General features: G+C 59.6%; 51 protein-coding genes and 1 pseudogene (1 of these 52 running past the window's edge). 30 read left to right on the plus strand and 22 right to left on the minus strand.

What is annotated here, in order from left to right:
* Positions 1 to 1,327, minus strand: a pseudogene (locus tag DV520_RS01610) (DEAD/DEAH box helicase family protein); the annotation flags it as partial.
* 157 nt (positions 1,328 to 1,484) lie between these two features.
* On the opposite strand from DV520_RS01610, the gene DV520_RS12215 reads away from it, so the two are divergent.
* Together DV520_RS12215 and DV520_RS01620 are read left to right on the plus strand one after the other, a co-directional pair.
* Complete coding sequence (locus DV520_RS12215) at positions 1,485 to 2,438, plus strand: hypothetical protein (protein WP_021919880.1); 954 nt, start codon at positions 1,485 to 1,487, stop codon at positions 2,436 to 2,438.
* 28 nt (positions 2,439 to 2,466) lie between these two features.
* A complete protein-coding gene (locus DV520_RS01620) occupies positions 2,467 to 3,693 on the plus strand; it encodes an MFS transporter (protein WP_165850012.1) in 1,227 nt (408 codons plus the stop codon).
* Between the two features lie 58 nt (positions 3,694 to 3,751).
* Here the strand turns inward: DV520_RS01620 and DV520_RS01625 are convergent, their stop codons facing one another.
* Positions 3,752 to 4,984, minus strand: coding sequence for an MFS transporter (locus DV520_RS01625; protein ID WP_117141583.1), 1,233 nt, complete (start codon positions 4,982 to 4,984; stop codon positions 3,752 to 3,754).
* A gap of 334 nt (positions 4,985 to 5,318) precedes the next feature.
* Here DV520_RS01625 and DV520_RS01630 point away from each other — a divergent pair, with 334 nt between their 5' ends.
* From DV520_RS01630 to truA, 3 genes are all read left to right on the plus strand, one after another.
* Entirely contained in the window at positions 5,319 to 5,942 is a 624-nt protein-coding gene (locus DV520_RS01630) for a recombinase family protein (RefSeq protein WP_117141584.1), read from the plus strand.
* Positions 5,943 to 6,187: 245 nt separating this feature from the next.
* A complete protein-coding gene (locus tag DV520_RS01635) occupies positions 6,188 to 9,460 on the plus strand; it encodes an S-layer homology domain-containing protein (protein ID WP_133308818.1) in 3,273 nt (1,090 codons plus the stop codon).
* A 222-nt stretch (positions 9,461 to 9,682) separates the two neighbouring features.
* On the plus strand, positions 9,683 to 10,420 hold the full coding sequence (truA, locus tag DV520_RS01640) for a tRNA pseudouridine(38-40) synthase TruA (protein ID WP_021919885.1): 738 nt from the start codon (positions 9,683 to 9,685) through the stop codon (positions 10,418 to 10,420).
* 48 nt (positions 10,421 to 10,468) lie between these two features.
* Here truA and DV520_RS01645 read toward each other — a convergent pair whose 3' ends face one another.
* Complete coding sequence (locus DV520_RS01645; protein WP_117141587.1) at positions 10,469 to 11,395, minus strand: DMT family transporter; 927 nt, start codon at positions 11,393 to 11,395, stop codon at positions 10,469 to 10,471.
* 198 nt (positions 11,396 to 11,593) lie between these two features.
* Here DV520_RS01645 and DV520_RS01650 point away from each other — a divergent pair, with 198 nt between their 5' ends.
* The 3 genes from DV520_RS01650 to DV520_RS01660 all read left to right on the plus strand — a co-directional run bounded on the left by DV520_RS01650 (position 11,594) and on the right by DV520_RS01660 (position 14,216).
* A complete protein-coding gene (locus tag DV520_RS01650) occupies positions 11,594 to 12,268 on the plus strand; it encodes a response regulator transcription factor (RefSeq protein WP_117141588.1) in 675 nt (224 codons plus the stop codon).
* Complete coding sequence (locus DV520_RS01655) at positions 12,265 to 13,500, plus strand: sensor histidine kinase (protein WP_021919888.1); 1,236 nt, start codon at positions 12,265 to 12,267, stop codon at positions 13,498 to 13,500. The genes DV520_RS01650 and DV520_RS01655 overlap by 4 nt, the downstream gene beginning before the upstream one ends.
* A gap of 116 nt (positions 13,501 to 13,616) precedes the next feature.
* Entirely contained in the window at positions 13,617 to 14,216 is a 600-nt protein-coding gene (locus DV520_RS01660; protein WP_021919889.1) for a GTP pyrophosphokinase, read from the plus strand.
* 4 nt (positions 14,217 to 14,220) lie between these two features.
* On the opposite strand, the gene DV520_RS01665 is transcribed toward DV520_RS01660, so the two are convergent.
* The 7 genes from DV520_RS01665 to murI form a co-directional block, all read right to left on the minus strand.
* Complete coding sequence (locus tag DV520_RS01665) at positions 14,221 to 15,456, minus strand: helix-turn-helix domain-containing protein (protein ID WP_021919890.1); 1,236 nt, start codon at positions 15,454 to 15,456, stop codon at positions 14,221 to 14,223.
* Positions 15,457 to 15,709: 253 nt separating this feature from the next.
* Positions 15,710 to 17,920: an FtsX-like permease family protein gene (locus tag DV520_RS01670; protein WP_117141589.1), complete on the minus strand. Its 2,211-nt coding sequence runs from the start codon at positions 17,918 to 17,920 to the stop codon at positions 15,710 to 15,712.
* Positions 17,910 to 18,677, minus strand: coding sequence for an ABC transporter ATP-binding protein (locus tag DV520_RS01675; RefSeq protein WP_021919892.1), 768 nt, complete (start codon positions 18,675 to 18,677; stop codon positions 17,910 to 17,912). Before DV520_RS01675 ends, DV520_RS01670 begins: the two co-directional genes overlap by 11 nt.
* Before the next feature lie 85 nt (positions 18,678 to 18,762).
* Positions 18,763 to 19,785 (minus strand): sensor histidine kinase, encoded by a 1,023-nt coding sequence (locus DV520_RS01680; RefSeq protein WP_117141590.1) that lies wholly within the window; start codon positions 19,783 to 19,785, stop codon positions 18,763 to 18,765.
* Positions 19,782 to 20,450, minus strand: a complete 669-nt coding sequence (locus tag DV520_RS01685) for a response regulator transcription factor (protein WP_117141591.1) — start codon at positions 20,448 to 20,450, stop codon at positions 19,782 to 19,784. Before DV520_RS01685 ends, DV520_RS01680 begins: the two co-directional genes overlap by 4 nt.
* A gap of 15 nt (positions 20,451 to 20,465) precedes the next feature.
* Positions 20,466 to 20,891 (minus strand): GNAT family N-acetyltransferase, encoded by a 426-nt coding sequence (locus DV520_RS01690; protein ID WP_117141592.1) that lies wholly within the window; start codon positions 20,889 to 20,891, stop codon positions 20,466 to 20,468.
* A 183-nt stretch (positions 20,892 to 21,074) separates the two neighbouring features.
* Positions 21,075 to 21,848, minus strand: a complete 774-nt coding sequence (gene murI, locus DV520_RS01695) for a glutamate racemase (RefSeq protein WP_117141593.1) — start codon at positions 21,846 to 21,848, stop codon at positions 21,075 to 21,077.
* A gap of 810 nt (positions 21,849 to 22,658) precedes the next feature.
* Between murI and DV520_RS01700 the strand changes: the two genes are divergently transcribed.
* The 20 genes from DV520_RS01700 (at position 22,659) to DV520_RS01795 (ending at position 44,236) form a co-directional block, all read left to right on the plus strand.
* Positions 22,659 to 24,065, plus strand: a complete 1,407-nt coding sequence (locus tag DV520_RS01700; RefSeq protein WP_021918978.1) for an S-layer homology domain-containing protein — start codon at positions 22,659 to 22,661, stop codon at positions 24,063 to 24,065.
* A 20-nt stretch (positions 24,066 to 24,085) separates the two neighbouring features.
* Entirely contained in the window at positions 24,086 to 24,886 is an 801-nt protein-coding gene (locus tag DV520_RS01705) for a GDSL-type esterase/lipase family protein (RefSeq protein ID WP_021918977.1), read from the plus strand.
* 30 nt (positions 24,887 to 24,916) lie between these two features.
* Entirely contained in the window at positions 24,917 to 25,447 is a 531-nt protein-coding gene (locus DV520_RS01710) for a DUF4358 domain-containing protein (protein WP_021918976.1), read from the plus strand.
* Between the two features lie 87 nt (positions 25,448 to 25,534).
* Positions 25,535 to 26,923: an MBOAT family O-acyltransferase gene (locus DV520_RS01715; RefSeq protein ID WP_117141594.1), complete on the plus strand. Its 1,389-nt coding sequence runs from the start codon at positions 25,535 to 25,537 to the stop codon at positions 26,921 to 26,923.
* A gap of 15 nt (positions 26,924 to 26,938) precedes the next feature.
* Positions 26,939 to 28,063: a DHHW family protein gene (locus tag DV520_RS01720; RefSeq protein WP_117141595.1), complete on the plus strand. Its 1,125-nt coding sequence runs from the start codon at positions 26,939 to 26,941 to the stop codon at positions 28,061 to 28,063.
* 241 nt (positions 28,064 to 28,304) lie between these two features.
* Positions 28,305 to 29,612, plus strand: coding sequence for a sensor histidine kinase (locus DV520_RS01725; RefSeq protein ID WP_021918973.1), 1,308 nt, complete (start codon positions 28,305 to 28,307; stop codon positions 29,610 to 29,612).
* The gene (locus tag DV520_RS01730; RefSeq protein WP_021918972.1) at positions 29,590 to 30,408 is read left to right on the plus strand and encodes a response regulator; all 819 of its coding nucleotides are present in this window, start codon (positions 29,590 to 29,592) and stop codon (positions 30,406 to 30,408) included. Before DV520_RS01725 ends, DV520_RS01730 begins: the two co-directional genes overlap by 23 nt.
* A gap of 70 nt (positions 30,409 to 30,478) precedes the next feature.
* On the plus strand, positions 30,479 to 31,756 hold the full coding sequence (locus DV520_RS01735) for a recombinase family protein (RefSeq protein WP_117141596.1): 1,278 nt from the start codon (positions 30,479 to 30,481) through the stop codon (positions 31,754 to 31,756).
* Positions 31,757 to 31,854: 98 nt separating this feature from the next.
* On the plus strand, positions 31,855 to 32,535 hold the full coding sequence (locus DV520_RS01740) for a response regulator transcription factor (RefSeq protein WP_021918970.1): 681 nt from the start codon (positions 31,855 to 31,857) through the stop codon (positions 32,533 to 32,535).
* A complete protein-coding gene (locus DV520_RS01745; RefSeq protein WP_117141597.1) occupies positions 32,532 to 34,190 on the plus strand; it encodes a sensor histidine kinase in 1,659 nt (552 codons plus the stop codon). The genes DV520_RS01740 and DV520_RS01745 overlap by 4 nt, the downstream gene beginning before the upstream one ends.
* Positions 34,191 to 34,235: 45 nt before the next feature.
* Positions 34,236 to 34,895 carry an HD domain-containing protein gene (locus DV520_RS01750; RefSeq protein ID WP_021918967.1) on the plus strand — a complete coding sequence of 220 codons (660 nt, stop codon included), beginning with the start codon at positions 34,236 to 34,238 and terminating at the stop codon, positions 34,893 to 34,895.
* Between the two features lie 246 nt (positions 34,896 to 35,141).
* On the plus strand, positions 35,142 to 36,023 hold the full coding sequence (locus tag DV520_RS01755; RefSeq protein ID WP_165850013.1) for a phosphate ABC transporter substrate-binding protein: 882 nt from the start codon (positions 35,142 to 35,144) through the stop codon (positions 36,021 to 36,023).
* Between the two features lie 206 nt (positions 36,024 to 36,229).
* Entirely contained in the window at positions 36,230 to 37,072 is an 843-nt protein-coding gene (gene pstC, locus DV520_RS01760; RefSeq protein ID WP_242984629.1) for a phosphate ABC transporter permease subunit PstC, read from the plus strand.
* Between the two features lies 1 nt (position 37,073).
* Complete coding sequence (gene pstA / locus DV520_RS01765) at positions 37,074 to 37,928, plus strand: phosphate ABC transporter permease PstA (RefSeq protein ID WP_021918965.1); 855 nt, start codon at positions 37,074 to 37,076, stop codon at positions 37,926 to 37,928.
* A 3-nt stretch (positions 37,929 to 37,931) separates the two neighbouring features.
* A complete protein-coding gene (pstB, locus tag DV520_RS01770; RefSeq protein WP_021918964.1) occupies positions 37,932 to 38,720 on the plus strand; it encodes a phosphate ABC transporter ATP-binding protein PstB in 789 nt (262 codons plus the stop codon).
* A complete protein-coding gene (gene phoU, locus DV520_RS01775) occupies positions 38,720 to 39,394 on the plus strand; it encodes a phosphate signaling complex protein PhoU (RefSeq protein ID WP_021918963.1) in 675 nt (224 codons plus the stop codon). The genes pstB and phoU overlap by 1 nt, the downstream gene beginning before the upstream one ends.
* Positions 39,395 to 39,529: 135 nt before the next feature.
* Positions 39,530 to 41,275 carry a Na/Pi cotransporter family protein gene (locus tag DV520_RS01780; RefSeq protein ID WP_021918962.1) on the plus strand — a complete coding sequence of 582 codons (1,746 nt, stop codon included), beginning with the start codon at positions 39,530 to 39,532 and terminating at the stop codon, positions 41,273 to 41,275.
* Positions 41,276 to 41,345: 70 nt separating this feature from the next.
* Entirely contained in the window at positions 41,346 to 42,470 is a 1,125-nt protein-coding gene (locus DV520_RS01785) for a hypothetical protein (protein ID WP_117141599.1), read from the plus strand.
* An 87-nt stretch (positions 42,471 to 42,557) separates the two neighbouring features.
* Positions 42,558 to 43,637 carry a tetratricopeptide repeat-containing glycosyltransferase gene (locus DV520_RS01790; RefSeq protein ID WP_117141600.1) on the plus strand — a complete coding sequence of 360 codons (1,080 nt, stop codon included), beginning with the start codon at positions 42,558 to 42,560 and terminating at the stop codon, positions 43,635 to 43,637.
* A 95-nt stretch (positions 43,638 to 43,732) separates the two neighbouring features.
* Positions 43,733 to 44,236 (plus strand): GNAT family N-acetyltransferase, encoded by a 504-nt coding sequence (locus tag DV520_RS01795; RefSeq protein WP_117141601.1) that lies wholly within the window; start codon positions 43,733 to 43,735, stop codon positions 44,234 to 44,236.
* Between the two features lie 107 nt (positions 44,237 to 44,343).
* Here the strand turns inward: DV520_RS01795 and asnS are convergent, their stop codons facing one another.
* The 11 genes from asnS to DV520_RS01845 all read right to left on the minus strand — a co-directional run bounded on the left by asnS (position 44,344) and on the right by DV520_RS01845 (position 54,714).
* Positions 44,344 to 45,738, minus strand: a complete 1,395-nt coding sequence (gene asnS / locus DV520_RS01800) for an asparagine--tRNA ligase (protein ID WP_117141602.1) — start codon at positions 45,736 to 45,738, stop codon at positions 44,344 to 44,346.
* Between the two features lie 82 nt (positions 45,739 to 45,820).
* Entirely contained in the window at positions 45,821 to 46,339 is a 519-nt protein-coding gene (locus DV520_RS01805; protein ID WP_165850014.1) for a pyridoxamine 5'-phosphate oxidase family protein, read from the minus strand.
* 13 nt (positions 46,340 to 46,352) lie between these two features.
* Positions 46,353 to 46,988, minus strand: a complete 636-nt coding sequence (udk, locus tag DV520_RS01810; protein WP_117141604.1) for a uridine kinase — start codon at positions 46,986 to 46,988, stop codon at positions 46,353 to 46,355.
* An 85-nt stretch (positions 46,989 to 47,073) separates the two neighbouring features.
* A complete protein-coding gene (locus tag DV520_RS01815) occupies positions 47,074 to 48,678 on the minus strand; it encodes a peptide chain release factor 3 (RefSeq protein ID WP_021919457.1) in 1,605 nt (534 codons plus the stop codon).
* Between the two features lie 333 nt (positions 48,679 to 49,011).
* Positions 49,012 to 50,325 carry a hemolysin family protein gene (locus DV520_RS01820; protein ID WP_021919456.1) on the minus strand — a complete coding sequence of 438 codons (1,314 nt, stop codon included), beginning with the start codon at positions 50,323 to 50,325 and terminating at the stop codon, positions 49,012 to 49,014.
* A gap of 146 nt (positions 50,326 to 50,471) precedes the next feature.
* Positions 50,472 to 51,236 carry a TIGR03915 family putative DNA repair protein gene (locus DV520_RS01825; protein WP_021919455.1) on the minus strand — a complete coding sequence of 255 codons (765 nt, stop codon included), beginning with the start codon at positions 51,234 to 51,236 and terminating at the stop codon, positions 50,472 to 50,474.
* Between the two features lie 12 nt (positions 51,237 to 51,248).
* Complete coding sequence (locus DV520_RS01830; RefSeq protein ID WP_117141606.1) at positions 51,249 to 52,499, minus strand: putative DNA modification/repair radical SAM protein; 1,251 nt, start codon at positions 52,497 to 52,499, stop codon at positions 51,249 to 51,251.
* 147 nt (positions 52,500 to 52,646) lie between these two features.
* Positions 52,647 to 53,750 (minus strand): NADH:flavin oxidoreductase, encoded by a 1,104-nt coding sequence (locus DV520_RS01835; protein ID WP_165850015.1) that lies wholly within the window; start codon positions 53,748 to 53,750, stop codon positions 52,647 to 52,649.
* Positions 53,751 to 53,868: 118 nt separating this feature from the next.
* Positions 53,869 to 54,282, minus strand: a complete 414-nt coding sequence (locus DV520_RS12100; RefSeq protein ID WP_133308820.1) for a hypothetical protein — start codon at positions 54,280 to 54,282, stop codon at positions 53,869 to 53,871.
* A 2-nt stretch (positions 54,283 to 54,284) separates the two neighbouring features.
* Positions 54,285 to 54,497, minus strand: coding sequence for a hypothetical protein (locus DV520_RS01840; protein WP_117141608.1), 213 nt, complete (start codon positions 54,495 to 54,497; stop codon positions 54,285 to 54,287).
* Complete coding sequence (locus DV520_RS01845) at positions 54,481 to 54,714, minus strand: helix-turn-helix transcriptional regulator (protein ID WP_021919451.1); 234 nt, start codon at positions 54,712 to 54,714, stop codon at positions 54,481 to 54,483. The genes DV520_RS01840 and DV520_RS01845 overlap by 17 nt, the downstream gene beginning before the upstream one ends.
* Positions 54,715 to 54,974: 260 nt before the next feature.
* On the opposite strand from DV520_RS01845, the gene rarD reads away from it, so the two are divergent.
* Complete coding sequence (rarD, locus tag DV520_RS01850) at positions 54,975 to 55,889, plus strand: EamA family transporter RarD (protein ID WP_021919450.1); 915 nt, start codon at positions 54,975 to 54,977, stop codon at positions 55,887 to 55,889.
* Here the strand turns inward: rarD and sfsA are convergent.
* Positions 55,878 to 56,564, minus strand: coding sequence for a DNA/RNA nuclease SfsA (gene sfsA, locus DV520_RS01855; RefSeq protein WP_242984627.1), 687 nt, complete (start codon positions 56,562 to 56,564; stop codon positions 55,878 to 55,880). The two genes, rarD and sfsA, sit on opposite strands and share 12 nt — an antisense overlap.
* A gap of 123 nt (positions 56,565 to 56,687) precedes the next feature.
* On the opposite strand from sfsA, the gene glpK reads away from it, so the two are divergent.
* On the plus strand, positions 56,688 to 57,671 hold the 5' portion of the coding sequence (gene glpK, locus DV520_RS01860) for a glycerol kinase GlpK (RefSeq protein WP_117141610.1). Its footprint extends 513 nt past the window's final position; 984 of the gene's 1,497 nt are visible here — the first part of the coding sequence; the start codon lies at positions 56,688 to 56,690; its stop codon lies beyond the right edge, outside the window.

The following is a 57,671-nucleotide window of genomic DNA, read 5'->3' on the forward strand; positions in this document are numbered from 1 at the left end:
CCGCCTGCCGCAGGTCTTCCGCGACGCTGAGCACGCCGATCTTGGAGAAGGTGATGAGAGCGTCCCCCGGCTGGACCTGGGTGTAGTCCACGGTGTGGTTCATGCAGACCAAGGGGGTCTTCCGGTGGTGGACCTCCACCTCATAACTGTCTCCACAGCTGGCGATGATGCGCAGGAGAAGGTCCTTGGCCTCCGGGGCGGCGCAGAGGTGGACCTCTGGCGCCAGGACCCCCAGAATGGCCCGGGTCCAGGCATAGCCCCGCTGCCGGTCGGCGATCATTTGACACTCGTCGATCACAGCCACCTCGTAGGGCTGTTTCAGGTCCAGCTTTTCTGCGGTGGCGGCCACGTGGGTGTCTCCCGCCCGGCGGTCCTCCTCCTCACCGGTGGTGAGGCTGCAGTCGATGCCGGCATCCAGCAAAACCTCCTGGGCTTCCAGGGCCAGCAGGCGCAGAGGGGCCAGATACACCCCGGTGCGGGCCTGCTTAAGGCGCTGAAACCCGGCGTAGGTTTTGCCGGTGTTGGTGCCGCCCAGGTGAAGAATGAAGTGGCGGTCCATGGCCCGGGCCTCAGGGTACTCGTCCTTGGGGTTCAGGGCCATGAGGACCTCTAAGCTGGTGCGGATGGCTTGGGGAACATAGCAGACGGAGTAGAGATAGCCCAAGGTTCGGGAGAGCAGCTGAGAGACGGGAAAGTCCTTCATCTGCAGCAGCGCCGGCAGATCGGCCTCCGGCTGGGCGGCGGTGAAGCTGACGATGACCTGTTCCGCGGCGGCCCGGAGAACCCCGGGATACTGGGCTTTGACCAACCCGGCCAGGGGAGCGTCTGGATGATCCCCCAGCCAGACACCCGCTTGGACGAAATGGGTGAGCACCCCGGGGAGCTGGGCCTCATCGCAGCGGGTTCCCAGGGAGAGAAATTGGTTGAGAAAGCCGGAAATCTGATTGGACCGCAGCCCCCGGCCCCGGGCGGCAGCGGGGAGGTGGGAGACAATGGCCTGGTGATAATATCCGGCCAGCACCCAAGGCCAGGTTTCCTCCCTGGGGGCGTCCTGCCAGGCCCGGCCCAAAAGGGCGGCTGCCGCTTGGGCCGCAGCCGCGGCGGCCTGCAGGTCGGCGCCCCGGGGCAGGGCCCCCCTGGATTTGGCCTGAAAGGCCGCGGTGGCCTCTGCGGCCCGGACATCGTCCCGGTGCCAATGGGGGACGGAGCGACCGTTGAAACGGCGGTATTGGGGACGGGGAAGAAGCTGTGCCATAAGTTCCTTGGTCCATCCCCGGCTTTTCAAAAGTCCTGGGGTCCAAAGCTTGCCTGATCTCCTGTTTGCCATCGCCGTCTCCCTCCTTGTTGGTTCTCTTATTGTAGCATGTTTTCCGCCTGGGGGCAATCGGGGCTCTGCCTTGACATTCTCCCCTGGACGGGCGTATCATAAAACCAGAAGCCTTGATTTTTTGAGATTTCATTGTTTTTATAAAAGAGGAGGTTCCATGGCAGAGCAGAAGCAGAAAAAGGCGGGGCTGACCATTTCCCTGGGGCGTCGGCCCAAAGTGTTGCTGCTGGGCAATGGGATGAACCGGGTCTATGGCGGCGCCTCCTGGGCGGGGCTGCTGGAAAAGATCAACCGGACGTCCTTTACCGCCGACCAGGTAAAGTCCATGCCCTTTCCCATGCAGGCGGTTTTGCTGAGCCGGGACCAGGTGGATGTTTCCCTCCAGGACCTGCAGCGGGAGCTGACCCAATGCGAGGTCCATCCCTGGCTGGGGGAGCAGCTGCGGCGTCTGCTGGCGATGCCCTTTGACTGCATCCTGACCCCTAACTTTACCTATGAGGTGGAGTGCGCGCTGGTCCCTGACTTTATGGATCATCCCCTGCGCTATCTCCGCCATACTGCGGCGGTTCCTCGGGCGGAGAAGGGGTTTATGCTCCACACCTATTATAATCTGCCCCGGCCCCAGGGGGATCTTCCCCTGTTTCATGTCCATGGGGAGGCCAGGGTGCCCAATACGGTGATTTTGGGCCATTACTACTATGGCAATCTCCTCTTCTGCTGTGATGAATACCTGACCCACCGGGCGCCGGAGCAGCGTTATCCCCTGTGGCCGGGGCATGGGTCTCTGCCGGCGCTGAGCTGGCTGGATTACTTTATTTTGGGAGATGTCTATTCCCTGGGATTTGGCTTTGATACCTCGGAGATGGACCTGTGGTGGCTGCTGTGCCGGAAGAAGCGGGAGCGGGCCCCCCACGGGGACCTGTGGTTTTTTGAGCCGGAGCGTCAGTCCGCTGAGACCAAACGCGCCCTGCTGGAGGCCTACCATGCCAAGTGCGTGTCCCTGGGATTCAGGGAGCCGGGGGCGGGGGACTATCGGGCCTTTTATGAAGCGGCAATCCAGGAGATTGGACGGAGGCTCACGGAGGAAGGAGGAGCCAGCCAGAGGGAGTAGGCGAACGGGACCGCCTGAGGAGGGGGAGATGGGAATGAGAAAAATCCACTATGGCTGGGTGATTTGTGTGACCTGCACCTTGCTCCTGTTTGTGACCATGGGGACAGTATCCAATGGATTCTCCATTTACCTGCCCTATATCATGGCGGAGCGGGGGCTGACCCATGCCCAGACCTCCTCCCTGGTGACCCTTCGCTGCCTGGTGGCCTTTGTGGCCATGCTCCTGATTGGAGGATACTATCGAAAGGTGTCCCTGCGGGTGGGGACCGGGCTTGCCGTGTGCTGTGCGGGGCTTGCCTTTTGGCTGTACAGCGCGGCGGAGACCTACCCGCTTTTTTGTGTGGGGGCGGCAGTGTCCGGGATCAGCTATGGTCTGGGCTCGATGATTCCTGTCTCCATCCTCATCAACCGTTGGTTTGACCAGCATCGGGCGCTGGCACTGAGCATCTGCGCTTCGGGCAGCGGGATTGCGACCATTGTTCTGCCGCCGGTCACCACCCATTTGGTGGAACGGTTTTCCATGTCTGCGGCCTTTCGCATGGGAGGGGCGGCCATTCTTGTTTGTGCAGGGGTGGTTCTGCTGGTCCTGCGGAATGACCCCAGGGAGAAGGGGTTGCGTCCCTGCGGGCAGACGGAGATACCACCAGAAGCGCCGGCAACGGCGGTGTCTCCCTCCCAGGGGGCGCTGGGGAGACGAACCTGGATCTTACTGGGCTGCGCCAGCTTATTTATGGGTGCGGTGGCCAATCCGGGCTTTTCCCATCTATCCGTGCTGTATACCACGGAGGGGTTTGCACCGGCCACGGTGGCGCTGATGATCAGCGGCACGGGGGTGATGATTACCGTGGGCAAGCTCCTCTATGGGGAGACCACAGACCGGATCGGCGGGCGGGGGTCCTGCCTGCTGTTTGGCGGGGTTCTGCTGGCTGGGCATCTGCTGTGCTGTTTGGCCTTTGTCCAGAGTACGGCACTCAGCGTGGTCAATGTCCTCTGCCTGGGACTGGGCTATCCCATCGCCACCATGGGTCCCTCTGTATGGTCCAATGATTTGGCCGCGCCGGAGCAATACCCCGTGGTGGTCCGGCGGCTCCAGGTGATCTATGCCGGCGGTGCCCTCCTCTTCGCCAGCCTCCCGGGTCTGTTGGCGGACCGGCTGGGCGGGTATATTCCGGCCTACCTGCTGTTTTCCGCCATCATTGCCCTCACTCTCCTCTGCATTGCTTTGGCCTATCGGTCGGGGGGAGGCGACCGGTGAGATAGAAAAAGAGAACGTCCTCCGTGCGGTTTTCCGCTCGGAGGACGTTTTTTTGATCTCAGGGGGCAGTTCCATCTTGGGGGGAGGTGCCGGCAGGCGGCTGTTTGGCTGGCCGGTCAAAGTCAGGCAGAAGGAAGGTGCCCACCAAAAAGGTGAGGGAATACAGCGCGGTGAACATCATGGCCACAGTCCAGCTGACGGTGTTGGCCAGGTGGACCACAATGGCATAGATAATCATCTGTAAAATGTACGCGCCGGTCCAGTAGAGGGTGAGGATCACGGCGACCTTTTGCGGGGTAGCGCCTGGCAGGCGGGCGGGCAGGGTGAACAGAGAGGGGGTGGAAATAAAGATCACAAAGCCCAGCAAAATGGCGCATACGGTGGCCAGAACGGCGGAATTGGTGAGAATCATGGCGAAAAAGAGAATGGACTGGGCAACCCCAGAGAAACGGAACAGCGTGATCTGCCGTTTGAGCTTTTTGGCCAGGACGATGCCCAGGATCGTGCCTGGAATCCCCGTCAAGGCGATCATCAGGGAGATAAACTGTGCGTCCACTGTGAAGTCGGGATGCAGGGGAAACAGATACAGCATGACGGTGTACATCACCAGACGGCCAGTCATGGTAAAGAGGAATTTATAGAGAAAGGGCTCTCGTAAGCCGTCCCGATAGCGGTAGACCGTGGAGGAGAGGGTCTCCTCTTTGGCCTTTTCCGCAATGGGATATCCCCGACCCACAAAGAGCCAGAGAACCAGAAAAACCACGCTGAAGATCCCGTAAAAGAGGATGACGCTGCGCCAGGACCCCAGCCACCCCCGGACGGCGGTGACGCTGAGCAGGGCGATGAGATTGCCGGTATTGGGGCCGGCGTTGTTCAGCCCGATGAAGATGGGCTGCTGTTTGGGCTCAAAGCAATAGACCACATAGGGGGTCATGCAGATCATCAGAATCGCGCCGCCGAATCCCAGCAGAAACCGCGTGAGAATGAAGGCGGGAAAAGAGGTGGAAAACGCCCCCACAACCACCGCGCAGATCAGCAGGCAGGACAGGGAGACCGTCCGCTTAGGGCCCAGCTTCAGAAGAATCCAGGCGGCGACAAAGTTTCCCAGAATTTTGGCCGCGGAGATGGCGTTGTTGACAGAGGAGGGAATGGTATACACGCCGAATTCCTGGGCCATGTCCGTTGTGACGATGGACCCAACCATCCAGGAGGCACTGAAGAAACAGTAGGCAAAAAACAAGAGCAATTCAATGGAGAGGGCCCGCTTGGGGCCAATGACCTTGGGTGGCAAGGGAGACGCCTCCTTTTTTGAGCCCCCAGTTTTGGGGGCATAATAAAGCTATTGTACCTTGAAAATGACCATTCGTCAAGGAAAACGGAGCCTCCTTTTGGGCAAAATGGAGAGAAAACCCCAAAAAGGGACGGCTTTGTCGGAAGGAAGAGAAAACGGTTGAAAAAGGAGCAGTCTGTCTTGCAGGGAATTTGGCGGTGGTGGAGCAGAGCCGCCTGAACCGGCAAGCACAAAAAATGGAAAAAAACCAGCAGTTCCCGGTGTTCGGGGACAGCTGGTTTTTGTTATTCTGGGAAGGGGAACGTGCGACGCCGGACAGAAAGGGAGGAGAGACGTGAGAGGAAAGCGATATGGGTACATCCGTGTTTCCAGTACAGACCAGAATGAGGACCGGCAGAAGCTGGCTATGGCGCAGGTGGCGGTACCGGAAAAGGATATTTATATGGACAAACAGTCTGGCAAGGACTTTGAGCGCCCGCAATACAAGCGGCTGGTGAAAAAACTGCGACCGGGCGATTTGCTCTACATTTTGAGCATCGACCGGCTGGGGCGCAACTATGAGGAAATCCAGACCCAGTGGCGGGTTTTAACCAAAGAGATCGGGGTGGACATCTGCGTGTTGGACATGCCCCTGCTGGATACCCGCAACGGCAAGGACCTCATGGGGACCTTCATCGCGGATCTCGTGCTCCAGATCCTGTCCTTTGTGGCACAGAATGAGCGGGAGAGTATCCGCAAACGCCAGGCCCAGGGGATTGCTGCGGCCAAGGCCCGGGGTGTCCATCTTGGCCGTCCCTCTTCCGCCCGGCCGGATAATTTTAGTAAGATTGTCCGGGCCTGGGAGGCCCAGAAAATTACCTTTGAAGAGGCTCTTCACCGCTCGGGCCTGGGGCAGTCCACCTTTTATCGCCGCCTTCGGGAATACCGGCTGGAGGTGGGAGAAGAAAGAAGGAAATAATGGAGAGAGAAAAAATCAGCTATCAAAAGGTACACCTTTTGATAGCTGATTTTCTTGCTCTCATTTTATCTTCAATAGATAAATAAAGCAAGGTTTTTTTCGGCGTTTATTGAAGAATTGACGAAAAACTGTGGCATTTGCAAAGAAAATAGAGGACTTTCAAAAGGTGTACCTTTTGAAAGTGGAAAGGAGCAAATGAAACAGACAGAGAGGAAACCCCATTCAGAAAGAAGGAGGAAGTAAGATTGAAGAGAAAACGATGGTTGGCAATGGCACTGGTGTTCTGCCTTTTGGGAACTACGGTTCCGCTGACGGCGCTGGCAGCAGGGGAAGACGGGGAGGTTCAGTATATCGTAAGTAACGATGGAACAACCTTGACCATCCAAGGCGATGGTGAGATTACCAGTCAGGCTTTGGATGCCAATGTGACAGCGGAACAGAAAAAGACACTCACTTCTGTGGAGATTGGCGCCGGCGTTACAGGGATTGCAGATGGTTACAGCTCGGTATTTCCCGCGGGTGTAACCAACGTTACCCTGAAGGGATCGGGGGCGTTCCGATTTGGCAAGTATTCTTTTAAGGGACAGAAAAATCTAACGGTGCAGTCAGAGCGTACATCCCTTGCCATTGGAAGCTATGCTTTTCACAATGCTGTACTAACCGAGTTTCCAATGGACCAACTGCATACCATTGGAAGCTATGGGTTTTCCAATGCGGTTTTGCCGTTGGAGGGGGAGACGCTGACGCTGCGGATAGAGGACCAGGTGGATGTGGAGGCACAGTACCCGGCCATTTCTGTGGGGAGCTGTGCGTTCAGCGGCGTAAAAAATAAAGAAGGAACCGCTTTTTCCAAGGCGAGCGTTACCATTGGGGGAACGGTTCAATTTGGCGATTATTCTTTCAATGCAAGCGATGTATTTGGAAGCAGTGCGGCCTTGGAGGAGCTCACCTTCCACCTGAAGGAGGGAGCCTATCTCATCTTTGGAGGAGGTGCCTTGGGAATCCCCGCTCTGCGCAGCGCTGTGTTTACCGGGACGGGACAGATTGATTTTCAGCATCCCAGCTATCGCTATGTGCAGGCAGCACCCTTTCGCAACGGGAAGCAAGTGGAAACCCTGGATTTCAGTGGATTTACCGGGGAGATCACATTTGCTAAAAATATGTTTCATGCCAGTGCAACTTCAAAACCAGGGCTAAAGCAGGTGATCTTGGGGGAAGGGTGCCAGGTAACGAAAATCCGGGAAAAGGCATTTGCCTACTGTACGCAGCTGGAGACCTTTGACTTTTCCAAGGTGACAGGAGAAATTGCAGGAGAGGCGTTTCGAGACACCGGGTTGAAAGGAGCATTGGACCTGAGCCGGGTGACCGCCATAGAGGTGGGTGCCTTCGAAAACGTCACAGGGGTGACGGATTGGAGTGCAATCTGTCAGGGGGCCGAGGCGGGTATCCTGAAAAAGCTGGAATACAGCAATGTATTTCTCAAGGACGACGCGGTATGGGACTTGGTGGAGCGAGCAATGGACGGTAAGTTCCGCCTCAACCAAGACGGCGGGTATCCGACGTTGCGGCCCACCGACAACGCATGGGAGGACAGTCACCTGGGTGAGAAGAACGGACTGGGCGCGGCCTCCACACAGCTGACCAAGGCGGCCAAATGGACCGACGAAGACAGGACGACAGCCCAAGTGGAGATTCAGGCGGCCTATGCGCCGGACCGGCAGAGAGATTTCGTGTTTGTCCTGGACACCAGCACCTCCATGGAGCAGGTCAACGGACAGGGCGCGGCCCTGAACAAGATGTATGAGATGCTCTCCAAAGTGGCGGATGTGACCGAAACGCTGCTGACCTCCCAGGAGGTGGACAGCCGGGTGGCGGTACTGTCTTTTGGCAGCGGGGTGAACGCAGCTTCCGCAGGCTTTTTTGAGGGGAGCAACGCGGCGCATGCCGGGGAAGTGATCCGAGGCCTAAGCTGTGAGGGGAGGACCAATTACACTGCAGGATTGGAAAAGGCGGTGGACTATCTCCGCATGGCCCAAAGCCTGGGGCGTTCGGTCTCGGTGGTCTTTCTTTCCGATGGGGAGGCCAATGAGGACACAGAGGGAATCCCCGTAGCGGCGCAGGCGATACAAGCCCTTGGGGTTTCGACCATTGGGGTGCTCTATAAAAGGGAACCGACAGAGCAGGAGAAGACCTATATGGACCAGGCCTGCACGGAATTTTATCTGGCTGAGGATACGGACGGGTTCAGTCGGGCGGTGAACCGTACCATCTATGATGCTTTCCGTACCTTTACGCTGACGGATGTGGTGGGAGAGGATTTTCAGACCATCCAGCAGGCGGCGATTCAAGTGACTGGCGGCACGGCGACGCTGGCAGAAGACGGACGCACCGTCACCTGGGACCTGTCGGGGACAGAGCCCTATGAGACCTATACGATGACCCTCCATCTGACCCTTGCCCCTGGACAGGATGGCACATATCCGGCGGGGACTTTTGCCACCAACCAGGGAGAGAGCGTCCTGAGGGAGCAGGGGACGGAGAAGGTACAAAATCAGGTGGCCTCGCCCCAGCTGCGCCGGGGAATCCAAGACGGTGGAGGCGGTGGAGGTGGCGGGGGAGAGACCCGGTATACCCTCCGCTATGATTCCCGGGGAGGAACTTCCTACCCGCCGGAACAGTACCCCGGCGGAACGAAGGTCCTGCTGGAAAAAGTACCGACACAGGAGGGGTATACCTTCACCGGCTGGTATGGGGAGGAAACATTGAGTAAGCGGCTTACAGAGGTGACAATGACTTCGGACCGGACGGTGTACGCCGGCTGGCAGGCCACATCGGTGCCGGATATGCTCAACGGAGCAGATCACTTTGCCTATGTGATCGGATACCCGGACGGTCAGGTGAAGCCGGGGGGCTCCATTACCCGGGCAGAGGTGGCCACCATTTTCTTCCGGCTGCTGAAGCAGGAAATTCGGGACGGAAACCTGACCCGGGTCAATGGGTTTACCGATGTACAGGACGGCAGCTGGTTTCAGCAGCCGGTGTCTACCATGTCGGCTCTGGGCATTCTCAAGGGGCGGACGGAGGAACGCTTCGCGCCCAATGCCCCCATTACCCGGGCGGAGTTTGCGGCCATCTGTGCCCGGTTTGACACTGGAGTGTCCGACGGATGCAGCGAGTTTACGGACCTTGCAGGGCACTGGGCCCGGGAGGAGATTGGAAAGGCGGCCAGTCTGGGATGGATTCAGGGGTATGAGGACGGAACATTTCGTCCGGACCAATCCATTACCCGGGCCGAGGCGATGACCATGATCAATCGGGTGCTGAACCGTCTTCCCGCCGCCAAGGAGGACTTGCTGCCCGGCATGCTTCAGTGGCCGGACAACCAGGACCCAGGGGCCTGGTACTATCTGGCGGTGCAGGAGGCCACCAATAGCCATACGTGGAAGGAGAAAGGGGAAATTTCTGAGCAGTGGACGGAACTGACTGAGGCGCCGGACTGGAGCCGTTACGAGACCTGACCTGTGCAGCCGCAGCGTAGGGCGCCGAGGGAAAGCAGGGAAACGGAGAGAATTTTTGCGCTTTTCGACAGGAACCCTGGGGAATCTGGGAAAAAGAAGGAGAATCCCCCTTTTCAGAAGAACTGGAATCCGCTAAAATAGAACGGGAAAAGCCAAAGAGAACCGGGAACCCTGGCGGCGTCCAGCATGGGCAGGGGGCCTGGGAGAAAAGGGGAGAGGACTGTGCCGAATTACCGCTTGACCCTCTGCTATGACGGGACCCGCTGGAAAGGGTGGCAGAAGCAGGGAAATACCGAACAGACCATTCAGGGAAAGCTGGAGGCTCTTCTGTCCCGCCTGCTGGATCAGCCGGTTGAGGTAGCCGGTTCCGGACGAACCGACGCGGGGACCCACGCAAAAATGCAGGTGGTCTCTTTCCGGGCCAAAACCCAAAAGACCACAGAAGAGATCTTGGCCGGCCTGCGCCGCTATCTGCCGGCGGACATTGGCGCTATCCGGCTGGAGCGGGCGGAGCCCCGGTTCCATGCCCGCCTGTCCTGCACTGGGAAAACCTATGTCTACCGGATATGGAACAGCGATCTGCCCAATGTCTTTGAGCGCAACTATTTGTATCACCTGCACGAACCTCTGGACCTGGCGGCTATGGTTCAGGCTGCGGAGGACCTCTGCGGCACCCACGACTACCGGGCCTTCTGCTCCCTGAAGAAATTCAAGAAGTCCACGGTGCGCCGGGTGGAGTCCATCACCATTCAAGCCTTGGGGCCGGAGCTTCGCTTTACCCTGAGTGGGGACGGCTTTCTTTACCACATGGTGCGAATCCTGGTGGGAACCCTGCTGGAGGTGGGCCGGGGACATCTGCGGCCCGAGGATATGGCGGACATTCTGGCCTCCCAGGACCGACGCCGGGCGGGGGAGACCGTACCGGCCTGCGGCCTGTGCCTGGAGGAGGTCCGCTATTAAGGACAGAAAAAAGCCCTTGCGCTGAAAGGCGCAAGGGCTTTTTTGAGTTCAGGAAAGGGGCTTGTCGTCCTTCATCATCGTCTCCGCCGCCACGCACAGCAGAATGATGACCGCGCCGAGAATCCCTGGGGTGGAGAGCTGCTCCCCCAGAAGAAGACGGGAGAACATGGCCGTCATCACAGGGCAGAAACACTGGAGCAGGGCCACGGTGCGGGAGGAGAGCACCCCCAGCGCCGCGTTTTGGAGCAGATAGCCGGCCACAGTGCAGAAGAGGGCCAGGTAGAGGATGCTCATCCAAACCGAGGGGGTGGCCGCGCCCAGGTGAATTCCCTGGTCAAAGGCCAGGGCGCACAGCAGGGCCATGAGGGCTGAGGCGGCGGTCTGGAGGGTGGTGAGGGTGACGGGGTCCACCCGGTCCAGGGCGTGCTCGCCAAAAATCAGGGCCCCGGCCAGCAGAAGGGCGGAGAGGAGGGAAAAGACTTCTCCCAGACCAAACCCGGACAGCCCGCCCAGGCCGCAGAGCAGGTAGAGCCCCACAAGGACCAGCAGCTGAACCGGAATGTGTTTTTTTCCAAACTTGCGGCGGTAGAAAGCCAGGGCCAAAAGTGGGGTCATCATCGTGGACAGGGAGCGCAGAAAGGCCACGGAGGTGGCGGCGGTGAGCTCCAGGGCGATGTTGTTGGCCACATAGGCGCCCCCCATGCAGAGGCTGGGAAGCAGCCAGTCCCGGGGGGAGCAGACCTTCAGTCCCCGCCAGATTCGCCGGCCGAACACCAGCAGCAGAAAGGCAAGGGCAATGCCGTAGCGGGCGGTCAGCAGGGAATAGACGGGGAGAACCTCATAGGCGGACTTGGAAATGGGGTCCCCCAGCCCATACAGTACACTTTGCAGAAAGATAAACAGGAAAGGGAGCCAGCGCAGGGAGGCACCCTTCCGCAGGGGGAGCCGGGTGACAGGGGTGGATTGGTCTGACATGGTGATTCGCCTCCATCCGGAAAAAGCTGGCGGCTGACAGCGGCCGTGCTTCCCGATTATACAATATGGGGCAGGGAAAGACAAGGCTTCCCATGGATACAGATTGTTCACAGGGTTTTTAAGTTCAGTTAAAGAAGCCCTGGTATTCTGAGGCTGCTCCGGGGGAAGGCCCGGGGAAAGGAAAAAGGAGGCGGTGGTATGCGGCTGCTGCTGGCGGAGGATGAGCGGTCCCTGGCCCGGGCCCTCACGGTGCTGCTGCGAAAAAACAACTATGAGGTGGACGCGGTTTACGACGGGGAGGAGGCGATGGCCTATCTGGGGTCCGGCAACTATGACGGGGCCATTCTGGACATCATGATGCCAAAGCGGGACGGGATCGATGTGCTGTGTCAGCTGCGCCGGCAGGGGAACCGGCTGCCGGTGCTCCTGCTCACCGCCAAGTCCGAAGTGGACGACAAAGTGCTGGGGCTGGACAGCGGCGCCAACGATTATTTGACCAAGCCCTTTGCCAGCCAGGAGCTGCTGGCACGCATCCGGGCCATGACCCGGGAACAGACGGTACAGGCCACCTCCCGGCTTCAGGTGGGAAACATCACCCTGGACCGGGCCACCTTTGAGCTCTCCTCTCCCACCGGCCGGCTTCGGCTGGCCAACAAGGAATTTCAGATGCTGGAGCTGCTGATGTGCAACCCCCGGAACCTCATCTCCACCGAGCGGTTTTTGGAGAAAATCTGGGGGTATGACAATGAGGCGGAGATCAACGTGGTCTGGGTCTACATCTCCTATCTGCGAAAAAAGCTCGCCGCGCTGCATGGGAACATTCAGATCAAGGCCCGGCGGAACGCGGGGTATTACCTGGAGGAGGCCATATGATCCGGAAACTCCGGACCAAGCTGGTGGCGGCGGCCATGCTCTCTCTGCTGGCGGTGCTGACGGTGATTTTAGGGGTGATTCTCCTGACCAACTATCGGGGAATTGTCTCTGACGCGGACCGCATCCTGGACCTGCTGGCGGACAACCAGGGCAAGTTTCCAGAGATCAAAGCGGACTTCGACTGGGAGGAACTGGGCCCCCGGCACCGGTCCGTAGAGCTGGGCTATGAGACCCGATATTTTTCCGTGCTCCTGGACCGGCAGGGAACAGTTTTGGCCACGGACACCGGAAAGATCGCCGCAGTGGATGAGGAGACTGCGGCCAGCTATGCCCAGGCCGTCTGGGCCCAGGACAGTCCACGGGGATTTTGGCAGGACTACCGGTATTTGGAGGCGCGGGAGGGGGAGAACACGCGGGTGATTTTCCTGGACTACGGCGCCCACCTGTTTACCTTTCACAGCACGTTGGTGACCAGCCTTTGGGTGGCGGCGTCGGGGCTGCTGGCGGTGCTTCTGCTGCTTCTGCTGCTGTCCCGGCGGATCATTAAGCCGGTGATCGAGGGACATGAAAAGCAAAAACGCTTCATCACGGACGCCGGCCATGAGATCAAAACCCCCATTGCCATCATCCAGGCGGACACGGAGGTCCTGGCCCTGGAGACGGGGGAGGAGAATGAGTGGATCGTGGACATTCAAACCCAAATTAAGCGTTTATCCACCCTTACCAATGATCTAATCTACCTGTCCCGCATGGAGGAGGAGCAGGGACGGCAGCAGTTTCTGCCGCTGCCCTTCTCCGAACTGGTGGCCGAGGCCGCCCAAGCGTTCCAGGCGGTGGCCAAGCGCCAGAACAAGACGCTGTCCGTGGATGTTCAGCCTATGCTCACCCTGGTGGGCGAGGAGAAAAGCCTGGTGCAGCTGGTGTCCATCCTTCTGGACAACGCGCTGAAATATTCGCCGGAGGGCGGGCAGATCGCCCTGCGTCTGTCCCGACAGGGCAAACACCTGCGCCTGTCGGTGGAGAACACGGCGGAAGTGCTGAGCAAGGAACTGCTGGAGAATATGTTTGACCGGTTTTACCGGGGGGATGCCTCTCGAAACTCCGGCCAGGGGGGATATGGCATAGGGCTGTCCATTGCAAAGGCGGTGGTCCAAGCCCACCGGGGGAAGCTCTCCGCCGCGGCCAAAGGGACGGACCGCCTGGTGATTACGGCGCTGTTTCCCAGCGCGTGAAGTCCATGACAAGTCCGGTGAGGGGCAAAAAGAGGCGCGGTTCCCGGACTTGGTGGGCCGGAACCGCGTCTTTTTGAGGGAGCACATCTCCCTGTGGGAAGAAGGAGGGATCGCAAATGACAGCGAACGAGTTTTACGGCCCGGAGCTGGCGCAGATGCGTCTGGCCGAGCGTCAGGTTCTGGAGGCGGTGGAGGAACTGCAGCGGGTATGGAAGGCCCAGGGGCGGCAGTCTCCCGTGCTTTATACCAGTTCCCGGATCAAATCCCCGGAGAGCATGTGCCGCAAGCTGGCCCAGCGGGGACAGCCACAGACCCGGCAGGCGGCGCTGACCCGGGTCCGGGACGCGGTGGGGGTCCGGGTGATCTGCGGGTTTCAGGACGATGTGTATCAGGTTGCCCGGTGGCTGGAGGACCAGGCGGCGTTTTCCGTGCTGGAGACCAAGGACTACATCTCCTACCCCAAGGAGAATGGCTATCGAAGCTACCACCTCATTTTGGGCCTCCGGGCGGGGCCGGGGCGGGGGATGACGGTGGAGGTGCAGCTGCGGACCATCGCCATTGATTTTTGGGCCAGTCTGGAGCACCAGCTCAAGTACAAACGGCAGGTCCCTCATGCCCGCCTGGTCCGGGAGGAGCTTCGGCGCTGTGCCGATGAGATCGCCTCTGTGGACCTGTCTATGGAGACCATTCGGGAGCTGCTGGCCGGTAGTTTCTGACCGGTTACGCCTCAGGGGCGGAGGTCCGGGGATGGGTTCGGCGCCAGAGAATGCCCGCCACCACGCAGAGCAGCCCCAGGAGCAGAAAGCCCAAGATGATCAGGAACATCACGTTGGCGCTCATGGCGGCGGCCCAGTTGTGAAAGTCAATGGGGAGGATCAGCTGATAGGGGGTACTGGTGAAATAGCCCATGTGCAGATAGATCTGATCCAGAACAAAGGGCGCCAGCCAGATCCACAGGCCGGTCCACGCCAGCCCCACCCCGGCCCGGAACCACCGGCCCAGGGGGAGGTAGCGCAGGGCGCCCAGCCAGCCCCAGGGAAGGGCCAGACACAGCAGGGCAATGGGCAGCATGGGCAGGGGAAAGTCCCCGGTGCGTCCCTCCCAGGCCAGGCCCGCCAGCAGGAGAATGGACTCAAAGGACAGATAGACCACCGCCTTGTGCCGGGACCAGTTCCAGGGCAGGGGGAGCTGCCGGAGCAGGAGGGGGAGCAGGGCAATGCCCAGTCCAAACACCGTCCAGAGCGCGGCGCTGAGGAACCACGTGCCCCCGGTGTACAGACAGGCCACCCCGAACAGGGCGAGAAGCAGCAGAAGCTCGATGCCCACGTAGAGGGAGACCTTCCGGTGGGCCAACTCCTCCGGCAGGGGCAGGGCGCGCAGGGCGAAGGGGAGGAAGACCAGGCCCATACCAAACAGCACGCTCACCCCGGCGATGAGGAACCAGTCCCCGCCGGTATAGAGACAGCAGACCAGCAGCAACAGCAGCAGGCAGCCGGTGAAGCCCCCCAGGCTGGCCAGTCCCCGCCGTCCCTCTGGAACGAAGGTGGGCAGCAAGGTAAGGGAGGCCACCATGAGTTCTGAGGCCAGGACGATCCAGAACCAGGTGAGGGCATGCTGGCTGAGCAGGTTGCCCAGCAGACAGCCCAGGGTGATCAGGCCATACAGGATATATTGTCCCAGCCGGTAGTTTCGGGTCAGCTGCAAATATTTTTTGGCCAGCTGTTCCGCCCGCCTGCCCTCGGTGTCTTCGCTGGAGGACAGCAGCTCTTTCTCACTGCATTGCAGGACCTGACAGATGCTCTGGAGCAGGGTGATGTCAGGGTAGGCCAGCCCCCGCTCCCATTTGCTGACCGCGGAGTCGGTGACAAAGAGACGCTGGGCGAATTCCTTCTGGGTCATGCCCAGCTCTTTGCGCCGCTGGCAGATGAAGGTGCCAAATGATTTCTTGTTTTCCATCCGTTCACACACTCCTTTGGTTGGATGTGCCTTGCAAGACGGAAGCATCATAGCAAACCATGGGGGAGAAAGTCAATGCAAAGCCCCCGTTTTTCCACTCGACCATCAGGAAAGTGCAGCAATGCCAAGGGTTTTCAGAGAGTTCTTCCCGCATGCACCCTGCTGAAAAAACGGCTATGAGCCCCCTGTTTTCAGGGGGCTCGTTTTCTTTGGGACGCGGGCGGGTCCCCGGTGGGCGAGGCAGAATAGGGAGTTACGGGGATACGGCCCGGCGGAACAGGGTCCAGGTGGAGAGCGCGTAAGCCAGCAGGAGAAGCAGAAGAATGCCAGCCAGGGCGGACACTTGAGACAGGAGCGCATCAAAGCCCAGGTAGGCGTTAATCTCTGTGGCAATCGACCAAAAGAAAAAGGCGGATATGGCCCCAGAGATCAGAACGGCCAGACCCACAGGCAACCCAAACCACAGAGCCAGCTGTTTGGAAATGAGATGGTGGATGGAGCGGTCCTCCACGCCCAGCTTGCGCAGCACACCGAACCGGTAGCGGTACTGGTTGGCGTCCCACAGCTGCTGGAGGGAGAGAATGGTAAAGCAGATGACCATGAGCACCACGGCTCCGTAGACCATCACGGCGTGGAATAAGAAAATCTGTGATTTGGTGTCACTGATCTGCTGGGTTCGGGTATCCAGGCTGTACTCGGGACCGTCCTGCAGGGACTGTTCCGGGTAATGGGTGGAGAAGGCGTCCTGCAGAGCAGCGGCGTCTGCATAGGGAATGGGGTGGGCCGTGGCAAGATACCGCTTGGTCATAACGGGAAGGAGCTGATGGCAGACCTGGTCGGGCAGGACATAGGTTACATGGGTGTAAAGATTATAGAAAGTTTCCCCCATGGACTCTGTGTGGAGAGCATCCTGGGCCAGGGAGAGGGTGCCGGCATCGGTGGACAGGGTGGGATGGTTGCGGAGAAAGGCCGCCTGGTCTTCCGGGGTGGAGATGGCGTCCCACTGGGTGCTGAACTCCCTCGCCCCCAAGGAGATGGGGGGATACCCCAGCATCTGCCGGATGGCGTTGTAATCGGACAGTGCCACAGCCACAACGGGGAAGTCATACTTGTTTCGGTTGTGGAACTGGGATGCCTCCGGCAGGTAAAGGGAAAAGACACGGTCTTGGGTGATCTGGATGCCCCGCGCCTCTAAAAACGTGGGGACAAAGTCATACGTGTCTTGAGGCAGGTCTTCCTGACGGAGGACATTGTTGTAATAACTGTTGATCTGCACGTCATAGATGGCCCGCTCCTCCAGATAGCCCTCTGCCCAGCCGCTCAGGGCGGGGGAGAGGGCAAACAGGACGGTGGACAGTACCAGGGTCAGGCTGATCAGAGTCATGGATTTGCTGGCAGAGCGAAGCTTGGAGAGAACCTGGCCGTAGAAAAAGAGGTTTTCCCCGGTGTACTTATGGGCGGGGGACCTGTCCTTCCAGGCGGACAGCAGGCGGCTGGACAGATACATCACCGTACAGAGGAAGAAAGACAGGTAGACAAGAAAAAAGAGCAGGTAGGAGCGCAGGCTCTCCTGAGAAATGGGCAGGGAGTAGGTCCGGTCCATCCACGGGGCCAGGGCGATGAAGAAAAGGCTGATGAGGGACTGGACCAGGAGAAAGGCCAACAGAGGGAGAAAGCGCCGCCGCTTAAAACACCATAGTCCGCTCCCTGCCAAACCCGCCAGGGGAAGTACGGCATTGGACACATAGAAGATACGGGCCAGTAGAGGCAGGCGGGAATCATAGTAAAGGGAGGCATACCAGAGATTCATCGCCGCGATTCCTGCCAGCGCGGCCAGGTAGAGAATGGTCACCACAGGCATCCAGCGGCTCTTTTTCAGACTGTCCTCATTTTTGCGCCGGGCCTGGAGCATGTCGATGACATGGAGCTTTTGAATGGACCGGACGTTAAACAGACCCACCACGAAAAAGCTCAGGGAGAAAAAAAGCAGAGTGAGGGCGGCGGTATCCGGGAAAAGGGCCCAGGAGAGCTGAAAAGACTGGCCATAGCTGGACAGGAGCATAGCGGTGATGAACTGGGAGAGGAGGCTGCCCAACGGGATTCCCAGCCCCAGGGAGAGCAGTCCCATGAGGAACGTCTCGCCAAAGAACAGCCAGGCGGTGGTTCGCTGTTCCATGCCCAGAATGGTTTGCATGGCGAATTCCTGCTGTTTTTGTCGGATCATATACCGGTTGACATACCGGATGAGAAAGAGCAGGAGCAGTGTGACCCCACAGATGGCCAGCTTCATCCACTCACTGAGAAAGGAGAGATCAAATTCCGCCCCCAGAGCAGGGTGGTAATAACGGCTGGAGATGGAGAGAAAGGCATAGAACAGCCCCACGCACAGGGTCAGGGTTACCAAATAGATCAGGTAATCCTGGACGGATCGCCGGGCGCTGCGGAGGATCAGTTTACCGTACATCCACTGTGCCCCCTCCCATCATGGTGAGCACATCCAGAATTTTTTCAAAGAACTGTTTTCGGCTGTCGTTCCCCCGGCGAAGCTCGGAGAAGACGGCGCCGTCCCGGAGAAATAGAATGCGCTCTGTGTAGCTGGCGGTGAAGGCATCGTGGGTGACCATGACAATGGTGGCGCCCATCTGCTGGTTCATGCTCTCCAGGGTGCCCAGCAGCATCTGGCTGGCGTGGCTGTCCAGAGCCCCGGTGGGCTCATCAGCCAAGATGAGCTTGGGGTGGTTTATCATGGCCCGGGCGCAGGCGCACCGCTGCTTCTGGCCGCCGGAGATCTGATAGGGGAACTTGGACAGGATGTCCCCGATGTTCAGGGCGTCCGCCATCTGCTGGACCTGCCCATCAATCTGGCCGGGCGGGACCTTGTTGATGGTGAGGGCCAGGGCGATGTTTTCCCCCACGGTAAGGGTGTCCAGGAGGTTGAAGTCCTGAAAGATAAACCCTAAGTTTTCCCGGCGGAACCGGGCCAGCTCCTTGGGTTTGAGCTGGGTGATGTCCCGGCCCTCCAGCAGAATGGAGCCGGCGCTGACGGTGTCGATGGTGGAGATGCAGTTGAGCAGCGTGGTCTTGCCAGAGCCGGAGGCCCCCATGATCCCCAAAAATTCCCCGGAGGAGACGGAGAAGCTGATGTCGTCGATGGCGCGGGTCACCCCGCCGCCGTTGCCATAGATTTTCTGGATATGCTCCAGACGCAGCAGTTCGTTCATGTGAATCACCTCCCCTGTAGTCTAAGAGATGCCGGAGGGAATTTGTAGCTTCTTTTCTTACAAAGTTCTAACAAAATTGTAAGAATTACAGCGGACCCTGCACCCCGTGGATGAAGTCGTTGATCCGAAAGGTCAGGGAAAGGGTGGTTCCCGCTGGGGAGGATTGGGCCTGGAGGCCGATGTCCAGCTTGTCGCACAGGCGTTTGCAGAGGTAGAGCCCCAGCCCGGTGGCGTTTGGGGCGGACCGGCGGCCATTTTGACCGGTAAAGCCTTTGTCAAAAATGCGAGGCAGGTCCCTGGCATCAATGCCGATGCCGTTGTCTTGCAGAGAGAGGGTCAGTGTATCCTGGTTCCGGACGGCGCGGAAGGTGAGGACCGGAGGGTCCCGCCGGTATTTTACCGCGTTGCTGATGAGCTGATTGAGGATGAAGCAAAGCCATTTTTCATCGGAAAATATGGTGTCCTCCGTCTCATGCACCTGAAGGGTGACCCCGTTTTGCAGCAGGAGATACTTGTTTTGCCCTATGGACTGGTGGACTGCGTCAAAGAGCCGGAGTTCCCGGATGAAATAGTCCTTTTCCGTGTGTTCGCTGCGGGCGTAGTAGAGGGCTTGCTCGGTGTAGCGATCAATGGCCTCCAGGGCGGACAGCAGTGCCGGGGAAGCGGGGCTGGGGTGGTTTTCGCAGAGGAGCTTGCTGGCGGCGATGGGGGTTTTGACCTCGTGAATCCACTGCTCGATGTACTCCCGGTATTCCCCGCGCTCCCGCTGGATGGCGCTGATCTGCTCCAGCATGGACCGGCCGGCGCGCTTGAGAATTTGATAATAGACCTGATCGTCCGCCCGGGTGGGCGCCTGCATGATTTCACCGATGAGATAGGTCTCCCGGAGGCTTTCCGACAGGGACAGCAGGGCATCCAGCTGGTGCTTGCGCAGCAGATAAGACCGGACCATCCAGCCCCCCGCCACCCCGGCCCAGGTCAGCAGGATCAGCAGAATGCTGTCCCGGTTGTTCCCGTTTAGGGCGAGAAAGCAGGCCAGGGCGGCCATGGACAGCAGATGGACCAGGAGCAGGGGGAACTGCTGTTTCCAGAACAGACGGGCGCTCATAAGGTGTATCCCTGCCGGTGTTTGGTTTTGATGAAATTTTCTAAGCCCAGGGTAGAAAGCTTTTCCCGGATTCGGCCGATGTTGACGCTCAGCGCGTTGTCGTCCACATAGAGCTGGTTGTCCCAGAGATAGGAGACCAGATCCCCCCGGGCGCAGATGGTCCCGGCGTGTTTGAACAGATAGTAAAGGATTTTCAGCTCGTTTTTGGTCAGGTCCGCCGCCTGCCCCTGATAGAGAAGCTGGCTGCGTTCCAAGTGGAGTTCCGCCCCGCCATAGGTGAGCACTTGACCGGGTTGGTCGGGATAGGCCCGACGCAGCAGAGCGGCTATTTTGGCCAGGAGAATGGCGGTGTGGTAGGGCTTGGTGATAAAGGCGTCGCCGCCCAGCAGAATGCTGCTGAGCTCATCCATGTCCGTGTTACAGCTGGTGACAAAGATGATGGGAACCGTGGAGAAAGCGCGGATCTGGGAGCACAGGGAGAACCCGCTTTGGCCGGGGAGCTTGATATCCAGAAGGATCAAGTGGGGCTGAACGGTGTTTACCTGAGAGAGTGTAGTGGAGAAATCCACCACGGCGGCGGCCTCATATCCCTCGGCCTGGAGAAGGGTGACCAGCTCCCGTTGGATGGTGGGATCGTCCTCAACGACAAGAATTTTGTATGGCATCGCAAAACGTCCTTTCTATGGTTTGCGCCAGACCAGGGTCAGATAGACCTGGCCTGTCTCTGGCTCGGTGTCCTGGTCGAGGGGAGAGAAGCCCTCCCGTTGGTAAAAGGCCAGCGCCCGCTGGTTGTTCTGATAGACCTGTAAGGTGATCAGCGGGTGCCTGGCTTTCAAATGAGTGAGCAGGGCGCGGCCGATCCCGGTGGAGCGGCAGGTGCTGCGGACGAAGAGACCGGACAGGTGGTGCCCCGTCATGCCGGCAAAACCCGCGATGTGTCCGCCGGTTTCGTAAATGGACAGCTCCGCTTGGGGGAGCAGGCGGGCCACCAGGGCGGTGTGCCGGTGCCAATGGTCTGGCGGGATAAAGGCGTGGGCCTCCAGATTGCCGGACAGCCAGAGGTCCATCAGAGAGGGCAGGTCGTCAGGGCGGAAGGATCGGATCATGGAGACTCCTTTCTGTGGGGCCGGGCGGCGGTGCCCGGCCGGCGTGTCATTTTTTAAGAAAACCTTTCTTTTTTCTTCATTTCTCCCCAAGAAATTCCTGCTATGATACGAAGGCGCTGCCCGGGCACCGGCGTGAAAGGAAAGGAGGAGAAAAGGCCAGCCTCGTTTGGCTGGCCTGGAAGATCAGTATTTCATCTGGAACAGGGTCTGGCTCATGGCCAGCTTGTCCGGGCGGCTGTTTTGAAAGGTGACCGTGCCGAACCCGGTTCGGTCGGTCAGAAGAGACGCGGCCTCCAGCTGGCGGCGAAGCTGCCGGGCGGTGCCCTCACTGCCGTCGATGATGGAGACGGGACGGCCGAAATTGCGGGCGATGGCCTTTCGGACGAAGGGATAGTGGGTACAGCCCAAAACAATATAGTCGATGTTGCAGTACCGGAAAGGCAGGAGGAGGTCCTGCAGGTAGGCGTCCAGAACCGGACCGTCAAAGATGCCCCGCTCCACCATCTCCGCCAGCCCCTTGCAGGGCAGGGAGATGACGTTGGCGTGGCCGCAGAAAGCGGCGGCCAGCTTTTGGTATTTATCCTCCCGGATGGTGAGGGGGGTGGCCATGACGATCACCGAAGAACTGCCCGCAGCCAGCGCGGCGGGCTTCACCGCAGGCTCGATGCCGATGATGGGCAGTCCCGGGTGGAGCTGGCGCAGCAGGCCGATGGCTGCGCTGGTGGCGGTGTTGCAGGCCACCACGATTCCTTTGACCCCTTGCTCCAGCAGCCTGTCCACGGCGGAGAGGGTCAGGGCCCGGACCTGGTCCAGGGACTTTTCCCCATAGGGGGCGTTGGCGGAATCCCCGAAAAAGAGAAAATTTTCCTGGGGCAGCAGGCGCACGCAGGCGCGGAGAACGCTGATGCCGCCCAGACCGGAGTCAAAGACCCCGATGGGACGGGCTTGGGCTTCCATATTCCTTCCCCCTCTCTCCTGGCTGGCGGCTGGATGCGGGCCATAGCCGTTTTGCGCTATTATACCACCATTTTTCCGGCCGCGCCATAGGATTTTTTGGGAAGGAGGGACCAAGCGGGCGCAAAAAGGCTGGCAGGGGCATAGAGTGGTTTGAGGGTGACCTGCCCTCATGAGATCGTCCCGCCGTTTCGGCGGAGAAAGGAAGCAATATGAAGCGTTACCAATGCAACGACTTTGAATTGCCCAACCGGCGGCCCTGGACACCGCCTGGCTGCTGCCCGCCCCAGTGCCCGCCTCAGTGTCCGCCGCCCTGCCCACCCCCGATGCCGGAGCCCTGCCCCCCGCAGCCTCCCTATCCGCCCCAACCCCCCTGCCCGCCTCTGCCTCCCTGCAACACCGGGTGCGTGCCCACGCCCTGGGTGCTGGGCGGCATTTACCGGGCGGGCCAGCTGGTGACCTATAATGGCTTCCTCTATGTGGCCAACGTAGACAACGCCAGCGGGGTGCCTGGGGAGTCTCCGGACTTTACCCTGCTGTCCACGCTGCAGCCCATCGGCCCCACAGGCCCTGCCGGCCCCACGGGTCCCACGGGCCCTGCTGGACAGCCCGGAATTCCGGGTCAGCCGGGGACGCCTGGCGCTGCGGGTCCCACGGGTCCCACGGATGCAAGGAAGGATGGACAACACAGGCGGGAAAAACGGGGAAAAAAGGGGAAATTTGGTGCGCTTTTGATGCAGAACATACCGTACAATAGACTAACTTCACTATGTGCTTTTTTCTAAGGTGCAGGTAGGAATTTTCTGGAAGGTGATGTGGGTGAAACAGGCCATCAGCTGGTTTCTTGTATTTATGATTCTGTTCTCCTCGGCGTCCCTGCTCCGCGAACCGGCGGGAAGCACGGAGGACTGGGAGAACCCTTATATTGATGTGACCCAGGATCTGTGGAGTTATCAATACATCACGGAGCTGAATAAGGCCGGCGTGCTGCCTTCCAGTGAGAAATTCCAGGGGCAGGAGGAGGAGACCCGGGGAAACCTGGTCCTCTACCTTTATAATATGGACCAGGGCGTTTTCAAGGACCGCAAGAAGAGCCGGGACAAGAAGAAGGAGAAAGCGGCCCCCAACTTCACCGATGTCACCAAGGATTCCCCCTACTACGACGCGGTGTGCTGGGCCTACCAAAACGGCCTGGTGGGCGGGACCACCGAGACCACCTTTGCCCCGGAGCACTCCCTGACCCGGGAGCAGGTGTGCACCGTTGTGGCCCGGTTTGCGGCCCTGGAGGAGATCTCTCTGCTGCAGGTGGTGGAGCCCGACCAGTTTAAGGACTCCCTGTATATTGATGAATATGCCCGCAGCGGGGTGACCGCCTGCCAGATGGCGGGGATTGTCAAGGGATATGACAACGGCTTTTTCCAGCCGGACAACACCCTGACCCGGGAGGAGTGCGCCGCTGTGGTCTATCGGGTGATGACGGCGGCGGACATGGAGATCCCCGAGGGCAGCGCGGTGGTGGACCTGACGGAAGGGGCCTATGACAGCCTGTATGACAATTACCAGGACATCACGTTCACGGCGCTGGTGCCAGAGACGGAGGAGGGGCCTGTGACCTTCTTTGACCAGGCGGTCTTTATCGGGGATTCCATCTCCATGACCCTGGAGGCCTACTGCGGCGCCAGCGGCGCGCTGGGCGGCGCCAAGTTCCTCTGTGCCGGCAGCATGAGCCCCACCAATATGCTCACTGGCAAGATCCTGCCGGAGTATCCCAAGGGGTCCGGCCAAAAGCCGGCCATTGGGGACAGCGTGGCGGCCACCGGCGCCAAGGTGGTCTATGTGATGCTGGGTATGGACAACATCGCCTATGGGGTGGAGCGGGCCACCAAGGATTACCTCACTATTCTCAACCAGATCATCGAAAAGAATCCAGGGGTTCAGATTGTGGTGCAGTCCGTGACCCCTATGGCGGATTCCAGCACCAGCTACTCGGAAAAGCTGAACAACGAACAGATTAACGCATTTAACGAGACCATGAAAGCGTATTGCCAGGACAATCGCTGGTATTATGTGAACGTGGCCGAGGCATTCAAAGACGAAAAGGGCTTCCTGAAAAAGGAGTACTGCAGTGACTACGGCAGTATGGGCATGCACTTTACCTATGAGGGAGCCAAGATTTGGGTGCAGTATCTCAAAACCCATATTCCCCAGGATTTGCTGTAATCAATGGAAAGGAGAATTCCATGAAAAAATGGACGATCCGAATTCTCGTCCTACTATTCCTATTGACCGGGTCTGCCTGCAGCCAGTCGGTGCCGCCTGCCGAAGGGGAGGAGACGCTGCTGGTCCAAGGAGAGAGCGGCGGCCCGGAAAATCTGCCGCCAGCCTTTGACCCTGTGGTTCCCGCCGCCGAGGCGGTGGACCCCCAGTGGTTTGCAGATGCGGCCTTTGTGGGAGATTCCGTGTCGGTGATGCTGGAAAATTACAATACCAGCACAGGCCGGCTGGGGAGTCCGGCGTTCTTTTGCTCTGTGAGCTTGAGCCAGACCAATGCCTTGTCCTATCAGGCGGGGAATGCCCGGCTTCCGGAATATCCCAAGGGGTCCGGCCAGCACCCCCTGGTGGCGGACGGCATCGCCAGCGCCGGCGCGAAAAAAGTTTATTTGATGCTGGGCATGAATTGTATCGCCGGGGGTGTTGACAGAGCAAGTCAAGATTTGGTAACATTAGTTGATCAGATCCTGGCCAAGTCCCCCGAGGCGGCCATTTTCATCCAGTCGGTGACGCCGATGACCGCGGACAGCCCCCGGGCGGATGACGCCTTAAACAATGGGACCATTCAGGCATTCAATGAGAGAATGCGTCAGATTTGCCAGGAGAAGCAGTGGTATTTTGTCAATGTGGCAGAGGCGGTCTCCGATGAGAATGGATTTCTCCGGAGTGAGTTCAGCGGGGACCGGGCCATGGGGATCCATTTCAATTACGACGGTGCTGCGGCGTGGGCAGACTATCTCCTCACCCATGTGCCCCAGGCGCTGAAGTAAGATATTTTTTAGGAGGATGAATGAGGAAGTATGAAACGGATAGTATCTCTTGCAGCCATTGTGCTCACCTTGACCATGGCGCTGTCCTTGGCCGCCTGCGGCGAGGAGCCCGGAACCAATGAAAACACGGAAAACGGCCAGAATCAGACCAGTTCCAATGAGACAGGCAAAACCGTGGACCTGGCGGCGCTGCGGACCCAGTTTGTAACGGATTACAGCCTGACGGATGTCCTGGAGGTGGAGACCGAGGGACTGAATAATCTGTATGGAATTACGGAAGATATGGTGAAGAATTCCGCCAGCTTTTCCGCCTCCTCCGGGGCAGCGTTTGCCCAGGAAGTGGTGATGGTGGAGGCGGTTGACGAGTCCGCTGCCGCCACTGTGGCTGAAAAGCTGGAAACCCGTCTGTCCACCATCGCAGAGCAGGCTGCCTCCTACGATCCCGACAGTCTGGCGCTGGCGGAAAAGTGCAAGGTGGTCACCGACGGCGTCTATGTGGGGATGTTCTTCTCCTCCCACTATGACGACATGGCGGCCGCGTTCCAGAGCGCGCTGTCCTGAGTGCGTGTTCCCAGAGCATCAAAAAAGAAACCGGCTGCCGGGCAATCGAAGGACTGCCCGGCAGCATTTATTGGAGAATAAACGCCTATGGTTTTTTCAAGTTTACCTTTCCTGTTCCTGTTTTTGACGGTGGTTCTGTTGGTCAGCCACATTCTGCCCTTCCGATTCCGGAACTTCTTCCTGCTCCTGGCCAACCTGGTTTTTTACGCCTATGGAGAGCCTGTTTACGTCCTCATTATGATCGGCTCCATTCTGGTGAACTTCTTTGCCGGGCTGCTCATGGACAAGCAGTCCACCCAGGGCCGGCGCCGGGCGGTGCTGGTGGTGGGCATCGTGCTGAACCTGGCGGCACTGGGGGTGTTCAAGTACGCCGGCCTCTTTGTAAGCACCCTGCGGGAGATTCCGGGGCTGTCCTCCCTGCCGGAGGTGGACATTGCGCTGCCCATCGGGATTTCCTTCTACACCTTCCAGGCGGTGTCCTATCTCATTGATGTCTATTGGGATGACTGCGCGGCCTCTCATAACCTGATTAACTTTGCCTCCTACATCTCCCTGTTCCCCCAGCTCATCGCCGGCCCCATTGTCCGGTACAAGGATGTCAACGAGCAGCTGGTCTCCCGACGGGAGACGCCCACCCTTTTTAATTCCGGGGTTCGCCTCTTTGTGGTGGGGCTGGCCAAAAAAGTGCTGCTGGCCAACCAGTTTGGCATGCTGTGGGACGCCATGTCCGCCGACCCGGTGGCCGCCGGCGCCCTGGGGGCCTGGGCGGGAGCCTGTGCCTATACGTTGCAGATTTATTTCGACTTTGCCGGTTACTCCGACATGGCTCGAGGCCTGGGGAGAATGCTGGGCTTTGAATTCTGCATCAACTTCAACTATCCCTATATTTCCAAGAGCGTGACGGAGTTTTGGCGCCGGTGGCACATCTCCCTGTCCACCTGGTTCCGGGACTATGTGTATATCCCCTTGGGGGGCAACCGGTGCGGCAAGCTCCGCCAGTGTGTCAACATTCTGGTGGTGTGGGCCCTGACGGGCTTTTGGCACGGCGCGGGGTGGAACTTCCTGTTCTGGGGGTTCTACTACGGGGTGCTGCTGCTGTTGGAAAAGCTGTTGCTGGGGAAATATATCCGCCGGCTGCCGGCAGTGTTCCAGCATCTGTATGCCATGGTCATTGTGATCATCGGATGGGTGTTCTTTGCCTCCCCGGACCTGTCCACGGCGCTGGCCTACCTTCAGGTGATGTTCTCCTTCTCGCCGGGCACCATGGGAGGGGCTTCCCTGGTGATGCCGTGGCTTGGTATGGCGGTCATTGGGGTGGTGGCAGCCACGCCCCTGGCCAAGAATCTGTGGGAGAAGCTCCAGGGGAAAAAAGCCATGCCCTTGGTGGAAGGGGCGCTTTGTCTGGCCGCGCTGCTCCTGTGTACTGCCAGCCTGGTCAGCGACAGCTACAATCCCTTCCTGTATTTCCGGTTCTGAGAGGGGGAACCTATTGTGAAAAAATTGTATTCCTTTTTGCCGGCGCTGATCTTCCTGGTATTTCTGGGGGTCATGGCCCTTCTGCTGCTGTTCTCCCCGGTGCGGGACTACTCGGAGAATGAGAAACGCTATCTGGCCGGGCGGCCTGAGGTGACGGTCTCCGGGATTCTGGAGGGGGAAACCCAGGAACAGCTGGAGAAGTTTACTGCGGACCAGGTCCCCGGACGGGATTTCTTTGTGGGGGTCAACGCCTATTGGAACCTGGCCACCGGCCGCAATGGAGCCCAGGATATCTACCACTGCAAGCAGGGCTATCTGATCAACGCCCCCAAGACTTACAATGAGAAGATTTTCACGGACAACCTAACCAAGTTCGATCAATTCGCCGCCCAGCTGGGGGTTCCGGCAGACCTGATGATGGTACCCTCTACGGGCTATCTCATGGAAGAAGTCCTTCCCACGTTCCATGGGACCTACGACGATGACCAGCTCTATGACAAGGCAGAGCAGATCTTGCAAAATACCCGTCTGGTGGATGTGCGGCAGGCCCTGCTGGAGGGGAAGGAAACCGGCCAGATCTGCTACCGGACCGACCACCATCTGACTTCCTATGGGAACTATTTGCTCTACCGGGCCTATCAGATCGCCCAGGGGGCGCCTTACCTCTCCCGGGATGCCTATGAGGTGGCCAGCTACGATGGGTTCTACGGCACCACCTGGTCGGGCAGCGGCTACTGGTTCACCCAGCCGGATCAGGTGGAGGTGTGGGACAGCGGAATTCAGCCCACGGTGACCTTGATCGACGGAAGCGCCGCGCCCCAGGTTTCGCACAGCCTTTTCTTCCCCTCGCACCTGGAGGAGATGGATAAATACCCGGTTTTTCTGGATGGCAACCACAGCCTGGTCACCATCCAGAATCCCAACGCGGAGGGGGGGAACCTTCTGGTGATCCGGGATTCCTATGCCCACTGCTTCAGTACCTTCCTGGCGTCCGACTATCAAAATATCTACCTGGTGGACCTGCGGTACTACCGGGATAACCTGTCCCAGTTTGTGGCGGAACATCCGGTGGACCGGGTGCTCTACCTCTATGGGGTGGACAACCTGGTCAGCGACACCAATTCCGCTTGGCTGAAATAAGCTTGCGTTCCGGCGGGCCCGCCCCCTCACAGGGGTGGGCCCGCTTGATCAAATGTTAAGAATTTCGACATGACTGGGTCATAAACGCGGGATATCCTGGGAGAAATCCAGGTATCCGGAGAAGGCACAGCGGTACCATTGGGCATGAGGTACCTGACGACAGCGTGGTACGCCGCCGGCTTGCCAGAACCCCGACGGGATGGTATGATAGACCTGATTCAACAGGAAGAGGAGGGGCGGCATGGCGGAGATTAACATTGCGCTGGAGTGTTTTGGAAGCATTCTCACCCTCATTCTTCTGGGCAGTCTGCTGCTCCACGGGGACCGCTCCAACCCTTCCACCCGGCTGTTTGTGGGGATGCTGCTGGTGAACTTAGTGTCCCTGTGGGCGGATGCCTGGGCCTGGTATTGGAACGGGACGGAGTATGTGGTTTGGAACTGGCTGGGAAATTTTCTGCAATACCTGTCGGGATATGTGCTTCTCTTCCTCTACTGTCAGTATCTCTTGGTCCGGGCCTCTCTTTGGACAACGTGTCCCTGGATTCGGCGGAGTGTGTCCGCGTTGTGCCTGCTGGGGATTGGCCTGACCGTTCTCACCCAGTTTACCGGCCTGTTTTATACCATCACGCCGGAGCACCTCTGCCTGCGGGGAGAGGGATTTTGGCTCTCCCAGGCCATCGGGCTGGTGGCGCTGGCCTTGGTGGGGGGCGTGATGGGCCTGCATCGCAAGGGACAGGCGCGGGAGGAGAGAGAACTTCTGCCGGCGTATGTGCTGCTGCCCATGGGCATTCTGGCGGCGGAACTGCTTTGGACGGAGATTACCTTGCTGGGCATCGGGGCGACGCTGACCCTGGTGCTGGTCTTTGTCAATGTCCAGCTGCAGCGGGACCGGCGTCTGCGGGCCCAGGACAAGGAACTGGCGGAGAAGAAGATTGCCATTATGCTCAGCCAAATTCAGCCCCATTTCCTGTATAACATTTTGGGAAGCATCGAGTGGCTCTGTGAAACCAATCCCCAGAAGGCCCAGGAGGCCACCGATGAGCTGGCCCGCTTCCTCCGGGGGAACATGGACAGCCTGCAGAGCACGCGGGTCATCCCCGCCAGCCGGGAGCTGGAGCATGTGCGGTGCTATCTGAATCTGGAGCGTATCCGCTTTGGAGCCCATCTGCGGGTGGAGTATGCCATTGAGACCAGCGATTTCTTCCTCCCGGCCCTGAGCCTGCAGCCGCTGGTGGAGAACGCGGTACGCCATGGGGTCACCAAGCGGGAGGAGGGCGGCACCATCTGGATCTCCGCCCGGGAGACGGAGGAGAGTTACCAGGTGACCATCCGGGATGACGGTGTGGGGTTTGACCCGGTGCGGGTGCGTGGGGACGGGCGGGAACACGTGGGGATCGAGAACGTCCGCAGCCGCTTGACCGCCCAGTGCGGCGGGACGCTCTGCATCGCCAGCCAGGAGGGCGTGGGGACAGTGGCCCAGGTGCGGATTCCCAAGACAGGGGATACCCAAGGAAAGGAGTCTTTTGATGCGGATCATCGCGGCGGATGACGAGGCCCTGATGCTGGATATGCTCACGGACCGGATTCGGCAGGCCTGTCCCCAGGGGGAAATCCATCCCTTTTCCAGTGCCCGTCGGCTGCTGGCGTGGCTGGAGGAGACTGGAGAGGGCTTTGATGTGGCCTTTTTGGATATTGAGATGCCGGGGATGAGCGGCATCGCCCTGGCCCAGCGGCTGAAAGAGCTCTGTCCCCGGGGCAACCTGATCTTTGTCACGGGGTTTTCCCAATACATGGCGGAGGCCTTTCAGCTCCACGCCAGCGGATATATTCGCAAGCCTGTCACCGTCAAGGCGGTGGAAGAGGAACTGCGCAACCTGCGTTACCCCGTACAGGAGCGGGCAGCACCCACCCTGCGGGTGCAGGCGTTCGGCAATTTTGAGGTCTTTTATGGAGGGCGGCCTGTCCATTTCAGCCGGAGCCGGACCAAGGAGCTGTTTGCCTACTTGATCGACCGCCGGGGGGCGGGGAGCACCATGGGGGAGCTGATCTCCATCCTGTGGGAGGGCCGCCTGGACACCCCGAGCATCCGCAGCCAGCTGCGCAGCCTCATCACGGACCTGCGGACCACCCTCCAGGGGCTGGGCCAGGGGGCGATCATCATTAAGAAGCGGGATTTGATCGCGGTGGACCCGGAACGGGTGGACTGCGACTACTATCGCTTCCTGGCCGGGGACCGGCGGGAGGCCAATGCCTTTCGCGGGGAGTACATGTCCAACTACTCCTGGGCGGAGACCACCCTGGGGGCGCTGACGCGGAAGGAAGGACAGGGGGAAACAGGTTCATAGAGGGCGGTGCCCGATGCATAGGTTCTACCGAAGACGGTTGTCCCAGGACGGCCGAAAAAGGAGGGAGCCTATGGGCAGAGGCGGAAAGCTGGCCGGCGGCCTTTGGCGGGTGGGGCTGTATATCCGTTTGTCCCGGGATGACGGGCGGGAGGAGAGCCTCAGCGTGCAGAACCAACGAAAGATTTTGCTGGATTACCTGGAGCATGAATTCCAAGGCCAGTGGGAGCTGGCCGGGATCTATGTGGATGATGGCCTAACCGGCACCGATGACAGCCGGGAGAGTTTCCAGCGAATGATCGGGGATATGAAGGCGGGGAAGCTGAACTGTATCGTGTGCAAAACCCTCTCCCGGGCCTTTCGGAACTATGCGGACCAAGGCTATTTTTTGGAGGAGGTGTTTCCCCGCTACCGCACCCGGTTTATCTCCCTGGGCAGTCCCCGGGTGGACAGCTTTTTGGACCCCGAGGCGGTGCAGATGGGGCTGGAAATTCCCATCAATGGGATTCTCAATGACCGCTATGCCGCCAAAACCTCCGCGGATGTCCGGCGGACCCTGGATATGAAGCGGCGGCGGGGGGAGTTTATCGGGTCCTTCGCCCCCTACGGATACGATAAGGACCCGGCAGACCGGAACACCCTGATCCCGGACCCCGAGGCGGCGGCGGTGGTGGCTCGCGTATTTGAGTGGTATGTCCAGGGGGTGGGAAAGGGGACCATCGCCAGCCGGCTCAACGGCTTGGGGCTGCCCAATCCCACCGCCTATAAGGCCGGGAAGGGGTCCCGATACCGGCGCCCAGGGCCTGCCAACGATGGCCTGTGGACCCCGGCCACGGTGGCCCGGATGCTCCAAAATCCCGTCTACGCGGGTACCCTGGTGCAGGGCCGGCAGCGGGTGGTGAGCTATAAGGTGCACCAGACCATGGCGGTTCCTCCTGAGGACTGGTATGTGGTGGAGGGAACCCATGTCCCCCTTGTGCCCCCGGCCCTGTTCCAGCGGGCCCAGGAACTGGCCCAGCGGGAGACCCGCCGGGCGCCGGGACAGAGGACGTTGCACCTGTTTGCCGGCTTCCTGCGGTGCGCGGACTGCGGCAAATCCATGAGCCGGAAGACCGCCCGGGGCATCGTCTACTACACCTGCTCCACCTACCGCCGAAAGTCCAAGACCGCCTGCACCAAGCACACCATTCGGGAGGACCGGCTCCGGTCCCAGGTGGCCCAGGCGCTGGGGGTACAGCCAGAGGCGTTGTCCCGGCGGCTTCTGTTTGAACAGGTGCGGGAGATTTTGGTCCATGAGGACGGCGAGGTGACCGTCTGTCCTTTGCCAGCGGAAGGGGCTTCCTCTGTTTAACGAAAATTTAACATTTGGGTGGTTTTTTATTTTACATGCTGGGGATAGACTGGTTGTAAAGAACAGGTTAAATGGGAGGAAATGAGGAGGCATCCCCAATGGAACGAATTTACTTGCTGGAGGACGACGACAGCATTCGCAAGCTGGTCATTTACGCCCTGGGCAGCCAAGGCTACGAGGCCCAGGGCTTTGACCGGCCTTCTGATTTTTGGAGCGCGATGGAGGGCCCCCAGCCCGCCTTGATCTTGCTGGATATTATGCTGCCGGAGGAGGATGGCCTTTCCATCCTGCAAAAGCTGCGGGCCTCGGCGGCCACCAAGCGCATTCCTGTGATCATGCTCACCGCGAAGAACACGGAGTATGACCGGGTGGTGGGCCTGGACAGCGGCGCCGATGACTTTATCTCCAAGCCCTTCGGCATGATGGAGCTGGTGGCCCGGGTCCGGGCGGTCCTCCGCCGCACGGAGCAGAAGCCGGAGACCGAGGACTACCAGGTGGGGGACCTTTTCGTCAGCCCCCAGCGCCATGTGGTCCGGGTGGCAGGGGAGGAGGTTCCCCTGACCAACAAGGAATTTGAACTTCTGTGCCTGCTGCTGGAGCACCAGGGCATGGCCATGACCCGGGACGCCATCATGGACGGGGTCTGGGGCCAGGAGTTCAGCCGGGAGAACCGGACCTTGGATGTCCATGTGCGGACCCTGCGGACCAAGCTGGGCGCTGCCGGGCACTATATTGAGACCGTCCGGGGGGTGGGCTACAAGATTGGAGGGGCCTCATGACGGGGAAAATTTTCCGCAGCTGCTTCCTAGTGGGGCTGGCGGTGATGATCCTGTGCACCGGGCTTTTCGTGGCGGTGATGGCCTCCCAGTATGAGGAGGAGGTCTATCAGCAGCTCCAGGAGGAGCTGGCCTATGTGAAGCACGGCATGGAGGAGAGCGGACAGGCCTACCTGACCGGTCTGCGGACCACCCAGCGCCTGACCTGGGTGGACACCGACGGCACCGTGCTCTATGACAGTGTGGCAGACCCCGCCACCATGGAGAACCACGGGGACCGGGCGGAGATCCGGCAGGCGCTGGAGGAGGGCTCTGGACAGGGAAAACATCTCTCCAACACCCTGCTGCAAAAGAATCTCTACTATGCCGCCCGTCTGTCGGACGGGACGGTTTTGCGGATTTCCTGTGTGGAGACCACGGTGGGGGCGCTGATTCTGGGGGTTCTCCAGCCGGTGCTGTGGATTTTGGTGCTGGCCCTCATCCTGTCGGGGATTCTGGCCTCCCGGCTGTCCCGGCAGATTACCAAACCCATCAACAGCCTGGATTTGGAAAACCCCAGGCTGGATGAGACCTATGAGGAGCTCTTTCCCCTGGTCAGCCGCCTGCGGGAGCAGAACCGCACCATTGGCCGGCAGATGGACGCCCTGGGCCGCCGGCAGCGGGAGTTTGCCGCCTTGGCGGAGAACATGAGCGAAGGGGTTTTGCTCATCGACAGCCGTTACCATGTGCTCTCCGGAAATCAGAGCGCCTTTCACTTGCTGGGGGAGAAGCAGCAGCCCGAGAGCATCCGGCAGGGGACCTGCCGGCGGGAGATCTGGGAGGCCGCGGGCAAAGCCCTGGCCGGCCGCCATGCCGAGACCCTGATGCGGGGCGAGTCCCACATCTTCGAGATTCTGGCCAGTCCGGTTACTGCCAACGGGCAGGTGACCGGCGCGGTGATTCTCATGGTGGATGTCACCGAACGAGAGGAGCGGGAGAGCCTGCGGCGGGAGTTCTCCGCCAATGTCTCCCATGAGCTGAAAACCCCCCTCACCTCCATTTCCGGGTTTGCCGAGCTCATGAAAGAGGGGCTGGTGGAAGCGGATAAGATGAGGGAGTTCGCGGGGGACATTTACAAGGAGTGCGGCCAGCTCATTGCCCTCATTGACGACATTATGAAGCTCTCCCGCCTGGATGAGGGGTCGGAAGAGCTGTCGGCGGAACGGGTGGACCTGTATGACCTGTCCCAAAAGATCCTCCAGGAGCTCACCCCTGTGGCCGCGAAGCGGGGAATTTCCCTGCACATGGAAGGGGGGCGCCAGACGATCCAGGGGGTGTGGCGGATTCTCCATGAGATGATCTATAATCTCTGTGACAATGCCATTAAGTACAACAAAGACGGGGGCGCTGTGACCGTCCGGGTGACGGAAGAGGAGGACCAGGTGGTTGTATCCGTGGAGGATACCGGCATTGGAATCTCCGAAGGGCAGCAGGACCGGGTATTTGAGCGGTTCTACCGGGTGGATAAGAGCCATTCCCGCCGGGTGGGGGGCACCGGCCTGGGGCTGTCCATTGTCAAGCACGGCGCCCAATACCATAATGCCCAGCTCTCCCTGGACAGTGAACCGGGCGCGGGAACAACCATTACCCTGCGTTTCCCCAAACAAAGCGCGGCCTGAATGGAGGAGAGCGAGCACCTTATTTGAAGTTAGAAGGAGAAATCCATGATTACATTTGAAGAAATTAAAAAGGACCCGGGTATCCGGACCTATATTCAGAAGGCAGACGAGTCCCTGATCAATCTGGGCTTTACCGAGCACAGCTTTGCCCACGTGGGACTGGTGGCGGCCAACAGCAAGTATATTTTGGAGACGCTGGGGTACACCCCGCGGGAGGTGGAGCTGGTCCAAATCGCGGCCTACCTCCACGACATTGGCAACCTGGTCAACCGCATCGACCATTCTCAGAGCGGGGCGGTGATGGCCTTCCGCCTGCTGGACCATCTGCATATGGACCCCTTGGACATTGCCGAGGTGGTCACTGCCATTGGCAACCACGACGAGGGGACAGGTACGCCTGTCAGTCCCATGGCGGCGGCGTTGATTCTGGCGGACAAATCCGACGTCCGCCGCAGCCGGGTGCGCAACCAGGACATCAGCAAGTTTGACATCCATGACCGGGTCAACTATTCGGTGACCAAGGCGGAGCTGAAGATCAATGAGAACAAGACGCTCATTAAGCTCAAACTCCACATTGACACCCGGTATGGCTCTGTGATGGACTATTTTGAAATTTTTCTCAACCGGATGGTTCTCTGCCGGAAGGCGGCGGACACCTTGGGGCTTCAGTTTAAGCTGATTATCAATGAACAGCAGCTGATTTGAGGCAGAGAAAGAGACACGGCTACGAAAGCAGCGACGGCCTGAGGTAATTACCTCAGGCCGTTTTTTCTTTGCCATCCAAGACTTTTTTTCTGGTACAGGGGGAAAAATACCAAGGGAAGAAAAAATTTTGATTTAACCAAAACTTTATCTTTCTTTGGTTTTTCCTTTAACCGAAACTGGATACACTGTACTTGTAGAAAACAAGAGATCAAACAGAAAACCAAGAAAGAAATGAGGAATTTAACCATGAAAAGAACCATGAAGAAAGCCATGAGCATTCTTGCTGCCTCTGCGGTTCTGGCCCTGACGCTTGCCGGCTGCGGAAATGAATCCACCGATCCTGCAACAACAGATGGCAGCGATACGGACTCTGCGTCCACTGTCTCCGGTACGGTGGCTACCAATGGCTCCACCTCCATGGAGAAGGTGATCGGCAACCTGAAGGAGCAGTTTGAAAATGACAACGACGGCAATGTGACGGTCTCCTATGATGCCACGGGTTCCGGTGCGGGCATTGAAGCTGTGGTCAACGGCACCGCGGACATCGGCCTGTCCTCCCGGGCGCTGAAGGAAGAGGAGACCTCCTCCGGCCTGAAAGGAACCACCATCGCCCTGGACGGCATCGCCGTTATCGTCAATGCCGACAGCCAGGTGGCGGACCTGACGGTGGACCAGATCGCCAAGATTTTCACCGGGGAGATCACCAACTGGAGTGAAGTAGGCGGCGCCGACGGGGAGATCGCCTGCATCGGCCGGGAGGCCAACTCTGGCACCCGGGACGGGTTTGAGTCCATCACCGGAACCGAGGACACCTGCAAGCTCAGCCAGGAGCTCACCTCCACCGGCGCGGTGATTGAGGCCGTGAAGAACAGCCCCAACGCCATTGGCTACGCGTCCCTGTCTGCGGTAGAGGGCAAGGAGGGCATCAAGGCCCTGACGGTGAATGGTGTGGCCTGCTCTGAGGAGACGGTTCTGGACGGGTCCTATGAGATTCAGCGTCCCTTCGTGCTGGTCACCAAGTCGGATGCGTCCCTGTCCACGGCTGCACAGGCCTTCTTTGACTACGCCACCTCCAAGGACGCCAGTGAGCTGATCCGCAACGCCGGCGCGGTTCCTGTGGCGGAATAACCAAGCGATTCACCCAAGCGGTGCGGGCCTCCTGCCTCTCGGGGGCAGGGTCCGTACCGCTTACCTTATGGTTTTGTTGGCGAGAGAAGGAGCTTCCCATGGAAAAAGCATTGAACAATTCCGGCCCTGCCGCGGCCAAGCCTGGCCACAGGGCAAAAAGAGCCGAACCCGGACGACGGGGGGCCAAGGATGCCCTGGAGTGGCTGATGCACACCATTTTTCTACTGTGCGGCATTGTGGCAGTGGGCTTTGTGCTGGTCATCAGTGTGTACCTGATTATTTCTGGTGTGCCCGCGATGAAGGAAATTGGCCTGACGGATTTCCTGCTGGGACAGACCTGGGCCCCCACGGCCTCTGACCCCTCTTACGGGATTCTGCCGTTTATCCTCACCTCCATCTACGGTACCGCCGGAGCGGTGCTGATCGGGGTCCCCATTGGGCTGATGACAGCCATTTACTTGGCCAAGGTGGCCAATCCCCGGATGGCTGCGGTCATTCACACGGCGGTGGAGCTGCTGGCGGGGATTCCCTCGGTGGTTTACGGCCTGGTTGGTATGATTGTGCTGGTGCCCGGGATTCAAAAGGCCTTCGGTCTGTCCTCCGGCGCCTGCCTGCTGGCAGCGATTGTGGTGCTGGCCATTATGATCCTGCCCTCCATCATCAGTGTCTCCGAGACCTCTCTCCGAGCGGTCCCGGAGGAGTATGAGCAGGCCTCCCTGGCCCTGGGCGCCACCCACTTGGAAACGGTGTTCCGGGTGACCCTTCCGGCGGCCCGGAGCGGGGTGGCCACGGCTGTTGTCCTGGGGGTGGGTCGGGCCATTGGCGAGGCCATGGCCATTATCATGGTGGCCGGCAATGTGGCCAACATGCCTGGGCTGTTCACCTCGGTGCGGTTTTTGACCACGGCCATCGCCTCGGAGATGTCCTATGCCTCGGTGGGCAGCCTCCAGCGGCAGGCGCTGTTCTCCATTGGCCTGGTGCTCTTCCTGTTCATCATGCTGATCAACGTCTTCCTGAATGTCTGTATCAAACGAAAGAAGGAGAATTGAGATGTCATCCCTTTCCAAGCGGCGCAAGGCGTATGACCGGAGCCTGCGCACCCTGCTGTATCTCTGCGCGGGGATCACCTGTGCGCTGCTGCTTTTCCTCATTGGATATATCTTTTACCGGGGGTTGGGCAACATCAGCTGGGAACTGCTCTCCAGCCAGACCAGCTATATCAACGACACCATCGGCATTCTGCCGAACTTTCTCAATACCCTCTATATCATTCTGCTGGCCATGGTCATTGTCCTCCCTCTGGGGGTGGGTGCGGCCATCTACTTGACGGAGTATGCCACCAACCGGAAGGTGGTGGCGGCCATTGAGTTTGCCACGGAGACCCTCACCGGGATTCCCTCCATTATCTTTGGTCTGGTGGGCATGCTGTTCTTTCTCCAGCTGTTTGGATTGAAGGCGGGCATTCTGGCCGGCGGCCTGACGCTGGTCATCATGATTCTGCCCACCATCGTCCGTACCACCCAGGAGAGCCTGAAGACGGTGCCCCAGTCCTACCGGGAGGGGGCGCTGGCCCTGGGCGCGGGGAAGTGGCACATGGTTCGCACTGTGGTGCTGCCCAACGCGGTGGACGGCATTGTCACCGGCTGCATCCTGGCGGTGGGCCGCATTGTGGGCGAGTCTGCGGCTCTGCTCTTTACAGCGGGGTTCGGCCTGGAGCTGAACAATTTCATCACCTCTCTTCAGGCCTCTTCCGCCACCCTGACAGTGGCCCTATATGTCTACGCCAACGAGCGGGGGGAGACCGGTGTGGCCTTTGCCATTGCCGCGGTCCTGATGCTGTTGGTGTTCCTGATCAACTTTGCCGCCACCCTGGCAGGCAAGAAACTGAAACGAAAGGCAGGCTGAACCATGGCAGCTGAGATCATTACCGCCAAGTCCCTGAACCTGTGGTACGGCACCGATGGAAAAACCAGTGCCAGCGACCGGGGGCATCACGCGCTGAAAGATATCAATGTGAACATTCCGGCCCGGCAGATCACTGCCCTGATTGGTCCGTCCGGCTGCGGAAAGTCCACCTTCCTCAAAACCCTGAACCGAATGAACGACCTGGTTCCCGGGGTGCACATTGAGGGGGAGGTCTGCTTTGACGGGCAGAACATTTTTGACAAAACCGTGGACACCACCTGGCTGCGCAAGCAGGTGGGGATGGTGTTCCAGAAGGCAAACCCCTTTCCCATGTCCATTTATGACAACGTGGCCTACGGTCCCCGGACCCATGGCATCCGAAACCACAGCGAACTGGATGGCATTGTGGAAAAATCCCTGCGGGACGCGGCCATTTGGGATGAGGTGAAGGACCGGCTGAAAAAGAGCGCCCTGGGCCTGTCCGGGGGACAGCAGCAGCGGCTGTGCATTGCCCGGGCCCTGGCCAATGAGCCGGAAGTTCTTCTGATGGACGAGTCCACCTCGGCGCTGGACCCCATCTCCACCGCGAAAATTGAGGACTTGGCCGTGGAGCTGAAGGAGAAGTATACCGTTATTATGGTGACCCACAACATGCAGCAGGCGGTTCGTGTGTCGGATAAAACCGCGTTCTTCCTGCTGGGAGAGCTGGTGGAGTTCGGGGACACCGACAAGATCTTCTCCATGCCCAAGGACAAGCGGACAGAAGAGTACATTACAGGGAGGTTTGGATAATGCGGGAAAAGTTCAAACAGCAGCTGGAGGAGATGTACCGGCAGATGGTCATTATGGGCAGCCTTTGCCAGCAGGCCATTGCCGTGGCGGTGAGAACCCTGGACGAGGAGGAGGACCGGGCGGAAAAATTGGAGGCCCAGGTGTTTGCCGTGGACGGGGAGATCGACGACATGGAACGGGAGATCGAGGCTCTGTGTACCAAACTCCTGCTCAAGCAGCAGCCGGTGGCGGCGGACCTGCGCCGGATCACCGCAGCGCTGAAAATGGTGACCGATCTGGAGCGGATTGGGGACCAGGCCTCGGACATTGCGGAGCTGGCCCGGTTTATTCGTAAGGGGGGAGCGCACAGCCACCTGAAACAGATGGCGGCGGAGGTCATCCGGATGGTCAGCGAGAGCGTGGACGCCTTTGTCCGGCTGGATCTGGACCAGGCCCGGGAGGTCATTGCCTACGACGATGTGGTGGACCGGTGGTTTGATCAGATTAAAAAAGAACTGGTTTCCCAGATTGCCGCGGACAGCACCGCTGGGGAGGAACTGCTGGATGTCTTCCTGGTGGCCAAATATCTGGAGCGGATTGGCGATCATGCCACCAACCTGGCGGAGTGGGTGGAGTACGCGCTGACCGGAACTCGTTCCAAGGATGGGCACTGGGAGGCGCCGGACGGAGAGTAAGGACAAAGGACTCTTTATTTAACCTGGATTTAACCTTTTTATGGTTTTTCTTTTTACGTGGGGCAGATAAACTTTTCATTACGACAGGAAACGTAAAAGGCACGTAAAAAAAGAGAAAACAGAGAGGGTTAAACGATGGATCTATTTGACGTATTGACTTTATTGGGAGGACTCAGCCTGTTTTTGTTTGGCATGAACCTTATGGGGGCCTCCCTGGAAAAGAGGGCGGGCAGCAGTCTCAAGATTTTGTTGGGAAAGCTGACCTCCCGCAAAATATTGGGATTCTTGACGGGAATGGGTGTCACGGCGGTGATCCAAAGTTCCTCGGCCACCACGGTGATGGTGGTGGGCTTTGTGAACTCGGGACTGCTTACCCTGCGGCAGGCCATCAGTGTCATTATGGGCGCCAATGTGGGCACCACGGTGACCGCCTGGATCCTGAGTTTAACGGGTTTGGACGGAGACAATTTTTTTGTCATGCTGCTCAAACCCACTTCTTTTACCCCCATTCTGGCGCTCATCGGCGTGGTTCTCACCATGATGGCCAAAAGCGACAAGAAAAAGGACGTGGGGATGATCCTGCTGGGCTTTGCCGTGCTGATGTTCGGCATGGACACCATGAGCGGCGCGGTGGCCGGCCTGGAAGAGGTGCCCGAATTCCGGAATATCCTCTTGATGTTCAGCAACCCTGTTCTGGGGGTGCTGGCCGGCGCGGGCCTGACGGCGATTATCCAGAGCTCCTCGGCCTCTGTGGGTATTTTGCAGGCGCTCTCTGCCACGGGGCAGGTGACCTATGGCGCGGCGATCCCCATTATCATGGGGCAGAACATCGGCACTTGCGTGACGGCGATGATCTCCTCGGTGGGGGCCAACAAGAACGCCAAGCGGGCGGCTGTGGTGCATCTCCTCTTTAATATTGTAGGAACCGCGGTTTGGCTGGCGGTCTTCTACGGCATCAACGCGGTGGTCCAGTTCTCTTTTGTCTCCCATTCCATTGACCAGCTGGGCATTGCCGTGGTGCATACGGCCTTTAACATCCTGTGCACGGCGCTGCTCTTCCCCTTCTCCGGGCTGCTGGAAAAGATGGCCTGCCGCTTGGTCCCCGACACCAAGGCCCCCGAGAAGATTCAAATTTTGGACGAGCGTTTTTTGGCAACCCCTTCTGTGGCCATTGACCGCTGCCAGGAGGTGGCGGAGACCATGGCGCGGATTTCCATGGATGCCTTGAAAACCAGCTGTCAGCTAATCGAGCACTATGACCCCAAAAGCGCCCAGGCGGTCCGGGAGACGGAGCAAGAGGCAGACCAGTATGAGGACATGCTGGGGACCTATCTGGTGAAGCTGGGCCGGGCGGATTTGAATGCGGCGGACAGCCGGGAGACGGCGAAGCTTCTGCACATCATTGGGGACTTTGAGCGGATCTCCGACCATGCGGTCAACCTGGTGGAGTCGGCAGAGGAAATCCGCAACAAGGGCTTGAGCTTCTCGGTCCACGCCAAGCAGGAGCTGGCGGTACTCACCGCGGCGGTGGGAGAAGTGATGGACCTGGCGCTGGACGCCTTCCTCCAGAACGACCCTGCGCTGGCTGCCAAAGTGGAGCCTCTGGAGCAGGTGGTGGATACCCTGAAGGAGCAGCTGCGGAACCGGCATATTCTGCGGCTGCAAAAAGGGGAATGTACCATTGAATTGGGCTTTGTCTGGTCGGACCTGCTGACCAGCTTGGAGCGGGTGGCCGACCATTGCTCCAACATCGCCGGCTGTGTCATTGAGATGTCCCATGACAGTTTGGATGTCCATGAATATTTAGACAATGTGAAAGCCGGCGGCCCCGGTTTCCTCCGGGCCTATGAGGCATACGCCCAGAAATATGCGTTGATGTAATCCTCTCCGGCATAGGATGTGATATCCCGCTTTGAGAGGGCAAAAAACAGGATCGTGTTGTTCATAAATCATGGCTTCCACCGGCGCCGTGGGCCCCACCGGACCAATTGGTTTGACTGGGGCTCCCGGCGCCACTGGCGCAACTGGGGCAGCGGGTGCCACCGGTGCCACCGGTCCTGCTGGTCCTACGGGGCCTGCCGGTGCAGCCGGTCCCACGGGCCCTGCCGGCGCGGCTGGTGCCACGGGGGCGACAGGTCCCGCCGGTGCCACGGGTCCCACCGGGCCTGCTGGTGCTGTGGGCCCCACGGGCCCTGCCGGCGCGGCTGGCGCCACGGGGGCGACAGGTCCCGCCGGTGCCACGGGTCCCACCGGGCCTACCGGTGCTGTGGGCCCCACGGGCCCTGCCGGCGCGGCTGGTGCCACGGGGGCGACGGGGCCTACCGGTGCCACAGGCCCCACTGGTCCCACAGGCCCCACTGGCCCTGTCGGTCCTGCCGGCCCTGGGCTGACGGATGCCACGGCCTTTGCTCCGGGAACCACCTATCAGGAGGGCGACTTGGTCTTCTACAATGGCGCGTTGTTCCGTGCGGCGATCAACGCGCCCACGGGAACCCCTGGGACATCGGCTGACTACACCCTGCTCACGGCTACGGAGACCGGTCCCACCGGCCCCACGGGCCCTGCCGGGGCAGAGGGAGCGGCCGGACCGACCGGTCCTGCTGGCGCGGCTGGTGCTACTGGACCGACCGGTCCTGCCGGCGCAGCTGGTGCCACCGGCCCCACTGGACCCGAGGGCGCGGCCGGCGCGGAGGGTCCCACTGGCCCCACCGGTCCTGAGGGCGCGGCCGGCGCGGAAGGTCCCACGGGTCCCACTGGACCCGAGGGTACGGCCGGCGCGGAGGGTCCCACTGGCCCCACCGGTCCTGAGGGCGCGGCCGGCGCGGAGGGTCCCACTGGCCCCACCGGCCCTGAGGGTGCGGCCGGCGCGGAAGGCCCCACTGGCCCCACCGGTCCCACCGGCCCTGCGGGTACAACGGGTTCTGCTGGTGCAGAAGGCCCTACGGGTCCGACAGGACCGGCTGGTGTGGTGACACCCGCTGCGGCTGTAACGGATGCCACCAGCACTACGGATATTGTGACCCAATTCAATCAGCTGTTGGCCAACATGCGGACAGCAGGCCTGCTGTCCAGCTGACACGGAAGAGAACGATCCAACTGGATCTCAACACGAAAGAGGGGCGGCGCACTGCGCCGCCCCTCTTGGCTCAGAGAAGGAGGTCCTATGAAAATTGTTGTGTATGCCATCTGCAAAAATGAGAGGCCCTTTGCAGATCGCTGGATGGCCTCCATGTCGGAGGCGGATGAGGTGTGCGTGCTGGACACAGGGTCCACAGACGGAACGCCCCAGAGACTGGAGGAGTTGGGGGCCAAGGTCTCTGTCCAGGTGATTACCCCCTGGCGCTTTGATGTGGCCCGGAACCAATCGCTGGAGCTGGTTCCAGAGGATGCGGACCTCTGCGTGTGCACCGATTTGGACGAGGTGTTCCAGCCGGGCTGGCGGGAAAAGGTAGAGGCGGCCTGGGCCCCTGGTGTGGATCGTCTGCTCTACCGCTATGTTTGGAACTTCCTCCCAGACGGACGGGAGGGGATGGTGTTTTGGTATGACAAGATCCACCGGAGAAAGGGCTGCCGCTGGGTGAATCCTGTCCATGAGGTGCTCCAATTTGACGGGGGAGCGCCCCAGGCCCGGTACGTGGAGGGGGTCTGTCTGGAGCACCATGCGGACCGAAGCAAGAGCCGGGGACAGTACCTGCCCCTGCTGGAGCTGGCGGTGGAGGAAGACCCCAACAACGACCGCAACGTGCATTACCTGGGGCGGGAGTATTTTTTCTACCGGCGGTGGGAGGAGAGCATTGCCATGCTCAAGCGGCATCTGGCCCTGCCGACAGCCACTTGGGCGGATGAACGGTGTGCCTCCATGCGCCTGCTGGCGAAGGATTATTTTGCCCTGGAGATGGCGGGAGAGGCGGAACGGTGGATTTTCCGGGCGGTTGGCGAGGCACCCCATCTCCGGGAGCCCTGGCTGGACCTGGCGGACCTGGCCTACCACCAAAAGGACTGGCACGGTGTGCTTTGGGCCACAGGCCGGGCCCTGGCCATCACCCAGCGGCCCCGAACCTACATCAGTGAGGCGGCCTCCTGGGGAGAGCATCCCTGGGACCTGGCCAGCCTGGGGTACTTTTACACAGGGCAGTACGAAAAGGCGCTGGAGGCGGCCCGGAAAGCGCGGGACCTGGCGCCGGATAACCCACGCATTCAGAAGAATCTTCAACTCATCGAAGGGAAATTGGCGCCGGCTTGAGGCGGGGCGAGGGCAGCAAGCGGTTGCGTTGTCTCTCCCTTTGTCGTATGATAGAAACCATACTACGAAGAATAAAGATAGGGGAGAATCGAGCGATGTACATTCGAAAAGCCGCCGAAGGGGACCTTCCCCGGATGATGGAGATCTATGCCGTGGCTCGCCGCTTTATGGCGGCCCATGGAAACCCCAACCAGTGGGGACCGACCAACTGGCCTCCGGAGGAACGCATCCGCGCCGACATTGCCGAGGGCAGCAGCTATGTTTGTGTCCGGCAAAACCGCGTGGTGGGGGCGTTTTACTTCCGCCAAGGGGAAGGGATCGAACCCACCTATCAGAGGATTGAGAATGGCGCATGGAAAGAGGCGGGTCCCTACGGCGTGATTCACCGCCTGGCGGGAGACGGATCGGCAAAGGGGATTGGAACCCTCTGCCTGACATGGGCCTATCAGCAGTGTGGTCATCTTCGCATAGACACCCACCCAGACAACCATGTCATGCAGAATTTGCTGCGAAAGAACGGATTTGTCCACTGCGGAACGGTCTACGTGGTGGAGGACACCTACCCCAGGCTGGCCTTTGAGAAGGTGTCATCCCAGTGAAGCACCGGCGGAGATGGGAAAAGAAAACGTTATGGAGAACGGGAAAAAACCGTTCTCCATAACGTTTTTTGCTGGAAAGAGATTGTTTTTGAAACCTGCGGTGGAGGTTAAAAGTCCGCGCTCCCCACAGTGCGGGGGTGGGGCAGAACGTCGCGGATGTTGGAGATGCCCGTCAGATACATCACCATGCGCTCAAAGCCCAGCCCGAAGCCGGCGTGCTTGCAGGAACCATAGCGGCGCAGGTCCAGATACCACCAGTAGTCCTGGGGGTTCATCCCCAGCTCCTGGATGCGGGCCTCCAGTACGTCCAGCCGCTCCTCGCGCTGGCTGCCGCCGATGATCTCTCCGATGCCAGGGACCAGGCAGTCTGTGGCGGCCACGGTTTTGCCGTCGTCGTTCAGACGCATATAGAAGGCCTTGATCTCTTTGGGATAATCGGTGACAAACACGGGGCGCTTGTAGACCTGCTCGGTGAGGAACCGCTCATGCTCGGTCTGCAGGTCCGTGCCCCATTCCACCTTAAAGTCAAACTTGTCGTTGTGCTGCTTCAAAATCTCCACTGCTTCCGTGTAGGTCACCCGGCCAAAGTCGGCGCTGGCCACGTGCTGGAGGCGCTCCAGCAGGCCCTTGTCCACAAAGGAGTTAAAGAAATCCATCTCCTGGGGGCAGCGCTCCAGGACGGTGCGGATCACATACTTAATCATGTCCTCGGCCACGTCCATGTCTCCGGCCAGGTCACAGAAGGCCATCTCCGGCTCGATCATCCAAAACTCCGCGGCGTGGCGCTGGGTGTTGGAGTTTTCCGCCCGGAAGGTGGGGCCGAAGGTGTAGACGTTGCCGAAGGCCATGGCAAAGTTCTCCGCGTTGAGCTGGCCGGACACGGTGAGGCTGGCGGGCTTGCCGAAGAAATCCTGGCTGTAATCAATTTGGCCGTTCTCCAGCCGAGGGGCGTTTTCCGGGTCCAGGGTGGTCACCCGGAACATCTCGCCGGCGCCTTCGCAGTCCGAGGCGGTGATGATGGGGGTGTGCACGTAGACAAAGCCCCGGTTCTGGAAGAACTCGTGAATGGAGAAGGCCGCCACAGACCGGACCCGGAAGGCTGCGGAGAAGAGGTTGGTCCGGGGGCGCAGGTGGGCCACCGTCCGTAAAAACTCCACCCCGTGGCGCTTTTTCTGCAGGGGGTATTCCGGCGCGGAGGGACCTTCCACCTGGATGGAAGCGGCCTTGATTTCCAGGGGCTGCTTGGCCTGGGGGGTGAGGACCACCTTGCCTTGGACAATCAAAGCCGCGCCCACGTTCTGCTTGGCGATCTCCTTGTAATTTTCCAAGGAGCCCTCCTCAAAAACCACCTGGATGCTTTTGAAGCAGCTGCCGTCGTTGAGTTCGATAAAACCAAAGTTTTTCATGTCGCGGATGGTGCGGGTCCAGCCGCAGACGGTCACGTCCTGACCGTCAAAGTGTTCCATATCCGCAAAGATACGGGCAATTTCTGTGCGTTTCATGGTGACAGTGTCCTTTCAATCAATGAGAGTCTTAAAGTGTAGGAAAAGGCAATAGGGGGCTGGGAAAGAAAACCAGAGAAAATTATGCCTGCCGGCCTGGCCCCGCCATCCGCTGGGTGACCGGGACGTAGGACCGGCTGGCTTTCCCTGTGATTTGCAGGGGCTGGATGCGCAGCAGGGTGGTGTTCTTGGCTTTCTTGGCCAGATACTGTGCCTTAATTTCCGGGGTCACATCCCCAAGGGTGTCAATGAGGCTGCCCAGGGCGGCCAGGCGTTCCTCCTCTGCGGTGACCACCTGAGCCCGGCCCAGCACCACCACGCTCTCATACAGGGTGGTGATATGGGCGGGGATCACCTGGGCCTGGGTGACGACGGTGAAGCACACCCGGTCATCCCGGGCAATGGCGTCCAGCTTATAGCCCGCCCTGGCGCAGTGGAGGTAAATTTGTGTCCCCATCACGGTGTAATTCATGGGAACCGCGTAGGGCCAGCCGCCGTCGCCCACAACCGAGAGTACGCCGTGGGTTCCTTTGGCCAAAATGGCGCGGGCATCTGCCGCAGAAAACTGCCGGTCCTTCCGGCGCATGGGCCGTTCTGTCATAGGAGATGCCCCTTTACTGTTCAGCCACCACATCGCCATGCTCAATATGGTAGGCGATGCGCTGGATGATCATCATCAGAGCCACGGAGTTTTTTCCGCCCTCCGGCACAATGAGGTCGGCGTATCGCTTGGAGGGCTCCACAAACTGCTCGTGCATGGGTTTTACCGTGGCCAGGTATTGCTCCACCACGGAGTCCAGGCTCCGGCCCCGCTCCTTAACATCCCGGACGATCCGGCGGAGAATGCGTACATCGGCGTCGGTGTCCACAAAGAGTTTGATGTCCATGAGATCCCGGAGGGTCTTGTTTTCAAAGATGAGAATGCCCTCCACCAAAATGACTTTGTTGGGTTTGAGCTCCCGGGTCTCCTCGGTGCGGTCGTGGATGGCGTAGTCGTAGACGGGACAGTGGATGGTTTTGCCCGCCCGGAGGGCCTGCAAGTCCTGGATCATCCGGTCTGTGTCAAAGGAGGCGGGATGGTCATAGTTGAGGGTTTGCCGCTGCTCCAGGGAGAGATCGTGGTGGGCGGCATAATAATTGTCGTGGGGAAGTACGCTGATGTCATCGCCAAACTGCTCCAGCAGGCGGTCCACCAGGGTGGTTTTCCCGGAGCCGGTGCCGCCGGCAATGCCAATGATGAGGGGTTTCATGGTTTCACCTCCAAATAGAATGGGGACCAGGGCCCCGGCAAGAGAACAGAGAGGACCGGGGCGGGGGTCCTGTGCCGGGGGACGGTTACGTGTCCTCCTCGCTTCGTTCGTTGAACTCGGTCAGAACCAGCTGAGGATTGTGGTCGGAGACCCATTTAATGGACCAGAAGGAGGAGAACAGGAGGAGCTTGTTGCCCTTGTAATCCTCCACCAGCTTGGTGTCGTTGCCCAAAACCAGGTCGGTTTCATGGAACTCCACGGGCTCCTTGATCCAGCGCAGGTATTCATAGGGCAGGGTGTCCATACGGATTTCCACGTTGTACTCGTTGCGCAGGCGGTATTGGAAGACGTCAAACTGGAGGGTGCCCACCACGCCCACGATGACCTCCTCCATGCCGGTATAGGGGAGCTTAAAAATCTGAATGGCGCCCTCCAGGGCGATCTGTTCCGCTCCCTTCAGGAACTGTTTCCGCTTCATGGTGTCCACCGGGCGCACCCGGGCAAAGTGCTCTGGGGCAAAGGTGGGGATGGGGTCAAAGCGAAATTTCTTCCCCGGGGAGCACAGGGTGTCTCCGATGGAGAAGATACCCGGGTCAAACACACCGATGATGTCTCCGGCATAGGCCTCCTCAATGATCTCCCGCTCGGCGGCCATGAGCTGCTGGGGACGGGAGAGGCGGAGCTTTTTCTTGCCCTGGACGTGGTAGACCTCCTTCTCCGCGTCAAACCGGCCGGAGCAGACCCGGAGAAAGGCGATTCGGTCCCGGTGGGCTTTATTCATGTTGGCCTGAATTTTGAAGACGAAGGCGGAGAAGAAGTCCTCCATGGCGTCAATTTCCCCCTCGCTGCTGTGCCGGGGCAGAGGAGAGGTGGTCATACGGAGGAAGTCCTCTAAGAAGGGCTCCACGCCGAAGGTGGTCAGGGCCGAGCCGAAGAAGACGGGGGAGAGCTTGCCGTGGCGCACCCGGTTCAGGTCAAAGTCACAGGAGGCGCCGTCCAGCAGGGCGATGTCCTCGATGAGCTGGTCCCGCCGGGCCTGCCCCAGCATGTCGGTGAGAACCGGGTCGTCCAGATCAATCTGCGTGGTCCCGGACTTCTTGGCGTTGGTGTTGGAGGAGAAGTGCAGGATCTCCTGCTTGTTCCGATCATACACCCCTAAAAAGTCCTTGCCGGACCCGATGGGCCAGTTGACGGGATAGGTGTCGATGCCCAGTTCCTTTTCGATCTCCTCACACAGGGCGAAGGGGTCGCGGGCTTCCCGGTCCATTTTGTTGATGAAGGTAAAAATGGGGATATCCCGCATGACGCAGACTTTGAACAGCTTCCGGGTCTGTGCCTCCACGCCCTTGGCGCCGTCGATGACCATCACCGCGGAGTCAGCGGCCATCAGGGTGCGGTAGGTGTCCTCGGAGAAGTCCTGGTGGCCGGGGGTGTCCAGAATGTTGATGCAGAAGCCCCCGTACTGAAACTGCAGCACGGAAGAGGTCACGGAAATGCCCCGCTGCTTTTCAATCTCCATCCAGTCGGAGACCGCGGCCCGGGTGTTCTTTTTCCCCTTCACCTGGCCGGCCTGGGCGATGGCCCCGCCGTAAAGCAGGAATTTCTCCGTTAAAGTGGTTTTGCCGGCGTCGGGGTGGGAGATGATGGCAAAGGTCCGACGGCGTTTGATTTCAGATTCGAATTGAGACAAGGTGGTAACCTCCGAATAAAAGTTCAAATGGAGAGATTCCCCAGAGAAAGGAGACGGGAGAGGCCGCCGGGCATTTGAGGTGGGCAGGGAGCTGACTTTCTCCAGAGGGAATCGTTTCTATAACATCTCATTTTAGCATGCAATCGGCCGGACCGCAAGAGAAAAACCACCTTCTCCAGGGAGTCCCGCGGCAGTTTTTGTTCTGAGCGGGCAGGTGATTTTTCCCAAGGGCCTCTGAGGAAAACAGAGAGAAAGAACGTGCGTGGAATGGGGTTCATTCTACGCACGTTCCTGGGAAACAGAGGATAAAATCACGTTGTGCAGAAAAGACCGTCAAGGGTCTTCTTTGCCCTCGGGCAGAAGGGTGACCAGGGCCTCCTCCAGACGATGGTGCTGAATTTGGGTCATTTGAATCTGGAGACGGTCGGTCTGCAGGAGAATGTTCCGGCCGTCCTGGGGGACAGAGCCGTACAGACCAAAGACATAGCCGCCAAAGGTGTCATACTCCTCCAGGGGCAGGTCTACCCCCAGGGTTCGGGCCACATCGTCCAGGGGGGCCGAGCCCTGAATCCGCCAGGTGCCCTCTTCCAAGGGCTGGATTTCGGGCAGTTCCCCCTCCTGCTGAATCTCTCCCACCAGCTGTTCCAATAGGTCTCGGATGGTGACCACCCCCAGCAGACCGCCGTATTCGTCCAGAACCACGGCGTAATAGGTCCGGCGCTGCTTCATCTGCTGGAAGAGAACGTCTGCCTTGAGGGTCTCTGGGACAAAGAACGCGGGCTTTACCACGGTGTCCAGGATTTCCTGGATGGGACGGTCCTGGAGGCGGAAAAAGTCCCGGGCGTCCAAGATACCCACCACCTGGTCCACCGAGCCGGCACAGACGGGATAGCGGGTGTGCCGGGTTTCAAAGAGGATCTGCTTCCATTCCTCGGTGGTTTGGCTTGTCCAGAGCAGGTCCAGTTCTGTGCGGTGGGTGGCGAATTCTCCCACGGTGAGGTCGTCAAATTCAAAGACATTCTGAATGAACTCCTTGGTGGCGGAGTCAAAGACCCCCTTCTCACTGCCCCGGTCCACCATCATTTTGATCTCTTCCTCGCTGACCTCCTCCTCGTCGGCGTTGGGGTCCACCCCCAGCAGACGGAGGACGCCGTTGGTGGAGGCGGTGAGCACCGTGACCACCGGGGCGAAGATGGCCGAAATGGCGGAGATCAGGGCGGACAGCCCCATGGCCAGGGACTCTGATTTTTTCATGGCCAGCCGCTTGGGCACCAGTTCCCCGAAGACTAAGGTGAAATAGGAGAGCAGCAGGGTGATGAGAATGACGGAAAGGGTGTCTAAGGTCTTTTCCGGGATGGGGACCCCGGCGCGCAGCAGAAGGGCCACCAGCCGGTCCGAGAAGTGGTCGGCGGCAAAGGCGCTGCCCAGAAAGCCGGACAGGGTGATGGCAATTTGAATGGTTGCCAGGAACTGGGCCGGGCGGCTGGTGAGCCGGGCCAGCCGCAGGGCGCGCTTGTCCCCTTGGGCTACCAGCTGCGCCAGCTTGTTGTCGTTGACAGAGATCACCGCGATCTCCGCGCAGGCAAAGACGGCGTTAAGGGCGATTAGGATGACTTGCAGCAATAAGGGCCATAGAACAGCCTGCATGGTTGGAATTCTCCTCCTCAAAATTTCTGGGGGTTTCCCAGGATATGACTGAATTATACTATGCCCCTTGTCCGGGGTCAAGATGGGGCGGGGGTATTTCTGGAAAAGAATGACAGATGAAAAGAAGAAAACAGGCTGGAGAGGGACTATTGGGGGGTGGACATGGGGTCGGGCTGCATCTCCGGCAGGTTGTCCCAGTAACGCTTGGGCATGTGGGACATGCGGCACTTGGGGTTGTGGCGGGCGGGAATGGCGATGGTCTGATAGAACCGCCGCCAGAGAGCCTGACATTGCAGTTCGGCCTGGTCCGGTCGGTCCAGGTCCAGATGGTCCACGGGACGGATTTTCCACTTGCGGTCGGCGTAGAAGAGGCCTTCCCGGTGGGTTTTGTCGTGGAGGAGAAAGGCTTCTTCCGGTAGCCGCTGGCAGAAGTGAGGGCGGAGCAGGGGGAGCACCCGGTTCTTCGGGGCAATCTGGCCCACCAAGACACCGCCGTAGTCTGCAAAGCGGACGAATCCCTTGAGCTGGTGGGCCTCATGGGTCAGGTGCTGGATGGCCCGGGTGAGCAGGAGGACCCGGTCGTCGGTAAGGTCCTGGGGCAGGGCCTGGTGAAAGGCCAGATAGATCAGGTCGAACATAGTTCGCTCCCGCTGGGGCAGGCAGGTAAGGAAGCTGTACGTGATCAGCCGGCGGAAGGTGGAGGAGACGGTTTCCTCCAGGCTGCGGTAGACCGACTTGGCCAGGGCCTGGTCGGTGGGAGTTTCCAGAATGGGGTACAGGGAGATCTGCTCCACGCCAGGGGAGAGAAAGTAGAAGGGATAGACCTTCTGCCGGAAACTCTCTCCGACGCAGGTGAGAAAGCCGGCGAAGGAGCCGTCATACAGCATCGCGCATGGGGGCCAGGTGGACATCAGAACCTCCTTTCAGGCGGGGAAAAGGGAGAGCTGTTCGTAGGGCGCGGGCAGAGCGGGGGCCTCCAGGAGGGTCAGGGCCCGCAGGACCCCTGCCGGGGTAACCCGGAGGGCGGGGGTCATTTTGCCGGAGCAGGTGATGAAATACTGGGCCCGCTTCAGAACCACCCCCAGCTTGCCCAGGGCGGTGTGATCCAAAGACCGCCACCGCCGGGCGGAGAGAATCCGCCGGGCACTGACCACCCCGATGCCCGGGACCCGCAGGAGGGTGTGATAATCCGCGGTGTTGACCTCCACGGGAAAGTATTCCAGGTGGGACATGGCCCAGCTGCATTTGGGGTCCAGCTGGGGGTTTAGGGTGGGGTGATCGGGGGAGAGAAGCTCGTCTGCCTGGAAGTGGTAAAATCGAAGCAGCCAGTCTGACTGGTACAGCCGGTGCTCCCGCAGCAGGGGCGGCCGGAAGGACAGGGGGGAGGGGAGCAGAGGACTGTGGGTCACAGGAACATAGGCGGAGAAAAAGACCCGCTTGAGGCCGTATTTCCGGTACATCCCCTCCGAGAGCTTGAGAATGTGATAGTCTGTCTCATCCGAGGCCCCCACGATCATCTGGGTGGACTGCCCCGCCGGGGCGAAGGCCGGGGCGTGGCGAAACTTCTGGCGCTCTGCCTTGGACTGTAAAATTTCCTGTTTGATCTGAGCCATCGGCTGAAAAATGGCGTCGGTCTTTTTGTCCGGTGCTAAAAGCGCCAGGCTTTTGGAGGACGGGAGCTCGATGTTCACCGACAGGCGGTCAGCCAGCCGCCCCAGCCGGGCGGTGAGCAGGGGATCGGCGCCGGGGATGGCCTTGGCGTGGATGTAGCCGGAGAACCCGTAGTCCTCCCGCAATAGGGTCAGGGTTCGGATCATCAGTTCTGTGGTGTAGTCGGGGCTGCGGACCACGGCGGAGCTGAGGAAGAGCCCCTCAATATAGTTGCGGCGGTAGAAGTCAATGGTGAGGTCCGCCAGCTCCCGGGGGGTGAACATGGCCCGGGGCAGGTCATTGGAGGTCCGGTTCACACAGTATTGGCAGTCGTAGACGCAGACATTGGTGAGCAGAAGCTTGAGCAGGGAGATACACCGGCCGTCGGCGGAAAAGGAATGGCAGCAGCCGGCCGCGATGGTTTTGCCCAGGCGGCCGCCCCGCCGGTCTCCTCCGCTGGAGGTACAGGCCACATCATACTTGGCGGCGTCGGTGAGAATGGTGAGCTTTTCGGCAAGGGTCATAGGGGACACCTCCTGAAGGGAATGGCCAAAAAATCGAACGTATGTACGAATAGTATACCAGCCTGTCAGGGGATGTCAAAGGAAAAGGATGGCAAAAAAACACCGGAGGAAACTTCCTCCGGTGTTGGGTCCGCGTTTTGGGACTGATTAGGCCTGGTTGTTGGCAAAGGCGGCTGGAATTTCGTGCTTGATGCAGCGGCGGCCCTCCTTGGACCAGATATTGCCCAGACATTTGGTGCAGCCGACGCAGGGAGAGTCCTCGCCTTGCTCCAGGTGGCGGACGAAGTCGGGCTGGCAGATGAAGGGACGGGAGGCGGAGACGAAGTCGATGCCGGCGTCCAGGATCTGCTGGGCGGTCTCAGGGCCGCGGACCCCGCCCACCAGGATCAGGGGGATGGAGACCGCCTGACGGATTTGTACGGCCCGGTCCAGATAGAAGGTGGGGATCTTTTTCTTGCCGAGGCCCAACCAGTTGTAGCCGGACAGCTCAATGGCATCGGCACCCAGGGCTTCAAACTGGCGGCAGAAGTAGAGAATATCCTGGGCATAGGCCTCGTCAGCCTCTCCGGCGCAGTTGGTGTTGACCTTCACCAGGATGGGATAGTCCTTGCCCACGGCCTGGCGGATGGCGGAGAGACATTCCCCGGCGAAGCGGAACCGATTCTCCGCACTGCCGCCGAATTCGTCGGTGCGGTGGTTGGTGTTGGGGTCCAGGAATTGGCTGAGGAGGTAGCCGTGGGCGCAGTGGAGCTGGATGCCGTCAAACCCCATCTCCTGGGCGGCCTTGGCTGCGTCCACAAAGTCGTTGCGGATTTTTTCCCGATCCGCCGCGGTGATCTCCGTGGTTTCCATTTCGTTGGGGGCTTTCATGCCGCCGGAGGGGGCCAGCAGCTTGCCCCCTGCCACGTGCTTTTCCGGCATGAAGACATTCATGCCGGCGTGCATGAGCTGGAGGATCAGGCGCCCGCCTGCGGCGTGGACGGCGTCCAGCACTTCCTTCTGGCTGGCCCGCTGTTCCGGGGTGGCAAAACCCACCTGGATGCCGGTGGAACGGGCCTCCGGGGAGATGTAGCTGTACGCGGTGATGATGGCGCCGGTGCCGGCTGCGGCGATCTCGCGGTAGAGTTCCACCTGCTCCGGGGCGCAGGTGCCGTCCCGGCGGCCGAAGGGGTCCTGGGTGGCGGAACGGATGACCCGGTTGGGCAGGGTCAGGGTGCCGATCTGACCGGCGGTGAAGAGTTTAGAAGCCATGGAAACGTCTCCTTTGTCAAGTGTCATGAGGCTTTGGGTACCATTACAGTACAACTTTTTCATTATATCGAAAGGTGTCGGAAAATACAAGAGAAAAGAACCGGGCGACCGGCGCAGGTTACTTATCGTAGCGGAATGCAGAAACGATATAGGCAATTCTCGATGCCCCATAAGGTAAAATACCGCCCATAACCAGCCAGATAAAGGCATATTCCCGAGTCAGGCCGAAGGCAATCATGCCAGCGATAATTGTCATAAATGATGCATGTAGCGCAACCCGAAAGGCTTTCGCGGCACATTTTAACTCGATGTATTGATTTCTTTCGTCCTGCTCTGCAATCAAATCCTCCTCCGTTTTCTTAGGTCTAAGGGCAAAAATAAGGGCCAGCAGAACAAGGATAACGAGAGCAACGCCTGCCGTGGCTTTTTGTGGGGGTGTGAGTGTAGTAATATCGCCGAGATAGAAGCTGAAGAAAGCAGCTAATACCAATAGCACACCGAATAGTTTGCTTTTTCCATTGAATAATTGCATGTTTATAGTTCCTCCCCTTCTTCTTCACCGTCAATATGTAGCGCCATGACCATGTGATAAAGAGCGGCAAGGAGGCAGATTCCGATGAATATGATCGGCCTTAACATACCGTGCGTAGCGTCGGTGAATATACAAAACCTTGATATGGCAATACCAACGCCAAGAAGCAGGAGTAAAATGCCCCGTACAAACATTTTTTTATCTTTGATCCTCATGTTGTCCTTCCTCCAACGTCACATTTTCTTTCAAACAGCACAATTCCTCCACTGTCGTGTTGAATAAGCGCGCAATTTTGTAGGCCAGTACCAACGACGGGTTATATTCGCCCCGTTCTATGGAATTGATGGTCCTCACTGTTACGCGCACCTGGTTGGCAAGCTGCTGTTGTGTCAACCCGGCGGCAGTCCGTAAATCCTTGATGATCGTTTTCACACTCCTCACCTCTGAAATAGGAAGCTTACTTCTTAGGAAGTTAACTTCATATTATAGCAAGGCAAAGGGAATGTCAAGAGAAAAGAAGTTAACTTCTTATTGCTCACGGGGAAACGAAGGAATGCTGTTTTGTGAAACGGCTGGAGTTTCTTCCGGCAGGACCTATTTTGAACGGAGAAATCAGGCCGGGAAAGTTCCGATTGACAGGGTTGGGTTTGAGGGGATAGAATGAAAAAGAGAGAAAAGAGAGGGGGCTGCCGATGGAGCAAAAGAAAACCCTGGGGCTGATGACAGTGACCGGGTGCTATGTGCTGTGGGGAATCTTGGCCATTTTCTGGCGCTTTCTGGCCCAGGTAAACTCGGTCTATGTCCTGGCCCAGCGGATCATCTGGTCCCTGGTTTTTATGGGGCTGTACCTGCTGTTTACCCGACGGGGGCGGGAGGTTGCGGCGGCTTTCCGAGACCGAAAAACCATGGTCAACTGCCTGCTGTGCGGGGTTCTCATTACCCTCAACTGGGGTATGTACATCTACGCGGTCAACAGTGGGCATGTGCTCCAGGCCAGCATGGGCTATTTCATTGAGCCGGTGGCGGTGGGTCTCATCGGGGTCCTTGCCTTTCGGGAAAAACCCAGTCCGGGGGAGAAGGTCACCTTTCTGTGCGCTGGGGCGGGCATCGTGTTTTTGACGGTCCGCACAGGGAGCCTGCCTGTGCTGGCCCTGATGGTGGCCATTCCCTTTGCCATTTACGGGGCCCTGAAGAAGAAAATCACCCTGACGGCCCAGACTTCGCTGTTTATGGAAACCCTGTGGATGACGCCGCTGGCCCTGGCCTTTTCCGGCTGGTGGACGGCCCACCAGGGGGGCACGGCGGCTGTGCTGGGGGATGCGGCCCTGTGGCTGCTGCCGGCCAGCGGGGTGGTGACCTCGGTGCCCCTGCTCCTGTTTAACCTGGGGGTACGGGAGATTCCCTACTACTTTTCAGGCATTCTCATGTATATTAACCCCACCCTCCAATTCCTGGTGGGCCTGCTCTACTTTGGAGAGGCGCTGCAGGTGGATCAGCTTATCGCCTTTGTCATCATCTGGGCGGGCATCAGCGTCACCATGGTGGAGAAGGGGCGGCGGATTCGCCGGGAGAGAGCGGCCTGGAAGGAGGGGGCGTCAGGGGGATAACCGAACGGGCACCGCCTCTCCCAGGGTCAGGCTGTCCGGGGTGACGGTACAGCAGCGGGCCAGAACGGCAACCCCCGCCTGGGCCGCCTGGCGCAGAGCTTGTCCAAAGGCGGGGTGGGTGTGGTCGTTGGGGGCGAAAAAGTCCGCCTGCTCCATTTGAATGACGAAGCATACGGCCCCCTCATAACCTTGGGCCAAACTGTCTGTCAGGCCGTGGAGATGCTTTATGCCCCGCTGGGTGGGGGCGTCAGGGAAGTAGGCGGCCCCGTCCCTCTCCAGGGTAACCCCCTTGACCTCGACAAAGCCCTTGCGGGGCCCGGCCTCCCAGTAAAAATCAAAGCGGGAGTCCCCGTGACGGCACTCCGGTTTGAGTAAGGTGAGCTGGGGGACAAAGTGGCCGGCGGCGGCCCATTCATAAAAGACCTGATTGGGAGCCTGGGCATCCATGTTGATGAGCCGGGCTCCTTTCTGTACCGCGATGAGGTCATAGGCGGTCTTTCGGTTGGGGTTGGTGCTCTTGGTCAGCCAGACCTGGGCCCCGGGGAGGAGAAGCTCCCGGCAGCGGCCGGTGTTTTTGACATGGACGGTGATCACTTCCCCCTCCAAAAGGACCTGGGCCACAAACCGGTTGGGCCGGGAGAGAAAGACAGCAGAGGTGACGTTGGGGTAATGCAAGGGGGACCTCCTTTCGGAAATGGGTGGAAAATGTCCCACGGACATGCTACACTAAGGAAAAACCGATGGTGAGGGCATCATACCGCAACCGATGGCCCTCGTCAAGAAAGCGGGGCGATTTCGATGACGGACTATCTCTTGGCGCTGGATCAAGGCACCACCAGCTCCCGGGCGATCCTGTTTACCCGGCAGGGTTCAGTGGTGTCTTCGGCACAGATTCCCTTCTCGCAGTATTATCCGCAGCCCGGCTGGGTGGAGCACGATCCTTTGGAGCTGCTGGACAGCCAGCTCCGGGCGGCGGCCCAATGCGTGGCCCAGAGCGGCGTGCGGCCCGGTCAAATCGCCGGGGTGGGGTTGGCCAACCAGCGGGAAACCGCGCTGATGTGGGAGCGGGAGACCGGCAAGCCGGTGGGGCGCGCCATTGTCTGGCAGTGCCGGCGGACCGCGGCGTTCTGCACCCAGCTGCGGGAGCAGGGGTATACGGAGGCCATTCGGGCCCGGACCGGGCTGCTGCCGGACGCCTATTTCTCCGGCACCAAATACCGGTGGCTGCTGGAGCACACCCCCGGCGCCCGGCGGCGGGCGGAGCGGGGAGAGCTGCTCTGCGGTACGGTGGACAGCTGGCTGCTGTGGAATCTCACCGGGGGAAAGGTCCATGCCTCGGACTACTCCAACTGCTGCCGGACCATGCTCTTTGACATTCACCGCCGGTGCTGGGATGAGACCCTGTGCCAGTTGCTGGACGTTCCCATGGGCTGGCTGCCCCAGCCGGTGGAAAACAGCGGGGACTTGGGAACCATCGCCTCGGGGGTCCCTCATTTGCAGGACCTGGCGGGGCTCCCCATCCGGGGGGCGGCGGGAGACCAGCAGGCAGCCCTCTTTGGCCAGGGATGCTTTCAGGCGGGACAGCTGAAAAACACCTACGGGACGGGCTGCTTTACCCTGATGAACACGGGGGAGACCCCGGTGCTGTCGCAAAATGGCCTGCTCACCTGTATTGGATGGGGCCTGGAGGGGAAGACTACCTATATCCTGGAGGGGAGCGTGTTCAACGCCGGCTCCTCCATTCAGTGGCTGCGGGACGAGCTGGGGATCATCCGGCAGGCC

It is taken from the genome of Evtepia gabavorous (genome assembly GCF_003425665.1).
GTDB lineage: Bacteria > Bacillota > Clostridia > Oscillospirales > Oscillospiraceae > Evtepia > Evtepia gabavorous.

Excerpts from the sequence above, each read along its gene's own strand:
- DV520_RS01715 (WP_117141594.1), top strand. The coding sequence starts at position 25,535 with ATGGTTTTTTCAAGTTTACCTTTCCTGTTCCTGTTTTTGACGGTGGTT.
- DV520_RS01705 (WP_021918977.1), top strand. The coding sequence starts at position 24,086 with ATGAAAAAATGGACGATCCGAATTCTCGTCCTACTATTCCTATTGACC.
- DV520_RS01660 (WP_021919889.1), top strand. The coding sequence starts at position 13,617 with ATGACAGCGAACGAGTTTTACGGCCCGGAGCTGGCGCAGATGCGTCTG.
- DV520_RS01825 (WP_021919455.1), bottom strand. The coding sequence starts at position 51,236 with ATGTCCACCTGGCCCCCATGCGCGATGCTGTATGACGGCTCCTTCGCC.
- rarD (WP_021919450.1), top strand. The coding sequence starts at position 54,975 with ATGGAGCAAAAGAAAACCCTGGGGCTGATGACAGTGACCGGGTGCTAT.
- DV520_RS01700 (WP_021918978.1), top strand. The coding sequence starts at position 22,659 with ATGTGGGTGAAACAGGCCATCAGCTGGTTTCTTGTATTTATGATTCTG.
- DV520_RS12215 (WP_021919880.1), top strand. The coding sequence starts at position 1,485 with ATGGCAGAGCAGAAGCAGAAAAAGGCGGGGCTGACCATTTCCCTGGGG.
- pstC (WP_242984629.1), top strand. The coding sequence starts at position 36,230 with ATGCACACCATTTTTCTACTGTGCGGCATTGTGGCAGTGGGCTTTGTG.
- DV520_RS01830 (WP_117141606.1), bottom strand. The coding sequence starts at position 52,499 with ATGACCCTTGCCGAAAAGCTCACCATTCTCACCGACGCCGCCAAGTAT.
- asnS (WP_117141602.1), bottom strand. The coding sequence starts at position 45,738 with ATGAAACGCACAGAAATTGCCCGTATCTTTGCGGATATGGAACACTTT.
- DV520_RS01655 (WP_021919888.1), top strand. The coding sequence starts at position 12,265 with ATGATCCGGAAACTCCGGACCAAGCTGGTGGCGGCGGCCATGCTCTCT.
- DV520_RS01745 (WP_117141597.1), top strand. The coding sequence starts at position 32,532 with ATGACGGGGAAAATTTTCCGCAGCTGCTTCCTAGTGGGGCTGGCGGTG.
- murI (WP_117141593.1), bottom strand. The coding sequence starts at position 21,848 with ATGGAAGCCCAAGCCCGTCCCATCGGGGTCTTTGACTCCGGTCTGGGC.
- DV520_RS01780 (WP_021918962.1), top strand. The coding sequence starts at position 39,530 with ATGGATCTATTTGACGTATTGACTTTATTGGGAGGACTCAGCCTGTTT.
- DV520_RS01750 (WP_021918967.1), top strand. The coding sequence starts at position 34,236 with ATGATTACATTTGAAGAAATTAAAAAGGACCCGGGTATCCGGACCTAT.
- DV520_RS01710 (WP_021918976.1), top strand. The coding sequence starts at position 24,917 with ATGAAACGGATAGTATCTCTTGCAGCCATTGTGCTCACCTTGACCATG.
- DV520_RS01620 (WP_165850012.1), top strand. The coding sequence starts at position 2,467 with ATGGGAATGAGAAAAATCCACTATGGCTGGGTGATTTGTGTGACCTGC.
- DV520_RS01755 (WP_165850013.1), top strand. The coding sequence starts at position 35,142 with ATGAAAAGAACCATGAAGAAAGCCATGAGCATTCTTGCTGCCTCTGCG.
- pstA (WP_021918965.1), top strand. The coding sequence starts at position 37,074 with ATGTCATCCCTTTCCAAGCGGCGCAAGGCGTATGACCGGAGCCTGCGC.
- DV520_RS01725 (WP_021918973.1), top strand. The coding sequence starts at position 28,305 with ATGGCGGAGATTAACATTGCGCTGGAGTGTTTTGGAAGCATTCTCACC.
- DV520_RS01665 (WP_021919890.1), bottom strand. The coding sequence starts at position 15,456 with ATGGAAAACAAGAAATCATTTGGCACCTTCATCTGCCAGCGGCGCAAA.
- DV520_RS01805 (WP_165850014.1), bottom strand. The coding sequence starts at position 46,339 with ATGACAGAACGGCCCATGCGCCGGAAGGACCGGCAGTTTTCTGCGGCA.
- DV520_RS01680 (WP_117141590.1), bottom strand. The coding sequence starts at position 19,785 with ATGAGCGCCCGTCTGTTCTGGAAACAGCAGTTCCCCCTGCTCCTGGTC.
- DV520_RS01795 (WP_117141601.1), top strand. The coding sequence starts at position 43,733 with ATGTACATTCGAAAAGCCGCCGAAGGGGACCTTCCCCGGATGATGGAG.
- DV520_RS12100 (WP_133308820.1), bottom strand. The coding sequence starts at position 54,282 with ATGCAATTATTCAATGGAAAAAGCAAACTATTCGGTGTGCTATTGGTA.
- DV520_RS01675 (WP_021919892.1), bottom strand. The coding sequence starts at position 18,677 with ATGAACGAACTGCTGCGTCTGGAGCATATCCAGAAAATCTATGGCAAC.
- DV520_RS01790 (WP_117141600.1), top strand. The coding sequence starts at position 42,558 with ATGAAAATTGTTGTGTATGCCATCTGCAAAAATGAGAGGCCCTTTGCA.
- DV520_RS01685 (WP_117141591.1), bottom strand. The coding sequence starts at position 20,450 with ATGCCATACAAAATTCTTGTCGTTGAGGACGATCCCACCATCCAACGG.
- DV520_RS01820 (WP_021919456.1), bottom strand. The coding sequence starts at position 50,325 with ATGCAGGCTGTTCTATGGCCCTTATTGCTGCAAGTCATCCTAATCGCC.
- phoU (WP_021918963.1), top strand. The coding sequence starts at position 38,720 with ATGCGGGAAAAGTTCAAACAGCAGCTGGAGGAGATGTACCGGCAGATG.
- DV520_RS01650 (WP_117141588.1), top strand. The coding sequence starts at position 11,594 with ATGCGGCTGCTGCTGGCGGAGGATGAGCGGTCCCTGGCCCGGGCCCTC.
- DV520_RS01740 (WP_021918970.1), top strand. The coding sequence starts at position 31,855 with ATGGAACGAATTTACTTGCTGGAGGACGACGACAGCATTCGCAAGCTG.
- DV520_RS01835 (WP_165850015.1), bottom strand. The coding sequence starts at position 53,750 with ATGGCTTCTAAACTCTTCACCGCCGGTCAGATCGGCACCCTGACCCTG.
- udk (WP_117141604.1), bottom strand. The coding sequence starts at position 46,988 with ATGAAACCCCTCATCATTGGCATTGCCGGCGGCACCGGCTCCGGGAAA.
- DV520_RS01735 (WP_117141596.1), top strand. The coding sequence starts at position 30,479 with ATGGGCAGAGGCGGAAAGCTGGCCGGCGGCCTTTGGCGGGTGGGGCTG.
- DV520_RS01785 (WP_117141599.1), top strand. The coding sequence starts at position 41,346 with ATGGCTTCCACCGGCGCCGTGGGCCCCACCGGACCAATTGGTTTGACT.
- DV520_RS01645 (WP_117141587.1), bottom strand. The coding sequence starts at position 11,395 with ATGTCAGACCAATCCACCCCTGTCACCCGGCTCCCCCTGCGGAAGGGT.
- DV520_RS01690 (WP_117141592.1), bottom strand. The coding sequence starts at position 20,891 with ATGATCCGATCCTTCCGCCCTGACGACCTGCCCTCTCTGATGGACCTC.
- pstB (WP_021918964.1), top strand. The coding sequence starts at position 37,932 with ATGGCAGCTGAGATCATTACCGCCAAGTCCCTGAACCTGTGGTACGGC.
- DV520_RS01730 (WP_021918972.1), top strand. The coding sequence starts at position 29,590 with ATGCGGATCATCGCGGCGGATGACGAGGCCCTGATGCTGGATATGCTC.
- DV520_RS01840 (WP_117141608.1), bottom strand. The coding sequence starts at position 54,497 with ATGAGGATCAAAGATAAAAAAATGTTTGTACGGGGCATTTTACTCCTG.
- DV520_RS01670 (WP_117141589.1), bottom strand. The coding sequence starts at position 17,920 with ATGTACGGTAAACTGATCCTCCGCAGCGCCCGGCGATCCGTCCAGGAT.